The sequence below is a fragment of the Leucobacter tenebrionis genome (assembly GCF_019884725.1).
Lineage (GTDB): Bacteria > Actinomycetota > Actinomycetes > Actinomycetales > Microbacteriaceae > Leucobacter > Leucobacter tenebrionis.
In genome coordinates this window covers 3315749-3372939 of sequence record NZ_CP082322.1, presented here as the reverse complement: position 1 = coordinate 3372939, position 57191 = coordinate 3315749, and the positions used below count along the sequence as shown (strand labels likewise).

The following is a 57191-nucleotide window of genomic DNA, read 5'->3' as shown; positions in this document are numbered from 1 at the left end:
GACCAGAAGGTCACGCGGCCGCTCGTGAGGGTGCGGCGGATCGCCTCGCGATCCATCCACGCGAGCATCAGCACCTCGCCCGACTCGTCGTCCTGGATGATCGCGGGCAGCAGGCCGGCGTCGTCGAACTTCAGATCGGCGGGCACCGGATCGATATGCGTCATGCGGCGACTCCCTCCAGCCGAACGGTGACCCCCGCATCGCGGAGCGCACGCTTCACCTCGCCGACCGTGAACGTGCCGTCGTGGAAGACCGAGGCCGCGAGCACCGCGTCGGCACCGGCCTCGACCGCGGGTGCGAAGTGCTCCAGCGCACCGGCGCCGCCCGACGCGATGACGGGCACCTCCGAGAGCTCGCGCACCCTGCGGGTGAGCTCGAGATCGAACCCGGCGAGCGTGCCGTCGGCGTCCATCGAGTTGACGAGCAGCTCGCCGGCTCCGCGGTCGAGCGCCTCCCGGCACCACTCCAGCGCGTCAAGGTCGGTCTCGCGCTTGCCGCCGTGCGTGGTCACGACGAAACCGCTCGGCGTGCGCGGGGAGCGCTTCACGTCGAGGGACAGCACGAGCACCTGCGACCCGAAGCGATCCGCGATCTCCCCGATCACCTCGGGTCTCGCGATGGCTCCGCTGTTGATGCCGACCTTGTCGGCCCCGACGCCGAGCAGCCGCGCCACATCCTCGACGCCGCGCACGCCGCCGCCGACGGTGAGCGGGATGAACACCTGCTCCGCCGTGCGCTGCACGACCTCGTAAGTGGTGGACCGATCGTCGACCGTCGCCGTCACGTCGAGGAAGGTGATCTCATCGGCCCCCTGCTCGGCGTACTTCGCGGCCAGCTCGACCGGGTCCCCCGCGTCGCGCAGGTTGAGGAAGTTCACGCCCTTCACCACGCGGCCCGCGGCCACGTCGAGGCAGGGGATCACGCGTGTTGCGATGCTCATGCCGTCCCCTACAGCCGCGCGGCGTGGATCGCGGTCACCAGAATGGCGCGCGCGCCGAGATCGTAGAGGCGATCCATGATCTGGTTCGCCTCGTCGGAGGGGACCATCACGCGCACCGCGACCCAGCGCTCATCCTTCAACGGCGAGACCGTGGGCGATTCGATGCCGCCCGCCACCCGGGTCGCGGCCTCGAGCTGATCGACCGGCAGGTCGTAGTCCATGATCACGTACTTGCGTGCCACCAGTACGCCGCGCAGGCGGCGCAGGAGTCGCTCGACGTCGGCGTGCTCGGTGGGGCCGCCGATGAGCACCGCCGTGGACTCGAGGATCACGGGTCCGAAGATCTCGAGGCCCGCCGCGCGCAGCGTGGCCCCGGTCGACACCACGTCGGCCACCGCGTCCGCGACGCCGAGCTGCACGGCCGACTCCACGGCGCCGTCGAGCTTCACCAGCTCGGACACGATGCCCCGGGCGCGCAGGAAGTCGTCGACGAGCTTCGGGTAGCTCGTCGCGACCCGCTTGCCGTCGAGGTGCTCGAGCTCGGTGATCCCGCCGCCCGACGGCGAGGCGAACCGGAACGTCGAATCGGCAAAGTCGAGTGCCTCGATCTCCGACGCGGCCGAACCCGAATCGAGCAGCAGGTCCCGCCCCGTGATCCCGACGTGCAGCGCGCCCGACCCCACGTAGGTGGCGATATCGCGGGGGCGCAGATAGAAGAACTCGACGCCGTTGCGGGCATCGGTGTGCACGAGCTTCCGGCTGTCCCGGCGCCCCGAGTACCCCGCCTCGGCGAGCATCTCGGCGGCGATCTCGGAGAGCGATCCCTTATTGGGAACGGCGATGCGCAGCATGGGGTTCCTTCGTGTGTCGCGCGACCGGTCGGGGAACCGATCGCTGAGTGTGCTGGGGAGACCCCTGCCGACCCGGTCGGGTCGGCGAGGTCGCTCACAGATACTTGTAGACGTCCTCGAGCTTCAGGCCCTTGGCGAGCATCAGCACCTGCAGATGGTAGAGCAGCTGGCTGATCTCCTCGGCGCAGGCTGCGTCGCTCTCGTACTCGGCCGACATCCACACCTCGGCGGCCTCCTCGACCACCTTCTTGCCGATCGCATGCACGCCGGCATCGAGCTGCTGCACGGTGCCGCTTCCCGCCGGCCGCGCCGCGGCCTTCTCACTCAACTCGGCGAACAGGTCCTCGAACGATTTCACACGACTACACTACAGTGCCGCTCAGTGCCGATGAGCCGCTGCGGCGAGCCTGAGCTCCGCGATCCGCTCCTCCGGCACACCGCCGTAGACCGCCGAACCCGCCACGAAGGTGTCGGCTCCGGCCTCCGCCGCGATCCCGATCGTGTCCTTCGAGATACCGCCGTCGACCTGCAGCCAGACGTCGAGGCCCGATGCGGCCTTCGCCTCGGCGAAGCGGCGCAGCTTGGGCATCATGTCGGGCATGAACGACTGGCCGCCGAAACCGGGCTCGACGGTCATGACCAGCACCTGGTCGAACTCCGGCAGCAGTTCGAGATAGGGCTCGGGGTCGGTGCCCGGCTTCAGCGCGATGCCGGCGCGGGCGCCGATATCGCGAAGGCGGCGGGCGAGCCCGACCGGATCCTCCGCGGCCTCCGCGTGGAAGGTGACGGAGTATGCGCCGAGCTCGGCGTACCCGGGGGCCCAGCGGTCGGCGTCCGAGATCATGAGGTGCACGTCGAGCGGGATCGGCGACACCGCCTGGATACGCTCGACGACCGGCGGCCCCATGGTGAGGTTGGGCACGAAATGGTTGTCCATGACGTCGACGTGCACGAGATCCGCCGAGGCGATGGCCTCGAGTTCGGCCTGCAGATTGACGAAGTCGGCGGACAGGATGCTCGGGTTGATGCGCTGCGCGGTCACGGCTCCCAGTCTAGAGGGCGAGCGCCCATGCCCTCCCCCACCTCGTTATGGTGGAGTCATGAGCGAAGCGAGCGGGGATGCGGGCGCCGATGCGGGTGGCGCGGAGCCGGTGAGCCCCGAAGCCCCGCGCACCGAGCCGGGAGAATCGGCGTCTCCGCCCGCGCCCGAGGAGCCGAGGCTGTTCTCCGACGCTCCCCCGGGGCTCTCGCTTCCCGCCGGGCTTCCGCCGTCGCCCGGCATCCTGCCGCCCGAGATCACCCTCCCGCCGGGGTTCACATTGGGGCAGGATCCGCTGCGTGCGACGCAGCCGACGGACGGCTCCTTCGCGGCTCCGCACGAGGGCGGTTTCACGTCGGTCTTCGAGACGCCGTCCGTTCAGGCCCAGGCCACGCAGCAGGAGCAGCGTGAGGCGCAAGCGCAGCACCAGGCTCAAGCGCAGGCACAGCAGGCTCAGGCAGCGCAGCACGCTCAGGCGCAGCAGCCGCCCCAGCAGCCCCAGCAGCCCTTGGAACCGCGTCAGCAAGCACAGCAGGCGCCGCAATCGGTCCAGCCGTCGCCGCAGGCCCCGGCCGCGTCCCCTTCGACGACAATCGGCGGCGCGCCGTCGAAGGGATCCGGCCTCTCACGAGGCGCGATCATCGGCATCGTGGGCGCCGGTGTGCTGGCCGTGGTGCTGTTCTTGCTCGTCTTCGTGGCGCCGTCGCTCGCGGGAGACGGCTCGGACGCCGAGCCGTCTCCCGACGCGGCGCAGACCGCAACCGCGGAGGATGCGGTGGAACTGTTCCTGACCGCCCTCGCCGACGGCGACGCCGACACGGCCGTTCGCCTCGCCGGGGCCGACGCGAGCGACCCGCTGCTCATCGATGACGTGCTCGCCCGCTCGCGGAGCCTCGCTCCGATCACCGTGACGGCGGTCAAGACCATCACACCCGACGAGCCAACGCGGGCCGTGGTGAATGCGACCTTCAGGCTCGGCGACCGCTCGGTGAACCGAGACTTCACCGTGTGGCGCACCGACGACGAGTGGATCCTCTCCGACGCGCTCGTCGCGCTCCCCCTCTCGGCGTTCGACGAGCTCGACCCCTCGGTGAACGGAGTACCCCCGGGCAGCGATCAGCCGCTCGTCTTCCCGGGCGCCTACGAGATCGAGCTCGGCGTCGATTCCTTCGACCTCGCCGTCGAGGGTGAGCCGCTCGATGTGCTCTCCGTCGCCGTGTCGGAGGACGCGGCCCCGCTGCACACGGCGGAGCCGGCGCTCACGGAGGCGCGCACCGAGGAGTTCCGGCGGCTGGTGCGCGCCTCGCTCGAGGAATGCCTCGCGATGCCCGCGCTGAGCACCCCCTGCGGCCTCGACGTCTCGGCACCGCTCGACGACGGAGCGATCCCGATCGAGGGCAGCGCGCAGCGCGCACTCGCCGCCGAGGGCGAACGCGCACTCGACGAGCTGACCCCCTCACCCGACTACGCCGATCCCGCCCGCGTCACGACCTACGACTACATCTACATCTCGACCCGCATCGAGGCCGACCGCGGGGGTGAGCTCATCAGCGGCACCCTGTACTCGAGCGGAGACCTGCTGCATCCCTACGTCGACTTCTCAGATGAGGAGCCCCGCGTCACCTGGGAGTGATCCTCACCGGCTCCCCGCGGGCTCACGGATCCTGAAGACCGATTCGCGGCGCGGGCCGAAACACCCTCCGAGGGGTGAGCGGTCGCGCCCTCGTGAAGGATGCGACGCCACGGCTTCTCACGTTCGCCAGTGCCGCTGCGTCTACTGTGTGAGACGCTTCTGGCACTGGAGAAGGCAGTACGAACGCACGAGCGAGACGTGGAGGAGCATCCGATGAGCGCCCTGTTCGGAGACGACATGATCGACCGACCCGCACCGGAGCTGCCCGAGGGCGCGCACTACGTGCCGGGCTGGCTGACCCTGGAGCAGCAGCGCTGGATCGTCGCCCGCTTCCACGAGTGGACGAACGGGCCCGTACCGATCCGCGCGGCGAAGGTGCGCGGGCACGAGATGAGCGTGCGCACGGTCTGTCTCGGCTGGCACTGGAGGCCCTATGAGTACACCCGCGAGGCCGTCGACGTGAACGGCAACCGGGTGCTCGACTTCCCCGACTGGATGGTGCGCCTGGGGCGCAAGGCGCTCGTCGCGGCGACCGGAGACCCGCACGCGGGCGACGACTACACACCCGACACGGCTCTGGTGAACTTCTACGACGACACCGCCCGGATGGGCATGCACCAGGACAGGGACGAGCGATCCCTCGCCCCGGTGGTGTCGCTGTCGATCGGAGACACCTGCCGGTTCCGCTTCGGCAACACCGAGACTCGCAACAAGCCCTACCAGGACATCGATCTCGCCTCCGGCGACCTGTTCGTGTTCGGCGGCCCCTCCCGGCTCGCCTATCACGGCATCCCGAAGGTCTACCCCGGCACCGCCCCCGAGGGCTGCGGACTGGAGTCCGGGAGGATCAACATCACCATGCGGGTCACCGGCCTCGATGGCTGACAACCCGCCCCGTCGCCGCGACTGCACCGAATGAACACTGCACCGCACGAACGAAGGATGTCAGATTTGACCCCCACGACTCCCACCGAAGCACCCGCCGCGACAGACGATCCCGGCATCGTCATCGGCGAGGACGGGCTCGCACGCCCTGCCTGGGCGAGCGTCGACCCGATGCTGCGCGACTACTACGACACCGAGTGGGGCATGCCCGTCCGCGACGAGCAGGGGGTGTACGAGCGCGTCAGCCTCGAAGCGTTCCAGGCCGGGCTGTCGTGGGCGACGATCCTGCGCAAGCGGCCCGCGTTCCGCGCCGCGTTCGACGGCTTCGACCCCGAACGGGTCGCCCGCTACGGGGAGGCGGAGATCGAACGACTCATGGCCGATGCGGGGATCGTGCGGAACCGTGCGAAGATCCTCGCCGCGATCACGAACGCGAACGCGACGATCCGGCTGCGCGAGAAGGGCGGGCTGGCCGAGTTCATCTGGTCATTCCAGCCGTCCGAGACGCCCGCACCGCGCACGTTCGCGGAGATCCCCACCAAGTCGCCCGAGTCTTCGGCACTCTCCAAGGCGCTGCGCAAGGAAGGGTTCGCGTTCGTCGGCCCCACGACGATGTACGCGCTGATGGAGGCAATCGGGATCATCGACACCCACCTCGTCGGCTCGCACCGCCGCGGCTCCTCCGGCGTCTGGCCCGCATGAGCGCCGAGGCCCGCACGAGCGCCGTCTCGCAGATCAGGATCGACGCCGACGGCCCATTCGACCATGACGCGGCGCTCGGCACCCTCGCCGCTCACGCCGTCGACGGTCTGCACCGGGTCGACCTCGGCGCGGCGGGGCTGACCCGCTGGATCGACGTCCACGGCGACGCGCACCGGGTTGTCGTGCGGCTCGACGCGGACGGCGCGACCATAGCGACAGCGACCCATGACACGGGCGTCAACGCCGAGATCGCCTCACTGGTGCGGCACTGGTTCGATCTCGATACCGACCTCGCGCCCGTCAACGCCCGCCTCGGCGTGGACTCGGTGTTCACCGAGCAGGTCGCGTCGCGGCCGGGCATCAGGATCACCCGATTCCACGCCCCGTTCGAAGCGGTCATCCTCACCGTGCTCGGCCAGCAGGTCTCCCTCGCCGCCGGGCGACGCTTCGCGGCCCGGCTCGTCGCCGCCTACGGCACCCCCGCCTACGGCACCCACCCGACCGCGGGCGACCAGAACTCGGGGCTCCGGTGTTTCCCCTCGCCGGCGATCCTCGCAGCCACGCCCGTCGAAGAGTTGCGTGCGGCGGTCGGGCTCACCGGGGCCCGAGCACGCACCGTGCACGAGGTCGCCGTGCTCTTCTCCGAGGCGGACGACAGCGCAGCGCTGCCGGCACGAGCCGATCTGCGCAGGGTCCGCGGTATCGGGCCGTGGACGCTGGACTATCTCGCGATCCGTGCGGGCGGTGACCCGGACGCGTTCCCGCTGACGGACGCCGTGCTGCGCCGCACCCTGGCCGTATCCGGCCCAGGTGCCGACGCTGCGCGCGTCGAGTCGTGGAGTCCGTACCGCAGTTACGCAGCCTCGCGGCTCTGGGCGCGATCCCTCTGATCCCGGATCTCGCATCCGCTCTGACCGGGGCGTCTGCCCGGTGGGGGTCGGATCCCGCCGGAAGGAGCGCCGGGGTCAGGAAGGTGGTGCGCTCGACGCGCCCGGCAGATCCGACGCCCCCTCCGGATGCTCGACGTAACTGCGCGACAGCATCCGATACGAGCGCGTCAGCGCCGCTCCGACGGCGAGCGCGATCGAGAGCAGCCCCGCGAAGAGGAAGATGAGTGCGATACCCCGCGCGTCTCCCTCGCCGAGGAGCCACCCCCAGCGGTCCTGCCCCGCGGAGCGTTCCATGTAGGGCACGATCCAGAACTCCGCGACGGGAGCGATGAGGAACGAGGTGATGGGCGCCGTGGCGGCCTCGAAGGTCATGGCGAACCCGAACACGCGACCCTGCTTCTCGTAGGGCACGACGCGCTGGATCACCGTCTGCTCGGCCGCCTCGATCGCGGGCATCAGGATCATGAACAGCCAGATGCCGACGACGAAGAGCCAACCCCACTCCCGCAGCGTGAAGAGTCCGCCGATCACTCCGGTGAGGGCGACGAGGACGAGCATCGTGCGGATCGGGTTCCTGCCGAGCCCCCACTTCGCCACGATCGCGCCGCCCACGACGAACCCCGTTGAGGCGAGGCCGAACAGGATGCCCCACGCCTCGACCGGGAACAGCGTCAGGCCGTACGGATCGAGCAAGGCCATGAAGACGCCGCCCGTGAGGTTGTTGAAGGTGGTGAAGATGATGAGGGCGAGCAGCCCGGGCACGGCGAGGACCGCGACGAAACCGCCGCGGAAGTCGACGGCCTTTCGACCGGGTTCGCTCACGATCTCGGGTTCGGCGACGCGGATCAGATGCAGGTGCGCGAGCGGGATCGCCGTGCACACCGCGGCGATGAGCATGGTGGGCCCCATCCCCAGCATGCCCACGGACAACCCGCTGAAGACGCTCGTGGCGATGAACGCGAGCCCCTGCACGGTGCCCACGAGACCGTTGGCGTTGGCGTGGCGCTCTGTCGGCACCAGCAGCGTCACCGTGGTCGAGAGTGCGAGGTTGCGCAGCAGTTCCACGACGCAGCCGATGAGCACGATCACCGCGAACACCCAGAAGCCCGGTCCCGCGAGATCGAGCAGTGCCGCCTCGCCGAGCGCGAAGAACATCACGCAGGCGATGACGAACGCGGTCAGCGATATCCACGCCGAGATCCGCATGACGCGCAGCTTGCGGAAGCGATCGACCATGCTGCCGAAGTACATCGAGCTGAGCGCGATGATGAGCATGTAGGCGCCGCCCAGCACACCGGTCGCGAGGATGCTGCGAGTCTCGATGAACACCCAGAACACCACTGCGAACCACAGGAAGTTAGTGGTGAGGTTCGCGACCGCCGTGTTCACGAGCAGGTGCAGGAAGACTCGCATGATGCGGTTTCAGGACCCGCGCTCGAAGAGCGAGACGAACATCGCGTCGGTGCCGTGCCGGTGCGGCCAGAGCTGCGCGCTGAGCCTCTCGCCCGCCAGGTCGAGCGGCGCGCGTACAACGCGGCCGAGCACCGTTCCGGCGTCGAGCTCGCGGAGTTCGGAGTGGCGGCGCAGCAGCCGATCCACCACCACCCGCGTCTCCGCGAGGTGCGGCGAGCAGGTCACATAGGCCAGCAGGCCGCCCTCGGCGAGGTGTGCGACGGCCGCGTCGAGCAGCTCGGCCTGCAGAGAGGTGAGCTCGGGAAGATCCGAGGGACGCTTGCGCCAGCGCGCCTCGGGTCTGCGGCGCAGCGCGCCGAGGCCGGAGCACGGCGCGTCCACGAGGATCCGGTCGAAGCGGGCGTCCGAGCCGCCGTACGCCGCGTCGTCGCGTCCGTCATGAGAGACGATCTCCACTTCGTCGGCGTGCGCCTCGACCGAGCGCCGCACGAGCTCCGCTCGGTGCTCGGAGACCTCGTTGGCCCGCAGACCGGCTCCTGAGAGTGCGGCCTCGGCCGCGAGCACCGCCGTCTTGCCCCCGGGGCCCGCGCAGAGGTCCAGCCACCGCTCCCCCGCCCGGGGCTCGCGCGCTCGGCTGAGCGCGAGCGCGGCCAGCTGCGATCCCTGATCCTGCACCCGCACGACCCCGGCCGGGAGATCGAGGGAGTCGATGGCGCGCGCGGGATCGCCTCCGGTCAGCTCTAGCCCGAGCGGAGACGGCCCGCTCGCGGTGAGCGCCGCCTCCTCTCTGCGCGTATCGATGCTGAGCGCCTCGGCGGTCTCGGCGTCGATGTCGGCTCCCGGCAGCAGCGCGAGGCTCACGCGCGGGGAGGCGTTGTCGGCGGCGAGCAGATCGTCGAGCTCGTGCTGACGCCCCTCCGCACGCAGTGCGTCGCGCAGTGCGCGCAGCACCCAGGCCGGGTGCGAGGTCGTCGCGGCGAGCGCGTCGTCCTCGCTCCGGGAGGCCGCGGTGATCCGCTCGTCCCACTCGGCGTTCGACGCTCGGCCGATCGCCCGCAGCACCCCGTTCACGAAACCGGCGGCTGCTCGGTTGCCCACGCGGCGCTGCAGCTCGACGCTCTCGTTGACGGCCGCGTGATCCGCGGTGCGCATCGAGAGCAGCTGGTGCGCCCCCAGACGCAGCACGTTCAGCGTGCGGGAGTCGATGCGCTCGGCATCGCGGTCGGCTGCGAGCTCGACGATGCGGTCGTAGCGCCCGCGCCAGCGGAGCGCCCCGGAGGCGAGTTCGGTGGCGAGCGCGGCGTCGCGGCCGTCGAGACGGGCCTCGCGGATCCTCGCGGAGAGCGCGAGGTTCGCGTAGGCGTCGCGGTCGTCGACATCGCGCAGCACGTCGTAGGCGACCATGCGGGCCGGGCTGACCCGGGCCGGCGGCGTATGCCTCTGCTGCCCCCGCCGGTGGTGATCGCGGGAGCCGGATCGGGGCCCGCGTCGCGGGCCCTGCGTTCCATTCGCGTTCATGCCAGTTCCGCCTTTCCTCCGCGGCCGCGCAGCCAGGCCGCGCCCTCCATCGCTGGTTTGCCCGCGGGCTGCACGCGATCGAGCACGAGCGCACCCTCAGACAGGCGCAGGATCGCGCGCCCGTCGATGAGGCTGACCGATCCGACGGGCGTCGGCGGTTCAGCGGCCGCCCACGCGATCTCGTGGAGCTTCAGGGGCAGGCCGTCGTGCATCGCGAAAGCCCCCGGTTCGGGCGTCACCCCCGCCCAGTGCGCGAGCACCTCGCGCGCGGGGCGCGCGAGATCGAGCCGGCCGTCGTCGCGCACCAGCTTGTGCGCATAGGACGCTTCGCCCGCCTGCGGTTCGCCCGCCTCCGGATCCGCCGAGAGCGCGTCGATCCCCGCGAGCAGCGCGCCCGTGCCGAACTCGGCGAGCGACGTGAGCGCGTCGCCCGCAGACGTGCCCGGCTCGAACTCACGGGCGTCGCGGCTGAGCACATCGCCGGCGTCGAGCGCCGCGACCAGCCGGAAGACCGTCACTCCCAGCCGCTGCTCGCCGGCCTGCAGCGCTCGCTGCACCGGCGCTGCTCCGCGCCACCGCGGCAGCTCCGAGAAGTGCAGGTTGATCCAGCCGTGCTCGGGCAGGCTCAGCAGCGGCTCCCGCACCAGACCGCCGTAGGCGACGATCACCCCCAGCTCCGGGGCGAGGCGCCGCACCCACTCGGTCGCGGTCTCGTCGAGGCGGTTCGCCTTGAGGGTCGGGATCCCGAGCTCGGCCGCGGCGACCGCGACCGGCGAGGGGGTGAGCACCCGCTTGCGCCCGAGGGGCGCATCCTCGCGCGTGATGACACCGGCGACCTCGTGCCCCGCTTCCGCGAGAGCGTGCAGGCTGGGCACGGCGAACTCCGGGGTTCCGGCAAAGACGATCCGCATCCGTCCATTCTCTCATCCCGGCGGCATCCTCACACTCGAAGCGCCCCGCTCGGTACCCTTCACCGCTCAGGGCCCAGCGCCCTCCAGCGCCCTCCACCCCCAGTGCCCTCCACCACTCAGTGCCCAGCGCCCTCCACCACTCAGGGCCCAGCGCCGTCCAAGTAGGAGTTCCTCATCCACGCGGGCGTTTCCACCGGGAATCACCCGCGCAGATCGCGATCTCCTCCCTGAACGACGGAGCCGGCACACCCCTACCCGTCGAACACTCCGCGGTCATCGAAGCGGAGCCTCAACGCCTCGGGCCGGGCCCTGCCCGGCGCCCGCCCGCGAGTGCGCGACGAGGACCCCGCGGCGTCGGCCACGAGGGCGCCCCGCAATCGACTCGCGGCCTCCGCGCCCTGCGCATAGTCGAAACGCACGATCGCGCGCACCAGGCCCGGGGGCGTCTTCGCCGCGCCGCCGGGAGGGATCGGCGTCGGGCCGAGGTGGTCCACGCCCGGCAGGTCGGCGATCTGCCGCAGCGCGCGCTCGACCTCGTCGGGGCCGCCGCTGACGCTCGCCACGCGCACGGCGGGCGGGTACCGGAGGGCATGGCGATCCCGCAGCTCGGTCCGCAGCCACTCCTCGGTGCGTCCCGTGACGAACGCGCGCACAACGGGTCCGCCGCCCGAAGCCATGAGGCAGATGCCGTCGGGGGCCGCGAGCGCGGCCGCGTTCTCCCACCAGCGCAGGCAGTCCTCGCCGGCCCGCAGCGTCTCGAGACTCAGCAGCCGTTCCGCGTCGAGCAGCACGACGGCCCGGTATCCGCCCGCCGCGAGCGGCTCGGCACCGCGGGTCGCGACCACAAGTGCGGGCCGCGCGTCGACGAGCTCCCTCGGGTGCTCACCGTCGCTGAGGATCACGCGCGCGCCCTCGAACTGGCGCTCGAACTGCTCGACCGTTCGACCGGATCCCATGCCGCGCTCCTCGAGACGACGGCCGTCGCAGGTCGTGCAGCGCCACCCCTCGGCGTGCTCGCCGCACCAGCGGCAGGACGCCCGGCCGACCACGCGGAATCCGATCGGGCCGCCGCACGCGTTGCAGCGGGCGAGGTCGCCGCACTCGGTGCACACCGCGACCGGGGCGTATCCCGGAGTCGCCACCTGCACGAGCACCGGGCCGTGGCGCAGCCCCTCCCTGATCGTGCGAGCCGCGAACTCGGGCACGCGCCCCGCGAACGCGTCGGGGGTCATCGATGCGTCGGCGTGCACGATGCGGGTGCGCCGCGGCGGGTTCTGCTGAGCGCGCACGTAGCCGATGTCGACGAGCCGCTGCACCTCGGAGCTGCGGGCGTGAGACGCGAAGAAGAGCCCCGCGCCCGACTGCCCGGCGCGCACGAGGGCGGCATCGCGGGCGTGCACGTAGGGGGCGAGCGGTTCAGCGAGCACCGGATCGCCGTCGTCCCACAGGATGATGGCGCCGAGCCGGTGCGCGGGCGCGTAGACGGCCGAACGGTTGCCGAGCACGATGCGAGGCTCGGGGTCGAGCGCCCTGAGGAATCCGGCGTAGCGCTCGGCGTTCGACTGTCGCGAGTCGACCCGCACCGCATCGGTGTGCCCGAGCGCCGCCAGCGCGTCTCGAACCTGATCGAGATCCCGATAGTCGGGTACGACGAGGATCGCGCTGCGCCCGCGAGCGTGCACCGCGATCGCGAGCCGCGCCAGCTGGGCGGCCCAGCCCCCCACCCACTCACCCGTGTGCAGGCGCTCGGGACCGTGAGACGAGGTGAGCGCGAGCCTGGCGCCGTCGATCAGAGCCGCTGCGATCCCGTCTTCCGGCGCGGGCTGGGTCGGCTCCAGGGCCGGATCAGCGGGGGTCGGCGCCACGACGGCATCTGCGGGCGCGGCTTCTGCGGGGGTCGGTACCACCGCGGCTGCTGCAGGCGCGGCTTTGACGGGCTCGGACGGTGCAGTCCGGGCCAGGTGCTTCTTCTCGACCCGTACCTGGCGCGTCGGGATCGCGAGGCGAAGGATGTCACCAGCCGAGCCGCCCGCGCGATCCGCGACGGCCCTCGCGAGCCGCCACACCTCCGGCGTCAGCTGCGGAACCGGCGTGACGATGTCGGCGATCGCCGACAGCTCACCGCCGAAATCACTGCGCTCGGCGAACTCGATGACGTAGCCGAAGCTGCGGCGGTCCTTCGACCGGAAGGGCACCCGCACACGTTGGCCGACACGCAGTTCGTCGGCCAGCTCTGGCGGCACAGCGTAGTCGAAGAGGTGGTCGAGCTGCGGCAGCGCCGAGTCGAGCAGCACCCTGGCGACCGGGCGGCCGTTCGCCGCCTCGGCGCGCTCGAACGCCGCACCCCGCTCGGCGGGTGCGGCGGCTTCTTCGCCCGCATCTGCCGCGCTCACGACGGCCTACACCCCGGCAGCGGCCCGCAGTTCGGCCACCCGCGGCGTCGCCTCCCAGGTGAACTCGGGCAGCTCCCGCCCGAAGTGCCCGTAGGCGCTGGTCTTCGCGTAGACGGGGCGCAGCAGCTCGAGGTCGCGGATGATCGCGAGCGGACGCAGGTCGAACACCTCGCGCACCGCGGACTCGATGCGCTCACGTGGCACCGTCTCGGTGCCGAAGGTCTCGACGTACAGACCGACCGGGTGGGCCCGGCCGATGGCGTATGCGACCTGCAGCTCGGCGCGCTTCGCGAGGCCGGCGCGCACGACGTGCTTCGCGACCCAGCGCATCGCGTAGGCGGCCGAGCGGTCGACCTTCGACGGATCCTTTCCGCTGAACGCACCGCCGCCGTGACGGCTCGCGCCGCCGTAGGTGTCGATGATGATCTTGCGGCCGGTGAGCCCGGCATCGCCCATCGGGCCGCCGACCACGAAGGGGCCGGCGGGGTTGATGAACAGATTCGCGGCATCGCTCGCGAGCTCCACGCGCTCGAGCACGGGGCGAACCACAAGACGCTCGACCGCGTCTTGCAGCGCCCGCTGCGAGATGTCGGCGTGATGCTGGGTCGACACGACCACGGCCTCGACGCTGACCGCGCGCTCGCCCTCGTAGCCGATCGTCACCTGCGTCTTGCCGTCCGGGCGCAGTTCGGGCAGCGCGCCGCTCTTGCGCACCTCGGTGAGGCGCTCGGCCATGCGGTGCGCGATCCAGCTCGGCAGCGGATGCAGCTCGGGCGTCTCGTCGGTCGCGAAGCCGAACATGATGCCCTGATCGCCCGCACCCTGACGGCTCAGGTCGTCGCCGTCACCGGCGACCTCGCCGCTGCGCACTTCGAGCGAGGAGTCGACCCCGCCAGCGATATCAGGGGACTGCTGGCCGATCGACACCGAGACCCCGCACGAAGCGGCGTCGAACCCCATCTCCGAGCTCGTGTAGCCGATCTCGCGCACGGTGTCGCGCACGATCTGGGGGATCTCGACGTAGCCCGAGGTCGAGACCTCGCCCGCCACATGCACGAGCCCCGTGGTGACGAGGGTCTCCACGGCCACCCTGGCCCCGCGATCCTGCTCGAGCATGGCGTCGAGGATCGAATCGGAGATGCGGTCGCAGATCTTGTCGGGGTGCCCCTCGGTGACGGACTCGGAGGTGAACTGGCGCAGGCTCACGGTGGGCCTCCTTCTCGTGGGATGGTGTGGGCAGGGATCGCCGAACATGCCAGTGGCGTCGGATGCTCAGGCTGCTGCGCTGAGGCTATCCGACGCCACTGACATTGATGCGGGGATGTCGCCCGGTTAAGAAACGGACGGGGTCTCGCGATCGCACCCGCCGCGTCGTGCTCTACTCCGCCGGGGAGTCCGCCGGGTCGATCGTCTCGAGTGCCTGCTCGACCGTGGCGGCAGCATCGGCCGAGGCCTCGTCGAGCATCTCGACGGCGCTCTCCGAGCGCTCGTTCATGACGATCTTGCCCTCGACGATCTCGTGCAGCGCGATCGACAGCGGCTTGTCGTCGACCGACGAGTCGACGAGCGGCCCCACATTGTCGAACAGATTGCCGTCGTGCAGATCCGTGTAGTAATCGTTGATCTGGCGGGCGCGCTGCGAGGCGAAGATCACCAGAGCATACTTCGAATCCACCTTCTCGAGCAGATCGTCGATGGGCGGATCGATGATGCCGTTGGGGTTGGCCATGTACACACTCCTCTAGTTGACCTGATCATCTTAGCCGAGGAACGTGATTTTCGCTGAGAGGACGGGGCGGTCCGGACTGCTGGAGACTCAACCGAGCAGCGATCGGACGAGCACGTGCCCCCTACCCGACGTGAGCCTCGTCCAGGTGAGCGAACGCGACATCAGGACGCGATCCTCGTCTCGCAGAAACCCCATGACCTCGGCCGCGAACGCCGCGGCCGCCGGAAGACCGGGCGCGATCTCCGCGCCCCATACCGAGGCCCGCACGCGCTGCACGACGGCCTCTCCCGGGTCTTGCGGCAGCGCCGCGCTCACTCGCGCGATCCCCTCCTCAGCCGCCCTCGCGAGCGATCCCGCGTCGAGCGCAGCCGTGGGCGTCCACCCGGCGACCGGCGGCAGCACGCCCGCCCAAGCCGCCATGGCAGTGACATCGGGCACGTCGAGCGCGAGGCCTGCGATCCCGAGCCTCGCGATGCGGTCGAGCAACGCCCTCGCCTGGACCGTGGCGTCGACGGCGGCCTCCGGCTCCTCCGCCAGCGCGAATGCCCGCATCACGAGCACGACAGGAACCGGATCGGTGATCCCCCTCGGCGCCTGCGTGCACCCGTATACGGCGAACGCGCTCCCCCGCGAGGCGATCCGCACCTCCGCCTCCCCTGCACGCAGCAGGCGCTCCAGGAAGATGCGCAGGTCATCGCGAGTCGCGTGGTCGGCGAGGGAAAGCAAGGCAGCCATTCACCCCAGCCTAGCGGGGCCGATAAGGTGGAACAGACCCGCAGCTGAGCTGCCGACAGGAGGAACCATGACTGCCTTCCCAGACCTGCTCAACATGCTCTCGGTACTCGACTCCGGGGCGCGCACCCGGGAGGACATCCTCACGGGCCCCGCCTTCCCCACGCCGCACGGCCGCTCCTTCGGCGGCCAGGTGCTCGGCCAGGCCATCGCCGCTGCCGGCGCCACGGCCCCCGAGGATCGGCTGCTGCACTCCATGCACGGGTACTTCCTGCGGCCAGGGGAGAGCGAGGAGCGCATGACCTTCGAGGTCGCCCGCCTCCACGACGGCCGCTCCTTCTCCACCCGCCGCGTGCAGGCGTATCAGAACGGCGAGGTGCTGATGTCGATGATCTCGTCGTTCCAGAGCCTCGACACCGGACTCGAGCATCAGGAACCCGTCGATCTCACAGGACTTCCCGAGCCCGAGTCGCTGCCCAGCGTATGGGAGAGGTACGGGCACCTCAGCGGCAGCGGCCGGGCGTCGTGGATGCTGAACCGCCCCTTCGACTTCCGCTACATCGAATCCGACATGGTGCTCGAGGTCGCCGAGCAGGTGAGCCACCAGCGCGTGTGGATGCGCAGCCGCGACACCTTCGACGCGCCCGCCCTGCTGCAGAGCGCGGCACTCGCGTTCGCGAGCGACTACCTGCTGCTCGAGCCGATCGCGCGGCGGCACGGGATCCCGTGGGCCACCCCCGGGATGCGGGCCGCCAGTCTCGACCACGCCATGTGGTTCCACCGGCCGTTCCGCGTCGACGAGTGGCTGCTCTACGAGCTCGAGTCACCCACCTCTCAGGGCGGGCGAGGGCTCACCCACGGCCGGTTCTACAACCGCGACGGCGAGCTGGTGGCGAGCGTTTCGCAGGAGAGCATGATCCGGCTCCCCGAGACGACGTAGGAGAGCACGGGATCCGCGGTTCAGCCCCGCCGCATCCGCAGCGGCTCGTCGGTCCAGGGCTCCACCGAGGCGCGCCCCTCGTCGCTCAGGCGCACGGGCTTCAGAGTATTCCCGTCGACGACCACGAGCGTGGTGATCGCGCGCGCCGCGACGGTACGCTCCGCGTGCGAACCGTCGACGATCTCGTAGTGGATCTCCAGGCTCGACCCCCCGAGCTTCCCCACCCACAGCTCGACCGTGATGGGCTGCGCAGCATACTCCAGAACACGCAGGAACTCGATCTGCTGGTTCGCGACCAGCGTCTTCAGGGGCTGAGGCCCCTCTCCGCGGAATTGATGCTCCATGCCCGTGCGCTCGCGCGCCGAGCCGAGCTCGAAGGTGCGCACGCGCGCCTCCTCGAGGTACCGGGCGTAGGTCACGTTGTTGATGTGACCGTAAGCGTCCTGGTCGCCCCAGCGAAGCTCCATGTCGACGTGCACGCGTGCCATGATCGTTCCTCTCGATAGGGGCCGAGAGGCGGACCTCACCGCCGATCCGGGGATCGAACGCGGGAGATCCGCCTCTCGAGGCAGATGCTAGTCGCGCGTCAGCTTGCGGTAGGTGACGCGCGAGGGCTTGGCGGCCTCGGCGCCGAGACGCTCGATCTTGTTCGCTTCGTACGCCTCGAAGTTGCCCTCGAACCAGTGCCAGTTCGCCGGGTTCTCCTCGGTGCCCTCGTAGGCGAGGATGTGCGTCGCGATGCGGTCGAGGAACCACCGGTCGTGCGTGATGACCACGGCGCAGCCGGGGAACTCGAGCAGCGCGTTCTCGAGCGACTGCAGGGTCTCGACGTCGAGGTCGTTGGTCGGCTCGTCGAGCAGCAGCAGGTTGCCGCCCTGCTTCAGCGTCAGCGCGAGGTTGAGGCGGTTGCGCTCACCGCCCGACAGCACTCCGGCCTTCTTCTGCTGATCCGGGCCCTTGAAGCCGAACTTCGAGACGTAGGCGCGCGAGGGGATCTCGGTCTTGCCGACCGTGATGAAGTCGAGCCCGTCGCTCACCACCTCCCAGAGGTTCTTCTCGGGGTCGATGTTGGCGCGGTTCTGGTCGACGTAGCTGATCTGCACGGTCTCGCCGATCTTCAGCTCGCCGCCGTCGAGCGGTTCAAGGCCGACGATCGTCTTGAACAGCGTGGTCTTGCCGACGCCGTTCGGGCCGATCACACCCACGATGCCGTTCGGCGGCAGCGAGAACGAGAGGCCGTCGATGAGCTTGCGATCGCCGAAGCCCTTCTCGAGGTTCTTCGCCTCGATGACCACGTTGCCGAGGCGCGGACCCGCCGGGATCTGGATCTCCTCGAAGTCGAGTTTGCGCGTGCGCTCGGCCTCAGCCGCCATCTCCTCGTAGCGTGCCAGACGCGCCTTCGACTTGGCCTGGCGGCCCTTCGCGTTCGAGCGCACCCACTCGAGCTCCTCCTTGAGGCGCTTCTGCAGTTTCTGGTCCTTCTTGCCCTGGACCTCGAGTCGCGCGGCCTTCTGCTCCAGGTAGGTCGAGTAGTTGCCCTCGTAGCCGATGAGGCGGCCGCGGTCGACCTCGGCGATCCACTCGGCCACGTTATCGAGGAAGTACCGGTCGTGCGTGATCGCGATCACGGCGCCCGGGTACTTCTGCAGGTGCTGCTCGAGCCACAGCACGCTCTCGGCGTCGAGGTGGTTGGTGGGCTCGTCGAGCAGGAGGAGGTCGGGCTTCTGCAGCAGCAGGCGGCACAGCGCGACGCGGCGCTTCTCACCGCCCGAGAGATGCTTCACCTCGGCGTCGCCCGGAGGCGTGCGCAGCGCGTCCATCGCCTGCTCGAGCTGGTTGTCGAGATCCCAGCCGTCGGCCGCGTCGATCTCCTCCTGCAGCACGCCCATCTCGGCGAGGAGCGCGTCGAAGTCGGCGTCGGGCTCGGCCATGAGCGCCGAGATCTCGTTGAAGCGGTCGACCTTCGCCTTGATGGCGATGCCCTCCTGGATGTTCTCGAGCACGGTCTTCGACTCGTCGAGCTCCGGCTCCTGCATCAGGATGCCGACGCTGTAGCCGGGGGCGAGCGCGGCGTCGCCGTTCGACGGGGTGTCGAGACCGGCCATGATCTTCAGGATGGTCGACTTGCCCGCACCGTTCGGGCCGACCATGCCGATCTTGGCGCCGGGCAGGAACGCCATCGTCACGTCGTCGAGAATGAGCTTCTCGCCCACCGCCTTGCGGGCGCGAACCATCTGGTAAATGTACTCAGCCATATGCTTTCTCGGGCGCGAGAGCGCCCCGAACTCCTTGCGTCCTGAGGATGAAACGGATCGCCACTACTCTACCGCCCGCCTCCGACACGCGGGCGACCCGGCGTTGCGGTAGAGCACTGAGACGTGCTCCGCTGCCTCGACTGCCTCGACGCGCGATCACCAGTCGATGGGGCGCGTGTTCCCGATCAGGCAGATATCCTGGGCGGGGCCGACGGCCGGCTTCGCCTCCGCGACGAAGCTGCGGTCCTCCGCGACCACCTGCCCGATGAGGCAATCGACGCCGATGCGCACCGACACGAAGATGCTGTCGGCCGCCAGACCGGTCTTCGACTCGTCGAAACTGACCTGCATGAGGCTCTTGTCGAAACCCGCGTCGACCACCGCGTCCACGACCGGCACGCCCTGCACGGGCTGGTCTCCCGCCGAGAAGGCGCGGAGCACCTCGGTGAAGTAGGGAAGGTTGTCTGCCGCGCTGCCGTCGGGCACGAGTTCCGGGGCCGAGGGAGGCGGCTCCGGCGCCTCCCGTTTCGGGGTTTCAGGGGTCGGCCCCTCGAGCAGCGAGCAGCCCGTCAGCACTACCGAGCTGAGTGCGATCGCGCCGAGCACCGCGGCGAGGCGGCCGGAGGATGGCAAGGGAAAAGGCACTCCCTCAGTTTATGCAGCGCTCCCTGCGCACTCGCCGAGTCGAACGGACGTCCGAGCAGGCGAGCAGCCGAGTGGCCGAGCAGCCGAGCGATCGAGCGGCCGACTTGGCCCGAGTGCTTCGCTCACATTCGCGTGTTCTCAGCGAATCGCGAGCACTTCTCCACAAATTGCCCGAACGGCCTCCCTGCGCCCCAGCCATGCCCCAGGCTGGATGCCGAGAGGCGGATCAGATCGCTGCACCGGTCCGATTCACCGACTCGTCCACGCACTCGCCCGAATCGGGCCTCACGAACGGAGCACATCATGTCCACTCCCGTCAGCGTCGTCGGCACCATCGCGACCGACCCCCGCCTCACCAAGTCCCCCGCGAAAGCCGCGTTCTGCACTTTCCGGGTTGCGAGCACGGAGCGCAGATACGACCGCGAGAAGAACCAGTGGATCGACGGCGAGACGAACTGGTTCACCGTCAACGCCTTCCGCTCGCTCGCGGAGAATGCCGAGCGCTCGTTCGAGAAGGGAGATCGCGTCGTCGTCAACGGCCGCATGCGCGTGCGTCAGTGGGCGACCGAGGAGAAATCGGGAACGTCGGTCGAGATCGATGCCGACGCGCTCGGCCACGATCTCCGCTGGGGCGTTTCCAAGTTCGAGAAGCAGCCGCGCTCGAGCGCCGGTGCCTCGGTCGAGAACTCCCCCGATCGGGAAGAGCCGACCCTATCCGCTTCGGCCGGCGACTCGGATGAGAACCCCCTTCGGACAGATGCGGAGGGATCGCGGGGTGGGTCCTCGGGCGATCCGGATGCGACAGCGGAGACCGGTGGGAACGACGCCTCTCAGAGGTTCGGCGAGGACGGGTTCCTACCGCTGGCCGCGTGACAGCCATCGTGTGCCCGGGGTGCCGGCGCCGTCAGCTCGGGCACCCCGAGAAAACGCCGGCACTCCGGGTCAGCGCAGGTATTCCGAGAACGCCGCGCGCACCTTGTTGACCTTCGGGGCCGCGACGGCGAGGCAGTATCCCTGCGTGGGATTCTTCGCGAAGAAATCCTGGTGATGCTCTTCGGCGGGATAGACCTCGCCGAGCGGTTCGATCGTGGTCACCACCTCGCCGGGCCAGATCTCCGAGGCCCGCTGCCTCGCCGCCTCGAAGAGTCGGCGCTGAGCCTCGTCCGCCGGGAACATCGCAGATCGGTACTGCGTACCGACGTCCGCACCCTGCCGATTCAGCTGCGTCGGATCGTGCATCGTGAAGAACGCGTCGAGGATCACGTCCGCCGGGATGACGCTCTCGTCGAAGGTCACGGCCACGGCCTCGGCATGACCGGTGGTGCCGGTGCAGACCTGCTCATAGCTCGGATCGGAAACGGTGCCGCCCGTGTAGCAGGAGACCACCTCGGTGACTCCCCGCAAGGCGCGGTAGGCCGCGTCGAGGCACCAGAAGCAGCCGCCGGCGAGCACGAAGGTCGTGGTACTCATGATGCGTTCCCTCCATCCGACTCGCTCCACCAGGTGTCCTGCGGGCCGACCGGTAAGCGACGCTTGTGCTCCGTGCCGCGGTACCGGCCCTCGAGGTTCTCCGCTACCGGCGTCGGCACCGCCTCGCCGCGCAGATAGGCGTCGATCTCGGAGTAGGTCACCCCGAGGCTCGACTCGTCGGACTGACCGGGTTCGCTGTCGAGCAGATCGGCGGTCGGAATCTTCTTCCAGAGGCGCTCCGGCGCGTCCAACTGCCGCAGCATCTCGGCGCCCTGTCCCTTCGTGAGTCCGGACAGCGGCACCACGTCGGCCGCACCGTCACCGAACTTCGTGAAGAAACCGGTGATGGCCTCCGCAGCGTGATCGGTTCCGATGACGAGCAGCCGGCGGTCGCCGGCGATCGCGTACTGCGCGACCATGCGCATGCGGGCCTTCACGTTTCCCTTGTTGAAGTCGCTCACGGGCTCCCCCGCACCGGTCGACACCGCTGACGACAGAGCGTCGACCGCGGGTGCGACGTCGACCGTCACCGCGCGATCCGGCTGAATGAAACGCAGGGCCAGCTGCGCGTCGTCCTCATCCTGCTGCACTCCGTAGGGCAGTCGCACCGCGATGAACTCGGCGTCTCGGCCTTCCGCACGCAGACGCTCGACCGCCGACTGCGCCAGCTTTCCAGCCAGCGTCGAATCCTGTCCGCCCGAGATGCCGAGCACGAAGCCTCGAGAGCCCGGCACCGACCGAGCGTAGTCGGCGAGGAACGCCACCCGGCGCTCCACCTCCGCTGCCGGATCGATCTCCGGCACCGCCCCGAGCTCACGAATGATCTGCTGCTGCGTATCGCCCATGCTCCCCACCATACTCCGCGAGTGTGACGGCTACATGACGAGTTCCTCGAATGGCACGAGGCAGCGCGGACCGAGCAGACCCTTCAGCTCGCCGAAAAGATCGGAGGTGATGCGCACCTGCTCGCGGAGCTCGAAGATCCTCACTGCGTGGGGCGTGATCAGGCTGAGCCGCACCTCGCTGTCGCCGGGATGGCGCCGCAGCGTCGACTTCAGCTCGTGCATCAGCGGCTCCGTCGCGCGCGCCTCCGAGAGCGTCAGCGCAAGAGAGGTCGCGTCATCCTGCACACCGGCATCGATCGGCTTCACTCCGTAGGCGTGCATCGACATGCCGTCGTCGCGCGAGTTCAGCTTGCCTCGAATCGCCACGATGCTGTCGGGCTGCAGCAGGCTGCCGAACTCCTGATAGGACTTGCCCATGAACAGGGCCTGCACCTCACCCGTGAAGTCCTCGATCGTCACCATGCCGTAGAGGTTGCCCGACTTCGCGGTGCGGTGCTGCACGCTCGTGAGCAGCCCCGCGACGGTCACGATCTCTCCGTCGTAGGTCGCGCTGTTCTCGGGGTTCGTGATCTGCTGCACGGTCACGCTCGCCTCCTTCGCGAGGGCGACGTCGAGCCCGCGCAGCGGATGATCCGAGACGTAGAGACCGAGCATCTCGCGCTCGAACGACAGCTTGTCCTTCTTGGTCCACTCCGGTCGATCCGGCACCTGCGAGACCGTGTCGACCGGCTCCCCCGCGTCCTCGGCGGCCTCGGCGAAAAGACTGTCGAAATCGAAGCCGACGTCGCCCTTCTCCTCGGCGCGCTTCTCCTTCACCGCGCTCTCGATGGCCTGCTCGTGGATCTCCACGAGGGCGCGGCGCGTGCCTCCGAGGCCGTCGAAGGCGCCCGCCTTGATGAGCGACTCGATGGTGCGCTTGTTGAGAGCGGCGATCGCGACCTTCTTGAGGAAATCGTGGAAGCTCTCGAAGGCCCCCTTCGTCTCTCGCGCCTCCCTGATCGCGTCGACCACGTGACCGCCCACGTTGCGGATGGCGCCGAGGCCGAAGCGGATGTCGTCCCCCACGGCCGAGAAGTTGGCGAACGACTCGTTGACGGCCGGAGGCAGCACCTTGATGCCCATGCGTCGGCACTCGTTGAGGTAGAGCGCCAGCTTGTCCTTCGAGTCGCCCACGCTCGTGAGCAGAGCGGCCATGTACTCCGCCGGGTAGTGCTCCTTGAGGTAGGCGGTCCAATAGCTGACCACGCCGTAGGCCGCGGAGTGCGCTTTGTTGAACGCGTAGTCGGAGAACGGCAGCAGAATGTCCCACAGCGCCTTGATCGCAGCATCGGAGTAGCCGCGCTCCCTCATGCCGCCGGAGAAGCCCTCGTACTGCTTGTCCAGCTCCGCCTTCTTCTTCTTGCCCATGGCGCGGCGCAGAATATCTGCCTGGCCGAGCGAGAACCCGGCCACCTTCTGCGCGATCGACATCACCTGCTCCTGGTAGATGATGAGGCCGTAGGTGGTGCTGAGGATCTCCTTCAGGGGTTCCTCGAGCTCGGGGTGGATCGGCGTGATCTCCTGCAGGCCGTTCTTGCGCAGCGCGTAATTGGTGTGGGAGTCGGCACCCATCGGACCCGGCCGGTACAGCGCCAGCACGGCCGAGATGTCCTCGAAGTTATCGGGCTTCATGAGGCGCAGCAGACCGCGCATCGGGCCGCCGTCGAGCTGGAACACGCCCAGCGTGTCACCCCTGGCGAGCAACTCGTATGAGGCGGCGTCGTCGAGCGGCAGCCGCTCGAGATCGAGCTCCTCGCCGCGGTTCAGCCGGATGTTCTCGAGGGCGTCGGAGATGATCGTGAGGTTGCGCAGCCCCAGGAAGTCCATCTTGATGAGCCCGAGGCCCTCGCAGGTCGGGTAGTCGAACTGCGTGACGATCTGGCCGTCCTGCTCGCGCTTCTGCAGCGGGATGATGTCGATGAGCGGATCGCTCGACATGATCACGCCGGCCGCGTGCACGCCCCACTGGCGCTTCAGTCCCTCGAGGCCGAGCGCGGTGTCGTACACCTTCTTCGCGTCCGGGTCCTCCTGCAGCACGGCGCGGAACTCGGCCGCCTCCTTGTACCGCGGATGGTCGGGGTCGGTGATGCCCGAGAGCGGGATGTCCTTCGCCATCACCGCCGGCGGCATCGCCTTCGTGAGCTTCTCCCCCATGCCGAAGGGGAAGCCCAGCACGCGCGAGGCGTCCTTGAGCGCCTGCTTCGACTTGATCGTGCCGTAGGTGACGATCTGGGCGACGCGCTCGTCGCCGTACTTCTCGGTCACGTACTTGATGACCTCGCCGCGGCGGCGATCATCGAAGTCGACGTCGAAGTCGGGCATCGAGACGCGATCCGGGTTGAGGAAGCGCTCGAAGATGAGTCCGTGCTGCAGCGGATCGAGGTCGGTGATCCTCATCGCGTACGCGACCATCGAGCCCGCGCCGGAGCCGCGGCCCGGGCCCACGCGGATCCCGTTGTCCTTCGACCAGTTGATGAAGTCCGCGACCACGAGGAAGTACCCGGGGAACCCCATCTGGGTGATCACGCCGATCTCGTACTCGGCCTGCTTGCGCACCTCGTCGGGGATACCGTTCGGGTAACGGTAGTGCAGGCCCTTCTCGACCTCCTTCACGAACCAGCTGTCCTCGGTCTCCCCCTCGGGCACCGGGTAGCGGGGCATGTAGTTGGCGGAGGTGTTGAACTCGACGCTGCAGCGTTCGGCGATCTCGAGCGTGTGGTCGCATGCCTCGGGGTAGTCGCGGAATATGTGCCGCATCTCGGCGGCGCTCTTGAGGTAGTAGCCCGAGCCGTTGAACTGGAACCGGTTCGGATCATCGAGTCGCGAACCCGACTGCACGCAGAGCAGCGCCGAGTGGGCCCCCGCATCGGCCTCGTGCACGTAGTGCAGGTCGTTCGTGGCGACGAGCGGGATATTCAGGTCGCGCGCGATCTTGATGAGGTCTGACTGCACCTGGCGCTCGATGTCGAGGCCGTGATCCATCAGCTCGCAGTAGAAGTTCTCCTTGCCGAAGATGTCCTGGAACTCGGCGGCGGCCTTCACCGCCTCGTCGTACTGGCCGAGCCGCAGACGGGTCTGGATCTCGCCCGAGGGGCACCCGGTCGTGGCGATGATGCCCTTGCCGTAGGTCTGCAGCAGCTCACGGTCCATGCGGGGTTTGAAGTAGTACCCCTCCATCGAGGAGTAGCTCGAGAGCCGGAAGAGGTTGTGCATGCCCTCGGTGTTCTCGGAGAGCATCGTCATGTGGGTGTACGCCCCTGCGCCGGACACGTCGTCGCCCGCGCCGTCGCCCCACCGCACGCGCGTGCGATCCGAGCGATGCGTACCCGGAGTCAGATAGGCCTCGATGCCGATGATCGGGTTGAGGCCGCGATCCCGCGCCTGCTTCCAGAAATCGAAGGCGCCGAAGGTGTTGCCGTGGTCGGTGACCGCGATAGCGGGCATCCCCTGCGCCACCGCTGCGTCCATGAGCGGCCCCACTCGCGCCGCACCGTCGAGCATCGAGTACTCACTGTGCACGTGCAGGTGTACGAAACCGTCTTTCTCAGACACCGGATGAGCCCCTTTCGCCGACCCATCCAGGGTACCGCGCACCGCTGACGGTGAGCACCACGCCCTACGCCAGGAACCGGCCCGCGACAGGCACCCGTCGCAGCAGCGCCGCGACCGCGAGGCTCGGGATCATCACGAGCGTCGCCAGCAGAGGCACCGACACGAGCACCGGCGCGATATCCGTGGTGAGGCCGAACTGCTTGTAGACCCACTGGAAGAAGGGGTGCACCAGATAGATCCCCATCGAGTTCGCGGCGAGCGCTCCTGCGACCCGCGGCAGGCGCCCGCGCGAGTCGCCCCAGCACGCCCGCGCGAGACAGAAGACCGCCACTGACACGAGCGCGACGCCCGGCGTGAGGAAGTCGAAGAACAGCTCGTCGGAGGTTCCCTCGGCACGCGAGACGAGCGATGTGCCGATGCCGATGCCGAGCGCTCCGACGGCGCCCGCGGCGGCGATCCACCAGAGCCGCGCGCGCCTCGGCTCGACGGTGCTCAGCAGATAGCCCAGCACGAAGTAGGAGGAGTACCCGAGCACCAGCTGCACGCGCATGGTGCCGAGCACCTCGCTCAGCACCTCGCCGGCACCCGGTACGAGTTCGAGGAGCGGGAAGAGGAAGGCGAAGGGTCCCGCCAGAGCGACGAAGTACCAGGCGATGGCCCGATCCCTCGTAATCGCTCTCAGCAACGGCAGCACCATGTAGAGCCCGATGAGAGCCAGTAGGAACCAGAGGTGGAAGTGCCCGGTGAAGAAGCGCCGGGCGAGCTCGCCCGGATCCCGGCTGCCGTTCGGCCCGTAGACCTCGATCAGGGCGAAGAACAGCGACCAGCAGGCGAACGCGACGACCAGCCGGGGAATGTTCTTGCGCCAGAGGGCGCGAAGGCTCAACTCGCGCTCGGGTGCGAGGAACAGGGCTCCCGAGATCATGAAGAAGACCGGCACGCAGAAGCGGAGCAGGCTGTTGATCCAGTTCAGCGCCTCCCATCGGGGGCCCTCCGGAGGCAACTGGTGCCACTCGGTGATGGAGGCGTGGATCACCACCACCGCCACGATGGCGATGGCCCGCAGCCACTCGAGATAGCGGATGCGTCCGGATCGATCGTTCGCGCTCCTCATCCACCTCATGCTAACCAGGCCGAATCAGCGTCTCCTCAGCGCCCCGCTGCGGCGTACTGAGGCGGCGGCGCTGGCACGTCGGGCCCGACCCGCCGGAAAGCACGCTGTCAAGGCCCTGAGATTCCCCAGCATCCGGCGGCTCCCACGCGATACAGTGACGTCGACGGCGCCTCTGGGGAGGAGGCGGACGTCGAGGAGGAGAGCCGCTGTGACTGTTTCCGCCCCGCTGGTGAGCGTCGTGATTCCGGTGTACAACTCCATGCCGTACCTCACCGCCACACTGGAGTCCGTACTGGCTCAGGACGTCGAGTCCCTCGAGGTGATCGCCGTCGACGACGGCTCGACCGACGGTTCGGGCGAGGAGCTTGATCGCTTCGACGAGCTCGACGAGCGGCTCACGGTGATCCACCAGGAGAACAGCGGCTGGCCCGGTGCGCCTCGCAATCGCGGGCTGGAGCGGGCCCGCGGCGAGTTCGTCTTCTTCATGGACTCCGACGACACGATCGCGCCTCACGCGCTGAGGACCATGGCCACGATGGCCGAGGAGCGCGGAGCGGACGTGGTGATCCCGCGCATGCAGGGCGTTGCGGGGCGCGGAGTCCAGAGCCTCTTCCAGCGGTACCCGCAGGGCGACATCGGCCTCTCCCGTGCCATGGAGACGCTGTCTCCGCAGAAGCTCTTCCGCCGCGAGCCGCTCGAGCGCGACGGGCTTCGCTTCCCCGAGGAGCACGTGCGCCTCGAAGACGGGATCTTCGTCACCCGCGCCTATGTGCTCGCGCGCAAGATCCTCTTCTGCGGGCAGGATCCCCTCTACTTCATCGCGCTGCGCGATGACGGGCAGAACATCTCCGCCCGCAGCATCGACCCCGAGAACTACGTCTCCTCCTGCCGCCGCATCGCGCAGACGCTGCTCGAGGGCGTGCCCGATCCCGAGCGCGCCGCCAGACTCGTGTGGCAGTTCTTCACCCGGAAGGGGCTGCGGTTCTACGCGCCCCGGCGCTGGCTGGCGATGGACGCCGACCGGAAGCGCGAGTGGGTCTCGCTGCATCGGGCGTTCCTCCGGGACCTGGTCCCGCCCGAACTCGACAGACGCGCCCCCAACCCCACCGATCGTCGCAAGGCGGCTCTCATCCGCTCAGGCGACGTGGAGGGCCTCGACCGGCTGATCTCGGCCGCCGCGGGGCTGGATCATCACTCCCGCGCAACCGCGGTCGTCCGTGTTCCCGAGGGGATCGAGCTCACGATCACGCTGGCCGGCGCCGAGCCGGGTGCCGATGCCGCGGCGGGCGCAGTCGAGGGCATGGGCAACGGGACTGGCGCGGATGGATCCGGCTCAGGATCCCTGATCCGCTCGGGAAGAGCATCGGATCTGCGGCTGAGGGTCGCGGACCGCCTGCACCGCGCGCTGCGCCCGGTGCTGGGATCCCATCTCGGCCGCGGCCTCAGCCGGCGTCTCACCGACGCCGTTTCGATCGGTGCGCCCCGCGTGCACCTGCTGCTCTCGGGCAGGCGCTCGGCCCGACGCGTGGCGGTGCCCGGTCGAGCCGGGCGTCCGGACGCCTCGGGCGCGCTGCGCTACCGCTTCATCCTGCCCGATGAGCTGCTGCGGCGCTTCCGAGGCGACCGCGTGGACATGTGGACCGTCGCCGAGGTGCGCGGGCTGAGCGGAGGCGCGGTCCGCGTCGGTGCGGATAAGGTGTCGAAGCGCGGGGCCGGGGACGGGCGCAGCAGCGTGAACGTCGAGCTCTACGCAACCGACCAGGGCAACGCGAGCCTGCGCTTCGCCCGATAGCCTGACAAAGTTCAGGGCTACGCCGAGAGCACGTCGAGCGCGTGCTGCAGGTCGGCAGGATAACGGCTCTCGAAGTGCACGGGCTCGCCCGTGCCCGGGTGCCTGAAGCCGAGCCGCATCGCGTGCAACCACTGCCGGGTCAGGCCGAGTCGCTCGGAGAGCGTCGGGTCGGCGCCGTACATGCCGTCGCCCACGCACGGGTGCCGCTGCGCGGCCATGTGCACGCGGATCTGGTGGGTGCGCCCCGTCTCGAGCTCGATCTCGAGCAGGCTCGCATAGGGGAACGCCTCGAGCGTCTCGTAGTGCGTCACCGAGGGCTTGCCGTCGCGTGTCACGGCGAACTTCCACTCGTGCCCCGGGTGCCTGCCGATCGGCCCCTCGATCGTGCCCGAGAAGGGGTCGGGGTGTCCCTGCACCACGGCGTGGTAGATCTTCGAGACCTCCCGCTCCTTGAAGGCGCGTTTGAGCTCGCTGTAGGCTCGCTCGCTCTTCGCGACGACCATCAACCCGCTCGTGCCCGCGTCGAGGCGGTGCACGATGCCCTGGCGTTCGGGGGCGCCAGAGGTGGCGATCCGGTAGCCCGCCCCGGCGAGCGCGCCGAGCACGGTGGGCCCCTCCCATCCGAGCGAGGGGTGCGCCGCGACGCCCGCCGGCTTGTCGATCACCACGATGTCGTCGTCGTCGTGCACGATGCCGAGCTCGGGCAGGTGCACGGGAACCACCTCCGGGCCGCGCTTCTCCTGCCAGGAGACCTCGAGCCAGCCGCCGGCCGCCAAGCGATCGGACTTGCCGAGCGTGCGCCCGTCGAGAGCGACGCCGCCCGCCTGCGCGACCTCCGCGGCGAAGCTGCGTGAGAACCCGAGCAGCTTGGCCAGGGCGGCGTCGACGCGCTCACCCGCGAGACCGTCGGGCACCGGAAGGCTACGCTGCTCCATCGGCGCGGTCCTCTCTCTGCGGTGCCGAGCCGGGATCTGCGGCGGGTGCCGGATCCGGATCCGCGTCCTCTCCACCGGCGCTTCCCCGCCGCGCCCTGGGCGAACCGTCGATCGGCAGGCCGAGCACGCTGATCAGGATGAACAGCACCATGCCGCTCACGATCGCGATGTCGGCGACGTTGTAGATGGCCGGGTTGAACCCGAGCCACATCCACGGCGTGAGGATGAAGTCGATGACGTGCCCCTCGGGGAAGCCGGGTTCGCGTGTGAGGCGGTCGGTGAGATTGCCGAGCACGCCGCCAAGCAGCAGGCCGAGGAACACTCCCCACGGGATCGAGCGCAGGCGCCGCAGCTGCCAGAGGATCACGACCACGACCACCGTGGCGAGCACGGTGAAGATCCAGGTCGCGCCGCTCGCCATGGAGAACGCCGCGCCGGGATTGCGCACGAAGTGCCACTGGAGGAACTCGCCGAGCACGGGCTCGGTGCGGCCCTCCGTGAGATTCGATACCACCCAGTTCTTGGAGAGCTGGTCGATGGCGAACACGACGATCGCGACGCCGAGCAGGAGCAGAGGCACCAGCCGGCGTCGCGATGACGAGGGGGTGGCGGAAACGGCCGCCACGTCGGGAGCGTCGCTCACGCTCCCTGCTATTGCAGACCGTCGGGAGCGCCGGCGGGCTCGGGCGAGCCGTCGAGGCCGCGCAGCTGCGACTGGATGTACGAGCGCAGCGTCGAACGGTACTCCGACTCGAACTGGCGCAGCTCCTTGATCTTGAACTGGAGATCGCCGCGCTCGTCGCCGAGCACGCGCAGCTCCTCGGCGCGCTGCTTCTGCGCCTCCTCGACGAGCTGCTTCGCGGTGCGCTCGGCGTCCTCGATCATCTGCTGACGCTTCTTCTCGGCCTCGCTGATGAGGCGATCGCGCGTCGTCTCGCCCTCGTGCACGTGCTTGTCGTGCAGCTCGAGCGCGAGCTGCAGCATGGCGCTCGACTTGACGGCGTCGGGCTGCGGAAGCGCAGCGGCCTCGGCAACGGCGCTGGAGGTCTCGGCCGCCGGGGCGGGAGCAGCGGGAGCCTTCGGGGCGTCGACCACGATGGTCTGCTCGGAGGCTTCACCGGAGTCAGCGCCGCCCTCCGACTTGCCGGCCTCGCAGGCGGCCAGCTTCTCGGTGAGCTCCTCGATCTGGGCGCGCAGCTCGGCCTTCTCCTGCTCGTGCTGGCGCAGCTCCTCGACGATCGTGTCGAGGAAATCGTCGACCTGATCGAGATCGTAGCCGTCGCGGAACTTGGTGATCGTGAACTTCTGGTTCACGACATCTTCAGGAGTCAGGGCCATCGTTTACGTCTCTTTCGGTTCGGGACCACTCGCGTGGTCATGGAACAACGCTAGCAAATATTGTCCGGTTCGCGCAGAATGCCCGGAAATAGAGCCTTTCTATCACCAACCGGGGATGATCGCGAGGAGGATCCAGCACGCGAGGAGCGTGAGCATCCAGCCGAGATCCAGGGCGATCTGCCCGAGGCGGATCGGCGGCAGCAGCCTGCGGAACATCTTGATGGGCGGATCCGTGACCGTGTACACGAGCTCCACCAGCACCGCGAGCACACCGCGCGGGCGGAAGTTGCGGTTGAGCACCAGGATCCAGTCGAGCACGAATCTGCCCCAGAGCACGAAGATGTAGATCCGGAGGACGACCCGCAGCACGGTTCCGATCGCGAATACGACCTCCACGGCTTACGCCGAGGGTGCCACGAAGAACGAGCCGCTGTCCTGCTGACGCGAGCCGTCGCTACCGACCTCGATGTGCTCGGGCGAGAGCAGGAACACCTTGCTCGTCACGCGCTCGATGCGCCCGTGCAGACCCATGGTGAGGCCGCTCGTGAAGTCGATGAGGCGCTTGGCGTCGGCCTCGTTCATGCGCGAGAGGTTGATGATCACCGGGAGTCCCTCGCGGAAATTCTCGGCGATGACCTTCGCGTCCTTGTACTCGGTGGGGTGTACGGTGAGGATCTCGTTCATAGGCTGCTGCGCCGCCGGCTTGGTGGGGGTGACCCGTCGCAGGGGGGTGACCGACGCGCGCTGGGGGGCGGGTCGGGCAGCCTCGGGCTTCGGGGCCGCCGCCGGGGCGGGGGTCTCCTTCGCGGTCGATCGGGGAGCCGCGGGCTGCTGCGACTCGGCGTTCTGCTCCTCGAGGTCCTCCTCGGCGAGGCCCAGGAACACCATGGTCTTCTTCAGCGGGTTGCTCATCATTTCTCCCAACGCGGTGCGGTGTTTCGAGGCTATCTGGGGTCCGGGCGTTTTCCGGTGATTGCGCTGCCGATTCGCAGGTGTGTCGCTCCCGCTGCGATCGCTTCGGCGTAGTCATGGGTCATGCCGGCGGATATGGCGGTGGCCTCCGGAGCGAGGGTGCGCACGCGTTCCGAGTGGCCCCGCAGCCGCGCGAAGGCGGATGCCGGATCCTCCTCCTCGGGAAGCGGCGCGACCGCCATCAGACCTCTCAGCCGCAGCGTGGGGGTCTGGAGCACGCGCTCGGCGATCCGCTCGACCTCGTCCGGCGCGGCGCCACCGCGAGCCGGGTCGTCGGTGAGGTTGACCTGCACGAACGCGTCGATGGGTTTCTCGACCTCTGCAGTGGCGAGGGCGTCGACGAGGCGTTCTCGATCGATCGAGTGGATCGCGCTCGCGTATCTCGCGGCCTGCCTCGCCTTCTTCGTCTGCAGCTGCCCGATGAAGTGCCAGTCGAGACCGAGGCCGGCGAGCTCTTCGGCCTTCGACTGGGCCTCCTGATGCCGGTTCTCACCCACATCGCGCACGCCGAGTCCGGCGAGCGCCGCCACCAGGGCCGCGGGATGGAACTTGGTCACGACGATGAGGGTGACATCCGCCGGGTCGCGCTCCGCGACCCGGCAGGCGTCGGCGATACCGCCGCGCACCGCTTCCAGTCGATCGGCGAGGCCCGGGAAGTCGGCGAGATCGACTCCGGTCACGTCACCTACCTCAGGAACTCGGGGATGTCGAGATCATCGTCGTCATCGCCGTCGAAGGCGGGATCGGGCAGCTGCGCCTCGACCGGCGGGTTCGAGAGCACCTCGCCGAACTGTCCGGTGGGCGGGTTCTGCCCCTGGGCCTCGCTCTCACCGCGGTTGGCGTTGAAGCCCTTGAAGCCCAGGCCGGTCGCCTCTCCGCTCGCGACGGCGGAGGCGGTCGTGGAAGCCTGCGCGGGCACATCGTCGATGCTCTCGACGTGGCTACCGCGGCGACCGCGCTGCTCGGACGACTGCACCTGGGGTGAGGGATCGTCGTCGAAGCCGGCGGCGATCACGGTGACCCGCACCTCGTCGCCGAGCGTGTCGTCGATGACGGTGCCGAAGATGATGTTCGCCTCGGGGTGCACGACGTCCTGCACGAGAGTCGAGGCCTCGTAGATCTCGCTGAGGGCGAGGTTCGAGGAGCCCTGGATGGACAGGAGCACGCCGTGCGCGCCCTCGACGGAGGCCTCGAGCAGCGGGGACGCGACGGCCAGCTCAGCGGCCTTGATCGCGCGATCGGCGCCGCGGGCGGATCCGATGCCCATGAGCGCCGCACCGGCCCCCTGCATGACCGACTTGACGTCGGCGAAGTCGAGGTTGATGAGGCCGGGGGTGGTGATGAGGTCGGTGATGCCGGAGACGCCGGCGAGCAGCACCTGGTCGGCGGCCGCGAAGGCCTCGATCATGCTGATGCCGGGCTCGCTGATGTCGAGCAGGCGATCGTTCGGCACGACGATCAGGGTGTCGACGGCCTCGCGCAGGGTGTGCACGCCGGCATCGGCCTGTGCCGCACGGCGCTTGCCCTCGAAGCTGAAGGGACGGGTGACCACGCCGATGGTCAGCGCGCCGATGGACTTGGCGATCCGCGCCACGACGGGAGCCGCGCCCGTGCCGGTGCCGCCGCCCTCGCCGGCGGTCACGAAGACCATGTCCGCGCCCGAGAGCGCCTCCTCGATCTCCTCCGCGTGGTCCTCTGCGGCGCGGCGGCCGACCTCGGGATCCGCGCCGGCGCCGAGGCCCCGCGTGAGTTCGCGGCCGACGTCGAGCTTGACGTCGGCGTCGCTGAGCAGCAGCGCCTGCGCATCGGTGTTGACCGCGATGAACTCGACGCCGCGCAGGCCGAGCTCGATCATGCGGTTGACGGCGTTGACGCCGCCACCGCCGACACCGACGACCTTGATCACTGCGAGGTAGTTCTGGTTGCCTGACACCTGGATCCCCTCCAACCTTCAACCTCTAGCTGAAGTTAAAAGTTAGTATTGCCGTATACATTTCCTGCGCACAACGCTATGGGGCGGCCCCGTATCCGCGCTGAAGACACGCCGCGCGGCGCCGAGCAATTCGGTGAGAATGCGCGCCGCGGAGGCGATCGACGCGAGCGCGGCTCAGCCCCTCACCGGAACACGGGGGCTTCGGCCGACGAGACGTCGATGCGCTCGACCGGGCGATCCGCGAGCGCCACGATCATCCGCTCGAGCACCTCGGCCTTGTACCGGGTGCGATCCGCGTCGCCCCACAGCACCTCGACGCCGCTCGAGAGCGTGAACGTGACGTCCTGCCCGCTCGAGGCCGTCACCGAGACGATCCCGGTGCGCAGTTCCGCCGGCATGTCGCGCAGCGCGCGCCCCGCCGACCGGAACGCCTGCGAAGAGAAATCGGTCACCGCGCCCGAGGCGACGGGTGCGCCGGAGGGAGCCTGCTCGGCCGAGGCGAGCAGCACGCCCGCCGCGTCGTAGACCGCGTATCCCGCGTCGCCCTGCACCGAGATCACCGGAACGCGCTCCTCGATGCGCACGACGAGCGTGTGCGGCGGCACGCGCTCGACGGCGTAGCGCTGGATCATCGGAAACGGCTCGAGCGCCTGATGCACCTCGGCGTCGTCGACCAGGGCGAGCGGCCGGCCGTCGAAGCGCGAGAGCGCCTGCTCGACGTCCCCCTGATTGACGTTGACCGCCCCGACCACCTGCAGATCGCGCACCGCCATCACGGGAGTGAACGCGCCCCCCACGACGAAGAGCGCGAGAGCGGCGACCGCGGCGAGCGCGATCCACCAGTTGCGGCGCCTCCGTCGGCTGCCGACCGAGAATCGCCGGCGTTCGTTGCGGAGCTGGGCTCGGCGCTGCTTCTCAGCGGCGCGCAACCGACGCTCCGCCGCGCGCACCGGATCCGCGTCCCGCTCGGAGCGCAGTCGCGCGAGGGAGAACCGCGATGACCGGTCCGACAGCTCCAGCGCCCGAGCCTCCCGCACCTCGCCCAGGTCGACCGTGGGCGCCGCAGCGGCGTCGGCCGTATCGGCGGCTGCCGAGCCCGCCTCCCTCGTCGGGTCATCCGCCGTGGTCGAGTGGTCCGCCGGCGTCGCGCTCTCCGTCGCGGCGCGTCTCGCGAGACGGCGCCGCAGCAGCGACGGGCGGTCGCGCGCATCTGACGTCTCTGGCGCATCTGCCCCTGGCGCGATCTCGGGTGCGACGGCCGCCTTCTCAGGCGCGGATGCCCGACCCCGCGACGGGAAGACCCCGTCGTCGGAAGCGCCGGGTTCCGGTTCGTGCCCGCGCTCGGGAGCGCGATCGAACCCGCTGGGCCGCTTCATCGCCCGAACCGCCTCGTCACCGCGACCGTCACCCTACGCGTCCGCGGGCTCGAAGCGCCGACGGAGCGCCTCGACCACCTGCGGGATGATCCGGTAGACCGTGCCGCAGCTCATCGTCACCATCACGTCGCCGGGGCGCGCGATCTCCGCGAGGTAGTCCGCGGCATCCTGCCAGTCGGGGCGGTAGGCCACGCGGCTCTGATCCGCGAAATCGTCGGCGACGAGCGCGCCGGTGACCCCCTCGACCGGATCCTCGCGAGCCCCGTCGACCGCGATGACCACCGTGTGGTCGGCGCCCGCCTCGAGCACCTCGGCGAACTCGCGGTGGAACAGCTTCGTGCGGCTGTAGAGATGCGGCTGGTGGATCGCGATCAGCCGCCCCTCTTCGCCGACGACGGCGCGGGCCGAGTCGAGCAGCGCCGCGACCTCGGTGTGGTGATGGGCGTAATCATCGTAGACGCGCACCCCGCCGACCTCAGCGTGGAACTCGAAGCGGCGCTTGGTGCCGCCGAACTCGGCGATCGCGGCGAGCGCGGGGCCGGCCTCGAAGCCGAGACCGACGAGCACGGCCAGAGCGCCCACCGCGTTGACGGCGTTGTGCCGTCCGTACACCGAGAGCTGCGCCTCGTGCCGCTCGGCGGCGCCGTCGGCTCCCGCGAGCTCGACCTCGAAGCGCACCGGGCCGGAGGCGTCGATCGACACGATCCTCACGTCGGCCTCCGCGTGCTCCCCGAAAGTGGTGATCCTTCGGCCGAGCTCTGCGTAGTCGGCGTCGGCGCGCAGCGCGTCGAGCACTTCTACCGCCCCGGGGTCATCGGCCGAGATCACGACCTGCTCGCGCGCACCGCGGGCGAAATCGACGAAGGCGCGCATGAACGCCTCGCGCGAACCGTAGAAATCGAGGTGCTCGGGGTCGACGTTCGTGATGAGCGCGACAGCGGTGTCGTAGAGCAGGAACGACTTATCGCTCTCGTCGGCCTCGATCACGAAGAGGTCGTCGGAGCCGGGGCCCGAGCTCACCCCGAGCGACTCGATGATGCCACCGTTCACGAAGGAGGGGTCGGCGCCCAGCCCGAGCAGCCCGGTGACGATCATGCCGGTCGAGGTCGTCTTGCCGTGGGCCCCGGCCACCGAGACGACGCGCTTGCCGCGCGCCAGCCAGGCGAGCGCCTGGGAACGGTGCAGTACGGGGAGCCCCTTCGTGAGGGCGAGCTGGTACTCCGGGTTGTCCTGCCAGAGCGCGCCGGTGACCACGAGAGTGTCGGCGCTCCCCACGTTGGCCGCGTCGTGCCCGATGCTCACCGGGATCCCGAGCTGCTCGAGCGCCTCGGTCGAGTAGTTGGCGCTGCGATCGGATCCCGTCACGGGCACGCCCGCCTGGTGCATCATGCGCGCGATGCCGCTCATGCCCGAGCCGCCGATGCCGACGAAGTGCACGCGCCCGAGCTCGTCGGGGATCTCCATCTCGAGATCTGGGTAGATCATCTGGCCTCCTCAGATAGACACTCCAGCGTACCGTCTCCGGTCCCCGGATCCCTGAGATCCGGGGCCATTTCGAACTCGTCGTCTCACGCGACTGGGTCGCGCGAGACGACGACTATTAAGTAGACCCCTGCCGAGATACGGATCTCACACACCGAATCGCGAATCCGCGTGCGGAATCCGTATCTCGGCCCCTTACTTTGTCGCCCCCCGAAGCCTGTCGAAGGGGTGCGAGCTACCCACGCAGTCCGCGCTCCGCCTCGGGGCGCGGCACGAGCGGCACCGCAACCGCCGGCGCGAGCGCCAGGATCGCCAGTGCGGCCGGGGTCCCGAGCGCCCCGATGAGCGCACCGACGGCCGGCCCGACGGCGGCCGCGGCGACGAACTGGCCGGTGTTCTGGATCCCCAGCGCGCGACCTGCCCAGCCCGGCCCCGCGAGCTCGGCGACGGAGGTGAACGCGAGACCGTTATCGGCGACGCTGACGCAGCTGGCCACGAGGTAGGCCGCCGCCGCGGGCAGGCTCCACTCGGCCCAGCCGAACGCCGCTGCGAGCAGCAGTGCCGCGATCCCGGCGATCGCCACGATTCGCAGAGGACCGAGCCGGGACATCGCGCGGTCGCTCCAGGCCCCGACGAGGATGCGGCACGCGGCGCCCGCGAACTGCGATGCCGCGACGAGCGCGCCGGCGGCGAGCGCGCTCCAACCGAGGCCGACGGTGAACCAGACCAGCCCGAAGGTGGAGAGCGCGAACTGCGGCACGACCAGCAGCATCGACACGGCGTGGATCCGCATGAGCGCGGAGGACTCACGGTAGGGATTACCGGCGGAGACGGTCTTCGCGGACGCGGGATCATCCCGTCGCGCGACGCGGGACGGCGCTCTCTCGGGATCGCGCACGATGATCCAGCACCCCACCAGGCTCAGCGCGCACAACGCGCCCCCGAGCGCAAACGCGGCGCTGATACCCCCGAACGCGGCAAGCGGCGGCACTCCCAGGGCCGCGATCGCCATGCCGAGCGGCTGGCAGGTCTGGCGGATGCCCATCGCGAACCCGCGTCGCTCCGCAGGGAACCACCCCGTGATCAGGCGGCCGCTGGCGCTGTTCGTGCAGGCAGACACGGCGCCGCTCGCCACGAGCGCGATGCCGAGCGGCACGAAGCCGTGCACGAGCATCGACGCGGCGACAGCGACGACCGCGAGCGCGAGCCCGACGAGGATCACCCGCCGTTCACCGAAGCGGTCGGTCGCGGCGCCCCAGGCCACGAGCGAGAGCACGAGGCCGAGGTTCGGCGCGCCGGCGAGCAGGCCGGCGGCGGTGAGTGTCATCTGCTCGTTCTCAAGCAGATGCGGGATCAGGAAGGCGGGTGCCGCGGTCACCACCGTGGTCGCGGCCTGGGCCACCACCATCGCTGCGAGCATCAGCCACAGGCGGGCGGGGATGGGCGTGCGTGCGCGCATGGCGGTGCCGGCGGCGGGCGGGGCGGGGTCTGTCATGGTCGGGTGTCTCCGGTCTCGACGAGTGTGGACCGGCACGACGACGCAGCCGCTGACGGGGAACCGGTCGATTCAGGCCCCGTCGCGGCGGCGAAGAAGCAGCACCCGTGACATGCTGTGATCCTACCCCGCGCCGTCCGCACCGGCACCCAACACCCCGCACTAGGCCATCCCCTTCCCATCTTCCTTCCCTCCCACCCTTCCCCTCTTCCTTTCCTCCCCTCCCCGCAGCTCGCCCTGTCCCGTCATTCGGATCTCACCCGTATTTCGGATGAAACCCCAGCGTTCAGGTCCGAAGGAGCGGCAGGGTCCGAACGAAGGGCCCCCTCCTCCGTGCAGATCCCCGGCCAGTACTTCGCTCACAGCCACGGCCGCAGTTGCGACATCACCGAGTTCTCCACAGATTGCCGCAACGGCCTCCGACGAGGTTCCGCGTGAGGCATCCTCGACGCATGACACTCAAAGCGCTCCTCCGACAGCACGGCGGGATCACCCGCACGTCAGTTCTCATCCGGGCCGGCGTGACCCGCCGAGACCTGCGGGCGGCCTTCGAACGTGACGAGGTCCTGCGCCCACGGAGAGGGTGGGTCGCCCTCCCCTGGGCCGACCCCGAACTCGTGACGGCGGCCGGACGCGGCCTGCTGTTGAGCTGCGTCTCACAGGCCGCGCGACGCGGCCTCTGGGTGCTCGAAACCCCGGATCACCCCCACTACGCCCCGCCGCACCCGCACAGTCACGTGGTAGGCGGGCCCGGGGTGGTGCACTGGCGGGCCCCACCGACTCCCCGCGCACCCGGGCTGCTGGAGGATCCGCTCGAGAACGTGCTCGTGCTGGTTGCTGAGTGTCAGCCCTACGAGACCGCTCTCGCGATCGTAGACTCCGCACTGAACCAGAGCCTGACCTCGATCCAGGCGCTCGAAACGCTCCCCTCCCCGCGCCTGCACGACCTGGTGCGACACGCGACCCCGTTCTCCGATTCGGGGATCGAGACCATCTTCCGGTCGCGGCTGGGCTGGCTGCGCCTTCCGATCCGAGTGCAGACGCACCTGAGCGGGCACCGCGTCGATGTGCTCATCGGCGAGCGCCTCATCGTGCAGGTCGACGGCAAGCAGCACTCCGGGCCGCAGCGCGACGCCGACATCCTGCACGACGCCGAGCTGAGGCGCGAGGGATACGAGATCATCCGCGTGACCTACTCGCTCATCATCCACCGTTGGGAGCAGGTGCAGGAGGCGGTGTTGTCGGCGATCGCGCGCGGCAAGCATCTGAGACAGGCCGGCTGAGCATCCCGCACCGCGATTCCTTTGGCAGCAGGGTTGCTTCGTGCCCGACGTTCCTTCGGATCATGACGTTCTTTCGGAAACGACGTTCCTTCGGATCACGACGTTCTTTCGGATCGGATTCCGCGATCTGGTCCGAAAGAACGGCGTGATCCGAAATTGCGGCGGGTCGACGATATTCTCTTCGACCCGTTCGGCAGGTTCAGGGCCGCGCAGCGCAGGGAACGGGCCGACACCGCGCTCAGCGCGCCGCGAGTGCCTCCCGCACCAGCTCGAGCAGCCGCGCCGTGCCGTCGAGCGTCCCGGCGCCGCGGGCGCGCTCCGACATGGCGGCGAGGCGCACCTCGTCACGGACGAGCGGCAGCAGCGTGCCGCGCACCCATTCGGGTGTGAGCTCTTCGTCCTCGACCATCAGCGCTCCGCCCGCCGACACCACGCCCGCCGCGTTGAACCGCTGCTCGCCGTTTCCATAGCTGTAGGGCACGAAGACGGCTGGAATGCCGAGCCCGGCGAGTTCGCTCACGGTCGTGGAGCCGGCGCGCGACACCGCCAGGTCGCAGGCCGAGAGCGCGAGGTCCATGCGGTCGCAGTACGGGATCACCGTGTAGCCGGGCACCCCGGGATCCTCGACCTCGGTGAGCCCGCCCCAGATGTGCAGCACCTGCACGCCCGAGGCGACGATCTCGGCCGCAGAGCCCGAGATGCCGCGGTTGATCGCGCGCGCGCCGAGCGAGCCACCGGTGACGAGCAGCGTGCGCTTCTCGGGGTCGAGGCCGAAGTGCTCGCGCGCGGAGGCGCGCAGGCCCGCTCGGTCGAGGCCCGTGATCTCGGGGCGCAACGGCATCCCGGTCACCCGGGCGCCGTCGATGGGCGTGCCCTCGAACGTCACCGCAACGTACGGGGTACTGCGCGCCCCAAGCTTGTTCGCCATGCCGGGCTTCGCGTTCGCCTCGTGGATCACGACGGGCACGCCCTCCTTGGCGCCCGCGCGATAGGCCGGCGCCGAGGCGTATCCGCCGAACCCGACGACCACGTCGATGGAGCGCTCGCGGATGAGCGCGCGGGTCTCGCGCACGGCGCGCGCGAACCGGACGGGGAACCGCAGCGCGGCGAGGTTCGGGCGGCGCGGGAACGGGAGCCGCTCGATGTGCACGAGCTCGTACCCGCGCTCCGGCACGAGCCGTGCCTCGAGCCCTTCCCGGGTGCCCAGCACGACGATCTCGGCGTCCGATTCCTCGGCTCTGATGAGATCGGCGAGGGCGAGCAGCGGGTTGACGTGTCCGGCGGTGCCGCCTCCGGCGAGCAGGTAGCGGGTCATCGGGTACCTCGGGTCCTTCCTACGGGTGCGGCGGCCTCGAGCTCCGCCTGGTACTGCGCGCCGTCGCGCGCGATGGAGATGACGACGCCGATCGCCGCGAGACACGCGATGAGCGCCGTGCCGCCCGCGCTGATGAGCGGCAGCGGCACCCCCAGCACGGGGAACACCTTGATCACCACGCCGATGTTCACGAAGGCCTGGCCGACGATCCACACCATAATCCCGCCGACGACAGCGCGTCCGAAGCGGTCGCGAGCGCGGGTGATCACCCGCAGCATGACGATCATGAGCACGATGAAGAGCACGATCACGAGCAGCGCGCCGATGAGGCCGAGCTCCTCTCCGATGATGGCGAAGATGTAGTCGTTGTCTGCGGCCGGCAACCACGACCACTTCGCCTTCGAATTGCCGAGCCCGACGCCGAAGAGCCCCCCGCTCGCGAGCGCCCACATGCCGTGCGTCGATTGCCAGTCGAGGCCGCTGTAGTCGTCGGTCTGCCCCGCGTGGCTGAGCAGACGCGCCATGCGGTTGGGGCTCGTCACGACGAAGAGCACGACCGCGAGCGCACCGCCGAGGGCCGTCACCCCGAGCGTCTTCCAGCTGATCCCCCCGAAGTACATCGCGCCGAACACCATCGCGGCCATGATCAGCACGGTGCCCAGGTCGCGCCCGAGCAGCACGACGCCCAGCGCGATCAGCGCGCCCGGCACGATGATCGGGATCACCTCGTGCCGCATCTGCCCGAGCAGGGGCTCCTTGCGCTGCAGCACCGCCCCGACCCACACGACGAGGGCCAGCTTCAGCGCCTCCGAGGGCTGCGCGGTGAAGCCGCCGATCTGGATCCAGTTGCGGTTGCCGTAGAGCGAGTAGCCGAGCGGCGTGAACACCAGCAGCTGCAGCAGGATGCCGAAGCCGAGCAGCACCCACGCCCACCGCTTCCAGAACGTCACCGGCATCGCCGCGGCGATGAGCATGAGCGGGATCCCGATGATCGCGAAGGTCGCCTGGCGCCAGAAGCCGCCGAACGACCCCTGCTCGTTGACGAACGACGTCACCGACGATGCGGACAGCACCATGATCAGCCCGAAACCGACGAGCAGCGCCGTGATCGCGTAGAGCGCGGCCACCGTGGGATCGGATCCCGTGCGCAGCATGGCCCCGAGGCTGATGCGGGATTGGCCGGGAACGCGCGCCGACGGCTCCGGCGTTTCGGGAGCCATACCGCTCACTCCAGTTCGCTCACGGCCGCCTGGAACTGGCGGCCGCGATCTGGGTAATCCTTGAACTGATCCATGGAGGCGGCGGCCGGCGCGAGCAGCACCGTGTCCCCCGCGGTCGCGAGCGACGCTGCGGCCTGCACGGCGCGGGTCATCACCTCGCCCGCCGATCCCGCCGGCACATCCTCGCGTCCCGAGTGCTCGGGCACGATCTCGACGCGGGGCACATCCGAGGCGTGCGCCTCGAGAGCGGCCAGCACCTCGGCACGCTCGGAGCCGATCACCACGACGCCGCGCAGCCGGTGCGCGTGCTCAGCGACGAGCTCGCCGATGTCCACGCCCTTGAGCAGGCCGCCGACGATCCACACGACCCGCTGCAGCGCCCGCAGCGACGCGTCCGCGGCGTGCGCGTTCGTCGCCTTCGAGTCGTCGATCCAGTGCGCGCCGAGGCGCTCGCCGAGCTGCTGGGCACGGTGCGCGTCGGGAGTGAAGTTCAGGATCGCCTGGGCGATCTCAGCGGGTTCGACCCCGCGGGCGCGGGCGAGCGCGCTCGCGGCGAGCACGTTCTGCACCATGTGGGGCGCGGCGATGCCGCGGTCGGCGAGTTCGTCGACGGTCACGAGCTCGTAGGCCTCGCTGCGCCGCTCGGCGTGGAAGCCGCGATCGACGAGGATCCCCTCGACCACGCCGAAGCCGCTCGGCGGCGGAGAATCGAGTCCGAAGCTGATGGCGCGCGCCCCCTCGACGACATCGGCCTCCTCGACCATGCGCTCCGTCTCGGCGTCGGCCCGGTTGTAGACGCATGCGACCTGCGTGTGCTCGTACACCTTCGCCTTCGCCGCCCAGTAGGCCTCCGGCCCGCCGTGCCAGTCGAGGTGATCATCGGCGAAGTTGAGGCAGGCGCTCGCGTACGGCGAGACGACGCCGGCCCCGGATCCCAAGCGCAAGCGCTCCAGCTGGAAGCTCGAGAGCTCCACGACGATCGCGTCGTACCCCTGCGGATCCCGCAGGGCGTCGAGGATCGGTGTGCCGATGTTGCCGGCCGGCGTGGCGCGCAGCCCGCCCGCGACGAGCATGTGCGCGGTGAGCTGCGTCGTGGTCGTCTTGCCGTTGGTGCCGGTGATGCAGATCCAATCGGCGACACGATCCGTCTTGTCGCGCAGCCGCCATCCCAGCTCGATGTCGCCCCACACGGGAATGCCGCGCTGCTCCGCCCACGCCGTGAGCGGGTGGTCCGGCCGGTAGCCGGGCGACACGATCACCAGGTCGGGGCCGAACGCGGCCAGGTCGCCGAGCTGCTCGGGGTTGCTGTCGGCGCAGAACCGCTCGGAGCCGATGACGTCGAGCAGGCGCTCGCGATCCTCGTCCGGCGCCCCGTAGATGACCCGCACGCGCGACCCGAGCTCCACGAGGGTGTCGGCTACCGAGAACCCGGTCACGCCGAGCCCGAGCACCGCGACGCGCAGCCCCGACCAGTCGGCGTGCCAGCTCGACAGCGCGAGCACCCGCTCGGCGCTCCGATCCGCCTCATCCATGCCGCCCCCAGAAGTCTCAGTCATATCCCGCTCCGTCACTGCTGCAGCAGCCATTCGCCGTAGAACGCGCCGACGCCCGCGATCGCGAACAGGCCGGCGACGATCCAGAACCGCACCACGACCGTGACCTCGGCCCAGCCCTTGAGCTCGAAGTGGTGATGGATCGGGCTCATCAGGAAGATGCGCTTGCCCTTCGTCACCTTGAAGTAGAGGCGCTGCAGGATCACCGATCCGGTCTCGATGATGAAGAGGCCGCCGACGAGCACGAGCAGGATCTCGGTGCGGGTGAGGATCGCGAGAGCGGCGATCGCGCCGCCGATCGCCATCGAACCGGTATCGCCCATGAACACCTTGGCCGGGTTGGTGTTCCACCAGAGGAACCCCGCGAGCCCGCCGAGGAAGGCGGCGGCGATGACCGCGAGATCCATCGGGTCGCGCACATCGTAGCAGCCGGGTTCCACAGCGATCGCGCAGCTCTGCGCACCCTGCCAGAAGCCGATCACGAGGTAGGCGCCGAACGCGAAGATCGCGGCGCCCGCAGCGAGGCCGTCGAGGCCGTCGGTCACGTTGACCGCGTTGGTGGTCGCCGTGACGATCACCATGATCCAGATGATGAACAGGACGATGCCCGCGACCGCGCCGAGCGCCATGAAGTCGAACGAGGTGTCGCGGAAGAGCGAGATGCTCGTCGAGACCGGCGAGATCCCGGCCTCGTTCGCGAACCGCAGCCCGAGCAGCGCGAAGGCGACGGCGATCACGACCTGGCCCACGATCTTCGCCCAGCCGTTCAGTCCGGCCGAGTTCTGCAGCCGGGCCTTCATGAAGTCGTCGATGAACCCGACGAGGCCGGCGCCCACCGCCATGAGGATCACGAGCAGCGCCGAGGGCGACGGTGTCTCGCGCATCACCAGCTTGCCGACGAAGTAGGCGATGACGGAGCCCGAGAGGAAGATGAGGCCGCCCATCGTGGGCGTGCCGCGCTTCACCTCGTGCTCCTTGGGCCCGTCGACGCGGATCGGCTGCCCCCAGCGCAGGCGGTTGAAGCCCCGCACGAAGAGCGGTGTGAGCAGCAGCGAGTACAGCAGCGAGAAGCCGCCGGCGATCAGGAGCGCGATCATGCGTAGGCCTCCCCCAGTCGGTCGCCGAGGGACTGCAGGCCCGCCGCGTTCGAGGATTTCACCAGCACGGTGTCGTGCGGCTGCAGCGTGCGGAGCAGGTAGTCGTAGGCCTCGTCCTTGGACTCGAAGAACACGCTCTCGCCGTCCCACGACCCCTCGTTGATGGCGCTGATGTGCAGGTGGCGCGCCTCCTTGCCGACGACGACCAGCTCGGAGATGCGCAGGCGCACGGCCTGCAGGCCGATCCGGATGTGCTCCTCGATCGAGTACTCCCCGAGCTCGCTCATCGCGCCGAGCACCGCCACCGTGCGGCCCTCGGGCTTGCGGATCTGCGCGAGCGTGCGCAGGGCGGCGCTCATCGAGTCGGGGCTGGCGTTGTACGCGTCGTTGATGATCGTGATGTCGTCGCGACCCCCGAGCACCTGCATGCGACCGGGGGCTGCGAGCGCGGCGGCCTCGAGCTCCTCGACGATAGCCGGGAGCGGCAGCCCGAGCTCGAGACCGATGGCTGCGGCTGCCAGGGCGTTCATCACGTGGTGCTCGCCGAGCACGCGAAAGTGCACGGGCAGCGACTCGACATCGCGGCCAGGCAGCGCGGCGTGCAGCGTGAATCGGGTGCCGTCGGCCGAGGCGTCGACGTCGCTCGCGCGCACGTGCGCCTCGGGGTGCAGCCCGAACCAGAGCACGCGGGCGCGGGTGAGCTCGGCCATCTGCGAGACGCGGGGGTCGTCGCGGTTGAGCACCGCCACGGCGCTCTCGGGGAGGTCGCGCACCATCTCGCTCTTCGTGCGGAACGTCGTCTCGATGCCCCCGAACTCCCCCGCGTGCGCGAGGCCGACCGAGAGCACCACGCCGATGTGCGGCGGGGCCATCGCGGTGAGCCTCGCGATCTCCCCCTCGGCGCTCGCCCCCATCTCAGCGACGAGCGTGCGGGTCGTGTCGTCGACGCGCAGCATGGTGAGCGGACCGCCCACCTCGTTGTTGAACGACTTCGCGGAGGCGACCGTCGGCCCGATCCGCTCCGCCATCGCGGCCACGAGGTTCTTGGTGGTGGTCTTGCCGTTGGATCCCGTGATCCCCACGATCGTCAGCTCCCCGCGGGCGCGCACGCGACGAACCACCTCGGTCGCGAGGGCGCCGAGCGCGGCGGTGCTGTCGGCGACCACGATCTGCGGCACGCGCTCGTCGAGCTCCCGCTCGACACTGAGTTCACGCTCGTCGAGCTCCCGCTCGACGACGAGCAACGCGACCCCCGCCTCGACCGCCTTGCCGGCGAACAGATGACCGTCGGTCTCCTCGCCGCGGCGGGCGAAGAAGATCTGCCCGGGCCGCACCTCGCGCGAGTCGGTCTGCGACTCGCCTCGCACGGTGGCTCGGGGTTCGCCCGATCCCGGCACCAGTCGTCCGCCGGTCGCGAGCGCGACCTCTTCCAACGTCAGTTCAATCACGGAAGCAATCCTGCCTCGCGGAGCGCCCCGCGTACCTCATCACGCGCCGAGTACGGCAGATGCTGACCGGCGACTTCCTGATAGTCCTCGTGTCCGGGACCGGCATACAGGATAACGTCACCGGCTCGGGCGAGCGAAATGGCGAGACGGATCGCGGCGCGCGGGTCCCCCTCCTCGATCACCTCCGCGCGATTCGCCGAGCGCGCCCCCGCGATGAGCTGCGCGCGGATCGCCTCGGGCGGTTCGGAGCGCGGGTGGTAGTCGCAGACGATGAGGACATCGGATCCCGCCGCCGCGATCCGCCCCATCTCCTCGCGCTTCGTGGTGTCGCGATCGCCGTCGGCGCCGAACATGAAGATGATCCTGCCGGGAGCCACCTCGCCGAGCGCGTCGAGCATGGCGGCGAAGGCCCCGGGGGTGTGCCCGTAGTCGACGTAGAAGCGGGGGCCGGCCTCGAGTGGCAGCTTCGGGTTCATCGCCTCGAGGCGGCCCGGGATGTAGACGGGGATCCGGCCGTGCTCGAGCCCGGCCTCGACGCGCTCGAGCGGCACGCCGGCCTCGTGCAGCATGATGAGCGCGAGCGCGGCGTTCTCCGCCATGAACCGGCCGAACATCGGAACGCTGCCGCGGAAGTGCGCACCGCCCGGGCCCTGCAGCACGAACGACACCCCGTCGATCGTCTGCCGCGTGACCGCGAGGTGCCAATCGGCGTCCTGCCCGTACTCCGTCGCCAGCCGGGTGACCGGGATCCGCGATTCCCGCGCGATCCGCTGCCCGTACGGCGAGTCGACCACCACCACGCCCCGCTCGGCGTGCTCGGGCGAGAAGAGCGCGAGCTTCGCGGCGAAGTAGCTCTCCATGTCGCCGAAGTCGTCGAGATGGTCCTGCGAGAAGTTGTTGAAGGCGACCACGTCGAAGCGCACGCCGTCGATGCGGTGCCGCTCGACCGCGTGCGCGGAGACCTCGAGCGCCACACCGTCGACGCCCTTCTCCCCCATCCGGGCGAGCAGCGCGTGCAGCTCGGGAGCCTCCGGGCTCGTGAGATCGGAGACGATCACCTCATCGCCGATCCGCCGCTCGGCGGTCGAGCTCAGGCCCGGCGTGAAGCCGGCTGCTCGCAGCAGCTCGGCGAGCAGGTACACGACGCTCGTCTTGCCGTTCGTGCCGGTGATCCCGAAGATCTTGGCGGCGAAGTCGCCGGCGCCGTGAGCATCGGTACCGTGAGCATCGGTGCCGTGAGCACCGGTGCCGTAGATCTTCGCGGCGACCTCGCCGAGGATCTCGCGCGGGTGCTGCTCGGAGACGAGGATCGGCAGCGCGGTTCCCGCCTCGCGCGCGATGCGCTCGCCCTCGTCGTCGGTGAGGATCGCGACCGCACCCGAGGCCTCCGCCTGCCGGGCGAACGACGCACCGTGCCGGCGGGCCCCCGGGAGCGCGGCGTAGAGATCCCCCGGGCGCACATCGCGCGAGTCGAGGGTGACCCCCGTGACGGCGAGGTCCGCGGTCTCGCCGCGGGGTTCGAGTGCGAAGCGCACCGCCAGCTCGTCGAGCCGGGCGGGTGCGGGATGCTGCGGTCGGATGCTCAGGGCATCTCCGGTACTCACTGCGTGTGCCTCCTGCGAGGGTATGGTCAGTACTCCGTGGGGAGCGGTTCGAAAGTCCCTGTGGAGGGAGGGATGCGGAAGGTGCGGATCGTCGCCTCGGCGGCCTCGCGGAACGCCGTGATCGCAGCGACGCCGCCGTCACCGTCCTTCGGGAACGCTATCGATGCTACAGCGACGTAGCGGGGGTCGTCTGCGGGGAAGATGCCCGCGAAGGAGTTCACGTAGTCGGTGCGGTAGAGCCCGGTCGCCGGGTCCACCTGCTCGGCCGTGCCCGTCTTGCCTGCGATCCGGTAGCCGGGGATCGACACGAAGTCGGTGTACCACCCCTCCGCGACCACGGTCTCGAGCATCTGCATCACCTGGGACGCCGTGTCCTCGGAGACCGCGCGCTGGGGATCGCCGTGATCCATCACCGTCTGCTTCCCGTTGCCGTCGGTGCAGCTGTGCACGAGGCTCGGCGGCACGCGCACCCCGCCGTTGGCGATGGTCTGGTAGACGCCCGCCGTCTGCACGATCGTCGAGGAGAGGCCCTGGCCGAACGTCGTGTTGTAGGAGGTCTGGCGATCCCACTGGTCGGGCGGAAAGAGCATGCCCGAGTCCTCGACCGGCAGCCCGGCCTGGGTGCCGACGCCGATGCCGAAGCGCTGCAGGTAGTCGTAGCGGGTCTCGGGGCTGAGCATCGTGCCCAGCGTGGCGGTTCCGACGTTCGACGACTGGGTGAGGATGCCGGTCAGCGTCCAGGGCATGTCGGGGTGGCTGAAGGAGTCGCCGAAGCGCACCCCGGGCTCGGGCTCGAGGTAGTCGGGCGTGAGGTTCTGCGTGTACGGCGTCGCGACCCCCTGGTCGATGAGCGCCGCGGCGGTGATGGTCTTGAAGGTCGATCCGGGCTCGTAGGGAGAGGTGAAGGATCGCGCCTCGCGCTTCTCCGGGTCCGACGCGTCGACGTCGTTCGGATCGACCGAGCCGTCCTCGGCGACGGCGACCAGTTCGCCGGTCTTCACATCCATGATCACGAGCAGCCCCCACTCGGCTGCGACGTCCTGCACCTGCGCGTTGATCGCCTGCTGCGCCTCCCACTGCAGGTCGAGATCGATCGTGAGGTCGACGGTGCCTCCGTCGACCGCCTTCTCGGTGACGACGACGCTGCCCGGGAGCGCCACCCCGTCGGCACCGCGCTCGTAGGTCTCCTGGCCGTCCACGCCGGTCAGGCACTCGTCCTGCGACACCTCGACGCCCGCCTGCGGCACCCCCTCGAACCCGTTGAAACCGATCAGGTTGCCCGCTACGGCGCCGTTCGGGTAGTCGCGCGTGTGGTGCTGGTCGAAGGTCAGCCACGGGATCTGCAGTTTCTTCAGCTTGTTCAGCGTCGGCAGGTCGATGCCGCGCTTCACGTAGGCGAAGTCTGATTTGGGGTTGTCAGCGAGAGCGTCATCGACGATCTTCTGGATCTCCTCCTCGGACTGCCCGGTGATCGCGCCGATCTCGGCGAAGGCCTCCTTCGCGGTCACCGTCACCGTGCCGACGCCGCGCTCGAGGTCGGGTCGGGGGAACTTGCCGCCGTTCAGCTTCGTGTTCTTCGGCGAGAGCTGCACGTCGTAGCGCTCGTCGGTGGTCGCGAGCACCTCGCCGTTGCGGTCGACGATATCGCCGCGCACGCTCGGGATCTTCACCGGCACCGCCCGCTTGTCGCGCGCGTCCTCGTTCAGTGCCGCGGCGGAGACCATCTGCACGTCGATCAGGCGCACCAGGAAGAGGAGGGCAGCGGCGATGATGATGATCAGCGCCAGCGTGCGCCGCAGGGCGGAGCCGCGGAGTGCTCGCATCTTCCCTCTCCTCTCATGTGCGGGGGTCCGGCCGTAGCCGGCGCGGCCGGGTCCGGCCGTATTCGCTCAGCGGGCTACCGCTCAGCGGCTCGCCTCGCGCCGCACCCCGATCAGCGGGTGTCCGGAGCGGGAAGCTTGCCCTTCCAACGTACCGCCGGTTCGGTGGGCTGCTGCTGTGCGCCGCCCACTGCGCCTCGCGGTACGAGCAGCCCCTCGGCGTCCACGACCGGCATCGACTCCAGCGTGGAGTTCGGCACCAGATTTCCGCGCACCTCCGAGGTCTGGGATTCGAGCGCCCCGAGCACCGCGCCGTCGCTGAGACGCAGCGTCGCCGGCCTCGCGTTCTGCACCATGCCGAGCGCCGCGGCGTTCTCGGCGAGATTCTGGGGCGAGGAGAGCTTGTCCACGTTCTGGGCGAGCACCCGCTCGACGCGCGCGAGATCCCGCTGCTCGACCTCGAGCGCGCGGGCCTCGTAGGCGCCCTGCGAGATCGCGATGCTCAGACCGAGCTGGGTCGCCAGGATCACGAGCACCACTCCGACGGCGACCAGCCCGCCGAGGAGGGGGCTCGACATCCGCCGCTTCGCCGGCTTCGGAGCTTCGGCGAGGCGCAGATGCCGTTCGCCGGGCCCGGGCCGCGGGGTCTCCGAAGGGGCGCCGCCGACGGGCGCGGCGTCGAACCGGATCGGAACCGTGCTGTTCATCGCACCTCCCTCGTTCGCTCCGCGGCGCGCAACCGCACCGGGATCGCCCGCGGGTTGCGGGCGCGTTCAGATTCATCGGCGAGTTCGGCGCCGCGGGTGAGCAGGCGCAGCTCGGGCCGGTGCTCGGGCAGCTCGACGGGAAGCCCGGGCGGGGCCGTCGACCTGCTGCGCCTGGCGAGCTCGCGCTTCACCAGGCGATCCTCGAGCGACTGGTACGACATGATGACGGCCCGGCCTCCCAGGTTCAGCAGATCGAGCGCCGCGGGAATCGCGCGCTCCAGCACCGCGAGCTCGCCGTTCACCTCGATCCGCAGCGCCTGGAAGACGCGCTTGGCGGGGTGGCGCTGATCCCGCACCGCCGCGGGAGTGGCCCGCTGCAGCACCTCGACCAGCTGACCGCTGCGCTCGATCGGAGCCTCCGACCTCGCCGCGATGATCGCGCGGGCGTAGCGGGCCGCGAGCGGCTCCTCGCCGTATCGCTCGAAGATCGCTCGCAGCCGGCCCTCGGGCGCGGCCGCGATCACGTCTGCGGCCGTCTCGCCCCGGCTCTGATCCATGCGCATGTCGAGCGGCGCGTCCTGCGCGTAGGCGAAGCCGCGGTCGGCCTCGTCGAGCTGCAGGGAGGAGACGCCCAGATCGAACAGCACGCCGTCGATGCGATCGAAGCCGGAGTCGTGCACGGCCCGCTCGATCTCGTCGTAGACGGCGTGCACCCGGATGATCCGCTCGCCGAAGCGCTCCAGGCGACGACCCGCGAGCGCGAGCGCCTCCGTGTCGCGGTCGAGACCGATCACGGTGAGTTCGGGGTGGGCCTCGAGCATGGCCTCGGTGTGGCCGCCCATGCCGAGGGTCGCATCGACGACCACCGCGCCGGAGCGCGCGGCCGCCGGCGCGAGCAGCTCGAGGCAGCGGTCGAGCAGCACGGGTACGTGCAGCTCGCTCGCATCACGGGCGTCGCGTTCATCGCGGGGAGTGAAGTCAGGCTGGGTCATGACGGATCCGGGCTAGAACATGCCCGGGATCACCTCCTCCTCGATATCGGAGAAGGCCGATTCCTGCTCGGCCAGGTAGGTCTGCCAGGCTTCGGCGTCCCAGATCTCGGCGCGGCTGCCTGCCCCGATCACCGCGAGTTCACGGTCGAGCCCGGCGTATTCGCGCAAGCCCTGGGGGATGGTGATGCGGTTCTGCTTGTCGGGGGTCTCAGGGTGGGCGCCGGAGAGGAAGACGCGCAGATAGTCGCGCGCCTGCTTCGAGGTCACCGGGGCCTGGCGAATGCGGTCGTGCATCTCGGTGAACTCCTGCTCGCTGAAGACGTACAGGCAGCGCTCCTGGCCGCGGGTGATGACGAGGCCGTCTGCGAGTTCGTCGCGAAACTTGGCGGGCAGGATCACCCGGCCTTTCTCATCGAGTCGAGGCGTGAAGGTACCGAGAAACACGGTTACCCCCTTTCGCCTGACTCAGGTGTCCCACACTACTCCACTTTCCTCCACTTCACCGAGCATTCTCTCCACCAAACACCCATCTTTTGCGCCCGAGCGCCGTACGCCTTGAAATTCCGCGGATCTGAGACGATGCGTTCGAGCGAGGCCCGCACCCCATCCCTCCGTCTTCGCGCAGCGGAGAGTCCGAATGCGCGCCCCGAACACCGCTATGCACCCCGCTTGAAGGCCCGGTGGAGCGCAGTGGAGCGTCGCGGTGGAGCAAAGTGGAGGATCCGTCGACCGCTCCGCCCCATACGCCGCCCCGCACCAAGCGCGCGTCGAGGCGGTAGCCGGTCGCAGCCCAGGGAGGAGATCCGGGCTTGAGCGGGGCGTTCCCGGTGAAGCCCTCCGATTGGGAGACGATCTCCTCCCTGAACTCGGATCGAGGTCACGGACGCCTGCGATGACGCAGCTGCAGGAGTTGCGCCGGCGCGGGACCCGCCCGGCAAACGGCCGCGCTGAGCGACGCCTCCAAGGCGCACGAAAAAGGGCCGTGGTCGAAACCACGGCCCTTCTGAAACCGGCTGCTGCTAGCGGTCGCCGCCCATGCGCTCGTCCCAGCGACGCTCCATGCGCTCGCTGAATGACTCGCGAGCCGAAGCGCCGGCCCCGCCTGGTGCGTCGGACTGCTCGCCGAGCGCACCCTCCGCAGTCTCGGAGTCGGAACCCCGGGCGAACATCAGCATGACACCGCCCAGCATCGCGGCGAATCCGATGAGCCCCAGCCAGAGCTGCTGCGCCGCGACTCCCGCGACCAGCACGCCCAGCCCGACGAGCACCACCACGATCCCGAGCACCAGCGAGCGGTAGCTCACCCGGCGGCGGGCTCCGGGGACGGTCTGCATCACGTCGGCTTCGCTCTGATAGAAGCTGCGCTCCATCTCGTCGAGCAGCCGCTGCTCGTGTTCTGACAGCGCCATGACCGCTCCTCCCGCCAATTGAGTTCTTTACCCAGTAGTCTACTGTCTCCCGCGCGCGGCTAGGCTAGTCGTGTGCAAGAAACGATGCGACTCGCAGGCCTTATTCAGGAGCGGATCAACGACACGCTGGCCCGGCATCGTCGGGCGCTCGAGCCCCTCGGGCCCGATGCGAAGCCCCTGCTCGACGAGGCCTTCGGGTTCCTCTCCGGGGGTAAGCGATTCCGCGCCCAGTTCGCCGTGCTCGGCTACCGTGCGCTGCGGCCGCTCGACCTCGCCGCCGAGATCGACGCCGAGTTCGGCGCGGTGCTCGACGCAGCCTGCTCCCTCGAGCTCTTCCACGCGGCCGCGCTGATCCACGACGACGTCATCGACCGCTCCGACACCCGCCGCGGTCGGCCCTCGACGCACCGCCTGTTCGCCGCGATGCACCAGCAGCACGGGTGGCGCGGGTCGGCGGATCACTTCGGCCTGGCGGGCGCGATCCTGCTCGGCGACCTGCTGCAGTCGTGGGCCGATGAGCTCATGCAGGCCGCAGGAGACGCGCTCCCCGACCGCTCGGCCGCGCAGCGCGCCCGCCACCACTTCAACCGCATGCGCAGCGAGGTCGCGGCGGGCCAGTACCTCGACGTCCTCGAAGAGCAGTACGCCGACTTCGCCTCGCACGAGGAGCAGCTCGAGCGGTCGACTCGGGTGCTGGTCTACAAGTCCGCGAAGTACAGCGTCGAGGCTCCGCTGCTCATCGGTGCCGCGCTTGCGGGGGCTGACGAGCAGCACGAGGAGGCGCTCGCGGACTTCGGGCTGCCCGTCGGCGTCGCCTTCCAGCTGCGCGACGACCTGCTCGGCGTCTTCGGCGACGAGGAACTCACCGGCAAGCCGATCGGCGACGACCTCGCCGAGGGCAAGCGCACCGTCCTCGTCACGCTCGCCCGCGAGAACCTGCCCGCCACGCAGCGACGCATCTTCGAAGATCTGCTCGGCACCGAGCTCGACCGCGAGCAGGTCGCCATGCTGCAGCGCACCATTCGCGAGAGCGGGGCGGTCGAGCGCGTCGAGGACATGATCAGCCGCAACATCGACCGCGCGACCGCTGCGCTGCGGCGAGCGCAGATCCGCCCCGACGCGGCGCAGCAGCTCATCGGGCTCTCCGAGCGGGCCGCACGCCGAGCCTTCTAGCGGCGATGAGTCATCGAGTCGGCCTATTTGTATCGAGGCCGCCTCTGACTGGCGCGATTTCCAGGCCGGCTCGATACGAATAGGCCGACTCGATGGAACTCACCCGGCCTGACGCGACTCACCCGGCTCACCCGGGTCGACGCGTCAGAACGCGAGCGATTGCGTCGCCCGGCGCACCGCGCTCTTGCGGCCCGCGCGGAGCGAGTCGATGGGCCGCTCCCCCAGTTCGTCGTTCGGAGCGAGCAACCACGCCACCGCTTCCTCGTTCGAGAAGCCGGCGTCGAGCAGCACGAGGATCGTGCCGCGGAGCGGGGGCAGGGGGTGGTCGTCCTGCACGAACTCGGCCGGTACGCGGAGCACGCCGTCGACGCGCACGGCGGCCAGGTGGTGGTCCTCGATCAGTCTGTGGATCTTGCCCGGGGTGAGGCCGAAGAGCTCGACGAGCTCCGGGACGGTGAGGAACGGCGTATCGGGTGCGATGTTCTGGGGCACACCTCAACTCTGCCAGCGTCCCCGGCGGATCGCAATCTGCGCCCGCGCGGCGCGCATCCGACGAGCGCGCATCCTTCTTCCGTAGAATCTCGACGTGACCTCCGCGCCTGCCGACCCCTTGATCGGGCAAATGCTCGACGAGCGATACGTGATCCGCTCACGCATCGCTCGTGGCGGTATGGCGATGGTGTATCTCGCGAACGACCTGCGGCTCGAGCGCAGAGTCGCCGTCAAGGTGATGCACGAGCACCTCGCCGAGGACGAGAACTTCACCCGCCGCTTCGAGCAGGAGGCCCGCAGCGCGGCGAGGCTCTCGCATCCCAACCTGGTCAACGTCTTCGACCAGGGGCATGACCTCGGCCGCACATACCTGGTCATGGAGTATCTGCCGAGCATCACGCTGCGCGAGCTGCTCAAGCAGCAGAAGCGCCTCACCGCCGAGCAGGCGATGGAGATCGGAGAGGCGGTGCTATCGGGGCTCGCCGCCGCGCATCACGCGGGCATCGTGCACCGGGATCTCAAACCCGAGAACGTGCTGCTCGCCGACGACGGCCGCATCAAGCTCGGCGACTTCGGTCTCGCCCGCGCTGTCAGCGCCAACACGACCACCGGACAGGCGCTGCTCGGAACGATCGCCTATCTGTCGCCGGAGCTGGTGACCCGCGGCGTGGCCGACGCCCGCAGCGATCTCTACGCGTTCGGCATCATGATGTACGAGATGCTCGCCGGCACGCAGCCGTTCACCGGCGAGCAGCCCATGCAGATCGCCTACCAGCACGCGCACTCCGAGGTGCCGGCGCCCTCGTTGAAGTCGACCGAGGCGACTCCCGAGCTCGATGAGCTGGTGCGCTGGACCACGCAGCGCGACCCCGAGGATCGCCCCCGCGACGCCGGCGAAGCGCTGCAGTTCCTCCGGGACCTCGGCTCGGGCCTTGCGGCGGCGGGATCCACCCGGGTGCTGCCCAGGGATATGGCGGGCGGATCGCCGACCTCGTCGACCACCGTGCTCGACGGCACGGAGCAGCAGGCGCTGGCCTCGAGCCTCGCGGAGGGCGGGGATGCGGACGCCGCCCCTCAGCCCGATCCGACCCCCGCGTCGCCGCTCGACCGAGCGGCCGCCGCTGCGAGAAAGCGCGGCCGCAAGGGCCGTCTGACCGCGGTGCTGCTCGTGCTGCTCATCGCACTCGCCGGCGGTACCGGCTGGTGGTTCGGGCAGGGGCCCGGATCCCGGGTCACGGTGCCCGATGTGGCGGGCCAGGAGATGGCCGCGGCGCAGGCATCCCTCGAGGATCGCTCGCTGCTCGTCGAGGTGGCCGAGTGCCCGAGCCTCGAGGTACCGGTGGGTCTCGCCGTGAGCACCGATCCGGAGTCCGGATCGCGCCTCGACCGCGGCAGCACCGTGCGCCTCTGCCAGTCGAGCGGCCCCCGGCAGCTGCCAGTGCCTACCATTGTGGGCCTGTCGCAGCAGGAGGCCGAGAGCGAGATCCGGTCAGAGGGGTTCACCTTCGGCGAGGTGCTCGAGCGGCGCTTCGCCGACTCGGAGTCGGGCACGGTGCTCGCGGCGCTTGGTCAGGACGGGGAGCCTCTCGGCGACACCTACGCCGAGCAGGGGCGGATCGATCTCGTCGTATCCGCCGGCGCCGTTCCCGACGTGGCAGGCCTCACCGTCGAGGAGGCCACGCGCGCGCTGGAATCGAGTGATCTCCGCGTCGACGCCGCGCTCGGCACGGAGGAGCACAACGCCGATGTTCCGGAGGGCCAGGTCATCGGCCTGCTGCTCTCGACCGACCCGGTGAGGCCCGGCGACGCGGTCGGCCTGAACGTGTCGCTCGGCCCCGAGCTGTTCGAGGTGCCGGATGTCGCCAACATGACTCTGCGCGAGGCGAGCAATACCCTGCAGGGGGCGGGTTTCGCAACGCGCACGAATCCGCTCTTCAGCGGGGCGCTCCTCGACGCAGTGATCGCCACGAGCACCGATCCCGCGGCCGGCACGAAGGTGCCGGCCGGCACGGAGATCTACATCAGCGGCTCGCTCTTCGGCTGAAAAGACCGCCTAGAGCCGCTTCAGTTCCTCGGCCACCTGGAAGGCCAGCTCGAGCGACTGCATGTGGTTCAGACGCGGGTCGCAGACCGACTCGTAGCGGGTCGCCAGCGCCTCCTCATCGATGTTCTCGGAGCCCCCGAGGCACTCGGTCACGTCATCGCCGGTGAGCTCCACGTGGATGCCCCCGGGGAACGTGCCGACCTCGCGGTGCGCCTCGAAGAAGCCGCGCAGCTCGTCCATCACATCGTCGAAGCGGCGGGTCTTGTAGCCGGTCGACGAGGTGATGCCGTTACCGTGCATCGGGTCGGTGACCCAGAGCGGGGTCGCGCCCGCATCGCGCACGCCCGCGAGCAGGCCGGGCAGCACGTCGCGGATCTTTCCGGCGCCCATGCGCGTGATGAAGGTGAGGCGCCCGGGCTCGCGCTCGGGATCGAGCTTGTCGATGAGCCGCAGCGCGTCGTCGACCGTCGCCGTCGGGCCGAGCTTGACGCCGATCGGGTTCCTCACGTGCGACAGGAACTCGACGTGGGCGCCGTCGAGGTCGCGGGTGCGCTCGCCGATCCAGAGCATGTGCCCCGAGGTGTCGTAGAGCTCGCCAGTGCGCGAGTCGATGCGGGTCAGCGGGCGCTCGTAGTCGAGCAGCAGCGCCTCGTGGCTCACGTAGAACTCGGTCTGCTTGAGCTCGCTGTGATCCACGCCGCAGGCGTCCATGAAGCGCACGGCGCGGTCGATCTCGGCGGCCAGCGACTCGTAGCGCTGATTGGCCGGGTTCGACACGAAGCCCTGGTTCCAGGCGTGCACCTGGCGCAGGTCGGCGAAGCCGCCCTGCGTGAACGCGCGGATCAGGTTGAGGGTCGAGGCAGAGACGTGGTAGCCACGCACGAGTCGCGAGGGGTCGGCGGTGCGCGATTCGGGGGTGAAGTCGTAGCCGTTGACGAGGTCTCCGCGGAACGCGGGCAGCGTGACACCGTCGCGGGTCTCGGTGTCGCTCGAGCGCGGCTTCGCGAACTGGCCGGCCATACGACCGACCTTGATGACCGGCATCGAGGCTCCGTAGGTGAGCACGACGGCCATCTGCAGCAGCGTCTTGACCCGGTCGCGGATCTTGTCGGCGGTCGCCGCGGCGAAGGTCTCGGCGCAATCGCCGCCCTGCAGCAGGAAGGCCTCGCCGCGCGCCGCCGACGCGAGACGCTCGCGCAGCTGATCGGCCTCGCC

At 69.7% G+C, this 57191-nt stretch carries 51 protein-coding genes and 1 pseudogene (2 of these 52 running past the window's edge); 10 read left to right on the top strand and 42 right to left on the bottom strand.

The annotated features are described in order from the left end of the window. From hisI to rpe, 5 genes are all read right to left on the bottom strand, one after another. A protein-coding gene (gene hisI, locus KVY00_RS15450; RefSeq protein WP_223043742.1) for a phosphoribosyl-AMP cyclohydrolase crosses the window boundary here: on the bottom strand, positions 1 to 164 show its 5' portion. 217 nt of this gene lie to the left of the window's left edge; the window shows 164 of its 381 coding nt (coding positions 1-164); the start codon lies at positions 162 to 164; the stop codon falls past the left edge of the window. Next, positions 161 to 940 carry an imidazole glycerol phosphate synthase subunit HisF gene (gene hisF, locus KVY00_RS15445; RefSeq protein WP_223043741.1) on the bottom strand — a complete coding sequence of 260 codons (780 nt, stop codon included), beginning with the start codon at positions 938 to 940 and terminating at the stop codon, positions 161 to 163. The genes hisI and hisF overlap by 4 nt, the downstream gene beginning before the upstream one ends. 8 nt (positions 941 to 948) lie before the next feature. Then, positions 949 to 1791 carry an ATP phosphoribosyltransferase gene (hisG, locus tag KVY00_RS15440; RefSeq protein WP_223043740.1) on the bottom strand — a complete coding sequence of 281 codons (843 nt, stop codon included), beginning with the start codon at positions 1789 to 1791 and terminating at the stop codon, positions 949 to 951. Positions 1792 to 1885: 94 nt separating this feature from the next. Then, complete coding sequence (locus KVY00_RS15435; RefSeq protein WP_223043739.1) at positions 1886 to 2149, bottom strand: phosphoribosyl-ATP diphosphatase; 264 nt, start codon at positions 2147 to 2149, stop codon at positions 1886 to 1888. Positions 2150 to 2170: 21 nt separating this feature from the next. Next, positions 2171 to 2833 (bottom strand): ribulose-phosphate 3-epimerase, encoded by a 663-nt coding sequence (gene rpe, locus KVY00_RS15430; protein WP_223043738.1) that lies wholly within the window; start codon positions 2831 to 2833, stop codon positions 2171 to 2173. A gap of 58 nt (positions 2834 to 2891) precedes the next feature. Between rpe and KVY00_RS15425 the strand changes: the two genes are divergently transcribed. The 4 genes from KVY00_RS15425 to KVY00_RS15410 all read left to right on the top strand — a co-directional run bounded on the left by KVY00_RS15425 (position 2892) and on the right by KVY00_RS15410 (position 6940). Next, entirely contained in the window at positions 2892 to 4463 is a 1572-nt protein-coding gene (locus KVY00_RS15425) for a hypothetical protein (protein ID WP_223043737.1), read from the top strand. A 213-nt stretch (positions 4464 to 4676) separates the two neighbouring features. Further along, entirely contained in the window at positions 4677 to 5348 is a 672-nt protein-coding gene (locus tag KVY00_RS15420; protein ID WP_223043736.1) for an alpha-ketoglutarate-dependent dioxygenase AlkB family protein, read from the top strand. A 57-nt stretch (positions 5349 to 5405) separates the two neighbouring features. Then, the gene (locus tag KVY00_RS15415; protein ID WP_223043735.1) at positions 5406 to 6050 is read left to right on the top strand and encodes a DNA-3-methyladenine glycosylase I; all 645 of its coding nucleotides are present in this window, start codon (positions 5406 to 5408) and stop codon (positions 6048 to 6050) included. Next, positions 6047 to 6940 carry a DNA-3-methyladenine glycosylase family protein gene (locus KVY00_RS15410; protein WP_223043734.1) on the top strand — a complete coding sequence of 298 codons (894 nt, stop codon included), beginning with the start codon at positions 6047 to 6049 and terminating at the stop codon, positions 6938 to 6940. The genes KVY00_RS15415 and KVY00_RS15410 overlap by 4 nt, the downstream gene beginning before the upstream one ends. A 75-nt stretch (positions 6941 to 7015) precedes the next feature. Here the strand turns inward: KVY00_RS15410 and KVY00_RS15405 are convergent, their stop codons facing one another. From KVY00_RS15405 to KVY00_RS15375, 7 genes and pseudogenes are all read right to left on the bottom strand, one after another. Continuing rightward, positions 7016 to 8353, bottom strand: coding sequence for an MFS transporter (locus KVY00_RS15405; RefSeq protein ID WP_223043733.1), 1338 nt, complete (start codon positions 8351 to 8353; stop codon positions 7016 to 7018). 9 nt (positions 8354 to 8362) lie between these two features. Continuing rightward, positions 8363 to 9871, bottom strand: coding sequence for an RsmB/NOP family class I SAM-dependent RNA methyltransferase (locus KVY00_RS15400; protein WP_223043732.1), 1509 nt, complete (start codon positions 9869 to 9871; stop codon positions 8363 to 8365). Next, positions 9868 to 10782 carry a methionyl-tRNA formyltransferase gene (locus tag KVY00_RS15395; RefSeq protein ID WP_223043731.1) on the bottom strand — a complete coding sequence of 305 codons (915 nt, stop codon included), beginning with the start codon at positions 10780 to 10782 and terminating at the stop codon, positions 9868 to 9870. Before KVY00_RS15395 ends, KVY00_RS15400 begins: the two co-directional genes overlap by 4 nt. A 251-nt stretch (positions 10783 to 11033) precedes the next feature. After that, entirely contained in the window at positions 11034 to 13175 is a 2142-nt protein-coding gene (locus KVY00_RS15390; RefSeq protein WP_223043730.1) for a primosomal protein N' family DNA-binding protein, read from the bottom strand. A gap of 6 nt (positions 13176 to 13181) precedes the next feature. Beyond that, the gene (gene metK, locus KVY00_RS15385; RefSeq protein WP_223043729.1) at positions 13182 to 14381 is read right to left on the bottom strand and encodes a methionine adenosyltransferase; all 1200 of its coding nucleotides are present in this window, start codon (positions 14379 to 14381) and stop codon (positions 13182 to 13184) included. A 274-nt stretch (positions 14382 to 14655) separates the two neighbouring features. Further along, positions 14656 to 14904: pseudogene (gene rpoZ, locus KVY00_RS15380) on the bottom strand (DNA-directed RNA polymerase subunit omega); the annotation flags it as partial. Positions 14905 to 14991: 87 nt separating this feature from the next. After that, complete coding sequence (locus KVY00_RS15375; protein WP_223043727.1) at positions 14992 to 15639, bottom strand: hypothetical protein; 648 nt, start codon at positions 15637 to 15639, stop codon at positions 14992 to 14994. 67 nt (positions 15640 to 15706) lie between these two features. Here KVY00_RS15375 and KVY00_RS15370 point away from each other — a divergent pair, with 67 nt between their 5' ends. After that, positions 15707 to 16576: an acyl-CoA thioesterase gene (locus KVY00_RS15370; RefSeq protein WP_223043726.1), complete on the top strand. Its 870-nt coding sequence runs from the start codon at positions 15707 to 15709 to the stop codon at positions 16574 to 16576. 20 nt (positions 16577 to 16596) lie between these two features. Here KVY00_RS15370 and KVY00_RS15365 read toward each other — a convergent pair whose 3' ends face one another. The 3 genes from KVY00_RS15365 to KVY00_RS15355 all read right to left on the bottom strand — a co-directional run bounded on the left by KVY00_RS15365 (position 16597) and on the right by KVY00_RS15355 (position 19476). After that, entirely contained in the window at positions 16597 to 17064 is a 468-nt protein-coding gene (locus KVY00_RS15365) for an acyl-CoA thioesterase (RefSeq protein WP_223043725.1), read from the bottom strand. Positions 17065 to 17151: 87 nt separating this feature from the next. After that, positions 17152 to 18831, bottom strand: coding sequence for an energy-dependent translational throttle protein EttA (gene ettA / locus KVY00_RS15360; RefSeq protein WP_223043724.1), 1680 nt, complete (start codon positions 18829 to 18831; stop codon positions 17152 to 17154). A 156-nt stretch (positions 18832 to 18987) separates the two neighbouring features. Continuing rightward, on the bottom strand, positions 18988 to 19476 hold the full coding sequence (locus KVY00_RS15355; protein ID WP_223043723.1) for a DUF6993 domain-containing protein: 489 nt from the start codon (positions 19474 to 19476) through the stop codon (positions 18988 to 18990). A 303-nt stretch (positions 19477 to 19779) separates the two neighbouring features. Between KVY00_RS15355 and ssb the strand changes: the two genes are divergently transcribed. Continuing rightward, positions 19780 to 20349: a single-stranded DNA-binding protein gene (gene ssb / locus KVY00_RS15350; RefSeq protein WP_223043722.1), complete on the top strand. Its 570-nt coding sequence runs from the start codon at positions 19780 to 19782 to the stop codon at positions 20347 to 20349. 69 nt (positions 20350 to 20418) lie between these two features. Here ssb and msrA read toward each other — a convergent pair whose 3' ends face one another. The 4 genes from msrA to KVY00_RS15330 form a co-directional block, all read right to left on the bottom strand. Next, positions 20419 to 20946 (bottom strand): peptide-methionine (S)-S-oxide reductase MsrA, encoded by a 528-nt coding sequence (gene msrA, locus KVY00_RS15345; RefSeq protein ID WP_223043721.1) that lies wholly within the window; start codon positions 20944 to 20946, stop codon positions 20419 to 20421. After that, entirely contained in the window at positions 20943 to 21791 is an 849-nt protein-coding gene (gene nadE / locus KVY00_RS15340) for an ammonia-dependent NAD(+) synthetase (RefSeq protein ID WP_223043720.1), read from the bottom strand. Before nadE ends, msrA begins: the two co-directional genes overlap by 4 nt. A 30-nt stretch (positions 21792 to 21821) precedes the next feature. Next, positions 21822 to 25331 carry a DNA polymerase III subunit alpha gene (gene dnaE / locus KVY00_RS15335; RefSeq protein WP_394358291.1) on the bottom strand — a complete coding sequence of 1170 codons (3510 nt, stop codon included), beginning with the start codon at positions 25329 to 25331 and terminating at the stop codon, positions 21822 to 21824. A 115-nt stretch (positions 25332 to 25446) separates the two neighbouring features. Continuing rightward, the gene (locus KVY00_RS15330; RefSeq protein WP_223043718.1) at positions 25447 to 26496 is read right to left on the bottom strand and encodes an acyltransferase; all 1050 of its coding nucleotides are present in this window, start codon (positions 26494 to 26496) and stop codon (positions 25447 to 25449) included. A 208-nt stretch (positions 26497 to 26704) separates the two neighbouring features. Between KVY00_RS15330 and KVY00_RS15325 the strand changes: the two genes are divergently transcribed. Next, positions 26705 to 28288 (top strand): glycosyltransferase family 2 protein, encoded by a 1584-nt coding sequence (locus tag KVY00_RS15325; protein ID WP_223043717.1) that lies wholly within the window; start codon positions 26705 to 26707, stop codon positions 28286 to 28288. Between the two features lie 17 nt (positions 28289 to 28305). Here the strand turns inward: KVY00_RS15325 and KVY00_RS15320 are convergent, their stop codons facing one another. From KVY00_RS15320 to KVY00_RS15275, 10 genes are all read right to left on the bottom strand, one after another. Next, entirely contained in the window at positions 28306 to 29223 is a 918-nt protein-coding gene (locus tag KVY00_RS15320) for an RluA family pseudouridine synthase (protein ID WP_223043716.1), read from the bottom strand. Continuing rightward, a complete protein-coding gene (gene lspA / locus KVY00_RS15315; protein ID WP_255572680.1) occupies positions 29210 to 29866 on the bottom strand; it encodes a signal peptidase II in 657 nt (218 codons plus the stop codon). The genes KVY00_RS15320 and lspA overlap by 14 nt, the downstream gene beginning before the upstream one ends. Positions 29867 to 29874: 8 nt before the next feature. After that, positions 29875 to 30561: a DivIVA domain-containing protein gene (locus KVY00_RS15310; protein WP_223043715.1), complete on the bottom strand. Its 687-nt coding sequence runs from the start codon at positions 30559 to 30561 to the stop codon at positions 29875 to 29877. A 102-nt stretch (positions 30562 to 30663) separates the two neighbouring features. Then, entirely contained in the window at positions 30664 to 30957 is a 294-nt protein-coding gene (locus KVY00_RS15305) for a YggT family protein (RefSeq protein ID WP_223043714.1), read from the bottom strand. A gap of 3 nt (positions 30958 to 30960) precedes the next feature. Beyond that, positions 30961 to 31473: a cell division protein SepF gene (locus tag KVY00_RS15300; protein WP_223043713.1), complete on the bottom strand. Its 513-nt coding sequence runs from the start codon at positions 31471 to 31473 to the stop codon at positions 30961 to 30963. 32 nt (positions 31474 to 31505) lie between these two features. Then, a complete protein-coding gene (locus KVY00_RS15295) occupies positions 31506 to 32213 on the bottom strand; it encodes a YggS family pyridoxal phosphate-dependent enzyme (RefSeq protein WP_223043712.1) in 708 nt (235 codons plus the stop codon). A gap of 5 nt (positions 32214 to 32218) precedes the next feature. Continuing rightward, positions 32219 to 33466, bottom strand: a complete 1248-nt coding sequence (gene ftsZ, locus KVY00_RS15290; RefSeq protein ID WP_223043711.1) for a cell division protein FtsZ — start codon at positions 33464 to 33466, stop codon at positions 32219 to 32221. A 182-nt stretch (positions 33467 to 33648) separates the two neighbouring features. Further along, positions 33649 to 34842 carry an FtsQ-type POTRA domain-containing protein gene (locus KVY00_RS15285; RefSeq protein ID WP_223043710.1) on the bottom strand — a complete coding sequence of 398 codons (1194 nt, stop codon included), beginning with the start codon at positions 34840 to 34842 and terminating at the stop codon, positions 33649 to 33651. A 33-nt stretch (positions 34843 to 34875) separates the two neighbouring features. Further along, positions 34876 to 36327 carry a UDP-N-acetylmuramate--L-alanine ligase gene (murC, locus tag KVY00_RS15280; RefSeq protein WP_223043709.1) on the bottom strand — a complete coding sequence of 484 codons (1452 nt, stop codon included), beginning with the start codon at positions 36325 to 36327 and terminating at the stop codon, positions 34876 to 34878. Between the two features lie 232 nt (positions 36328 to 36559). After that, on the bottom strand, positions 36560 to 37819 hold the full coding sequence (locus KVY00_RS15275) for an MFS transporter (RefSeq protein WP_255572679.1): 1260 nt from the start codon (positions 37817 to 37819) through the stop codon (positions 36560 to 36562). Positions 37820 to 38271: 452 nt separating this feature from the next. Here KVY00_RS15275 and KVY00_RS15270 point away from each other — a divergent pair, with 452 nt between their 5' ends. Beyond that, complete coding sequence (locus KVY00_RS15270; protein WP_255572678.1) at positions 38272 to 39102, top strand: type IV toxin-antitoxin system AbiEi family antitoxin domain-containing protein; 831 nt, start codon at positions 38272 to 38274, stop codon at positions 39100 to 39102. Between the two features lie 238 nt (positions 39103 to 39340). On the opposite strand, the gene KVY00_RS15265 is transcribed toward KVY00_RS15270, so the two are convergent. The 11 genes from KVY00_RS15265 to KVY00_RS15215 all read right to left on the bottom strand — a co-directional run bounded on the left by KVY00_RS15265 (position 39341) and on the right by KVY00_RS15215 (position 52267). Continuing rightward, on the bottom strand, positions 39341 to 40417 hold the full coding sequence (locus tag KVY00_RS15265; protein WP_223043708.1) for a UDP-N-acetylglucosamine--N-acetylmuramyl-(pentapeptide) pyrophosphoryl-undecaprenol N-acetylglucosamine transferase: 1077 nt from the start codon (positions 40415 to 40417) through the stop codon (positions 39341 to 39343). Then, entirely contained in the window at positions 40414 to 41637 is a 1224-nt protein-coding gene (gene ftsW, locus KVY00_RS15260; RefSeq protein ID WP_223043707.1) for a putative lipid II flippase FtsW, read from the bottom strand. The genes KVY00_RS15265 and ftsW overlap by 4 nt, the downstream gene beginning before the upstream one ends. Positions 41638 to 41642: 5 nt before the next feature. Continuing rightward, positions 41643 to 43193 (bottom strand): UDP-N-acetylmuramoyl-L-alanine--D-glutamate ligase, encoded by a 1551-nt coding sequence (gene murD, locus KVY00_RS15255; RefSeq protein WP_223043706.1) that lies wholly within the window; start codon positions 43191 to 43193, stop codon positions 41643 to 41645. An 11-nt stretch (positions 43194 to 43204) separates the two neighbouring features. Continuing rightward, complete coding sequence (mraY, locus tag KVY00_RS15250) at positions 43205 to 44287, bottom strand: phospho-N-acetylmuramoyl-pentapeptide-transferase (RefSeq protein ID WP_223043705.1); 1083 nt, start codon at positions 44285 to 44287, stop codon at positions 43205 to 43207. Continuing rightward, complete coding sequence (locus KVY00_RS15245) at positions 44284 to 45735, bottom strand: UDP-N-acetylmuramoyl-tripeptide--D-alanyl-D-alanine ligase (RefSeq protein WP_223043704.1); 1452 nt, start codon at positions 45733 to 45735, stop codon at positions 44284 to 44286. Before KVY00_RS15245 ends, mraY begins: the two co-directional genes overlap by 4 nt. Continuing rightward, positions 45732 to 47339, bottom strand: a complete 1608-nt coding sequence (locus KVY00_RS15240; protein WP_223043703.1) for a Mur ligase family protein — start codon at positions 47337 to 47339, stop codon at positions 45732 to 45734. Before KVY00_RS15240 ends, KVY00_RS15245 begins: the two co-directional genes overlap by 4 nt. A 26-nt stretch (positions 47340 to 47365) precedes the next feature. Beyond that, positions 47366 to 49162 (bottom strand): peptidoglycan D,D-transpeptidase FtsI family protein, encoded by a 1797-nt coding sequence (locus KVY00_RS15235; protein WP_223043702.1) that lies wholly within the window; start codon positions 49160 to 49162, stop codon positions 47366 to 47368. A gap of 110 nt (positions 49163 to 49272) precedes the next feature. Next, positions 49273 to 49866 carry a hypothetical protein gene (locus KVY00_RS15230; protein WP_223043701.1) on the bottom strand — a complete coding sequence of 198 codons (594 nt, stop codon included), beginning with the start codon at positions 49864 to 49866 and terminating at the stop codon, positions 49273 to 49275. Then, entirely contained in the window at positions 49863 to 50858 is a 996-nt protein-coding gene (gene rsmH / locus KVY00_RS15225; protein ID WP_223043700.1) for a 16S rRNA (cytosine(1402)-N(4))-methyltransferase RsmH, read from the bottom strand. The genes KVY00_RS15230 and rsmH overlap by 4 nt, the downstream gene beginning before the upstream one ends. Positions 50859 to 50870: 12 nt before the next feature. Further along, positions 50871 to 51302, bottom strand: coding sequence for a division/cell wall cluster transcriptional repressor MraZ (gene mraZ, locus KVY00_RS15220; RefSeq protein ID WP_223043699.1), 432 nt, complete (start codon positions 51300 to 51302; stop codon positions 50871 to 50873). 575 nt (positions 51303 to 51877) lie between these two features. Next, complete coding sequence (locus KVY00_RS15215; RefSeq protein WP_223043698.1) at positions 51878 to 52267, bottom strand: DUF3040 domain-containing protein; 390 nt, start codon at positions 52265 to 52267, stop codon at positions 51878 to 51880. Between the two features lie 72 nt (positions 52268 to 52339). On the opposite strand from KVY00_RS15215, the gene KVY00_RS15210 reads away from it, so the two are divergent. Next, on the top strand, positions 52340 to 53440 hold the full coding sequence (locus tag KVY00_RS15210) for a polyprenyl synthetase family protein (protein WP_223043697.1): 1101 nt from the start codon (positions 52340 to 52342) through the stop codon (positions 53438 to 53440). Positions 53441 to 53584: 144 nt separating this feature from the next. Here the strand turns inward: KVY00_RS15210 and KVY00_RS15205 are convergent, their stop codons facing one another. Next, complete coding sequence (locus tag KVY00_RS15205; RefSeq protein ID WP_223043696.1) at positions 53585 to 53932, bottom strand: Rv2175c family DNA-binding protein; 348 nt, start codon at positions 53930 to 53932, stop codon at positions 53585 to 53587. 130 nt (positions 53933 to 54062) lie between these two features. On the opposite strand from KVY00_RS15205, the gene pknB reads away from it, so the two are divergent. After that, on the top strand, positions 54063 to 55976 hold the full coding sequence (pknB, locus tag KVY00_RS15200) for a Stk1 family PASTA domain-containing Ser/Thr kinase (protein WP_223045354.1): 1914 nt from the start codon (positions 54063 to 54065) through the stop codon (positions 55974 to 55976). A 9-nt stretch (positions 55977 to 55985) separates the two neighbouring features. On the opposite strand, the gene KVY00_RS15195 is transcribed toward pknB, so the two are convergent. After that, positions 55986 to 57191 carry the 3' portion of a class II 3-deoxy-7-phosphoheptulonate synthase gene (locus KVY00_RS15195; protein WP_223043695.1) on the bottom strand. It continues 156 nt past the right edge of the window, so only the last 1206 of its 1362 coding nucleotides appear in the window; its start codon lies off the right edge, out of view; its stop codon occupies positions 55986 to 55988.

Coding starts and splice junctions, on each gene's coding strand:
- KVY00_RS15370 (WP_223043726.1), top strand. CDS start 15,707: ATGACTGCCTTCCCAGACCTGCTCAACATGCTCTCGGTACTCGACTCC.
- hisF (WP_223043741.1), bottom strand. CDS start 940: ATGAGCATCGCAACACGCGTGATCCCCTGCCTCGACGTGGCCGCGGGC.
- ftsW (WP_223043707.1), bottom strand. CDS start 41,637: ATGGCTCCCGAAACGCCGGAGCCGTCGGCGCGCGTTCCCGGCCAATCC.
- pknB (WP_223045354.1), top strand. CDS start 54,063: ATGCTCGACGAGCGATACGTGATCCGCTCACGCATCGCTCGTGGCGGT.
- KVY00_RS15425 (WP_223043737.1), top strand. CDS start 2,892: ATGAGCGAAGCGAGCGGGGATGCGGGCGCCGATGCGGGTGGCGCGGAG.
- KVY00_RS15275 (WP_255572679.1), bottom strand. CDS start 37,819: ATGACAGACCCCGCCCCGCCCGCCGCCGGCACCGCCATGCGCGCACGC.
- murD (WP_223043706.1), bottom strand. CDS start 43,193: ATGACTGAGACTTCTGGGGGCGGCATGGATGAGGCGGATCGGAGCGCC.
- KVY00_RS15410 (WP_223043734.1), top strand. CDS start 6,047: ATGAGCGCCGAGGCCCGCACGAGCGCCGTCTCGCAGATCAGGATCGAC.
- nadE (WP_223043720.1), bottom strand. CDS start 21,791: ATGGGCGATACGCAGCAGCAGATCATTCGTGAGCTCGGGGCGGTGCCG.
- KVY00_RS15330 (WP_223043718.1), bottom strand. CDS start 26,496: ATGAGGAGCGCGAACGATCGATCCGGACGCATCCGCTATCTCGAGTGG.
- KVY00_RS15230 (WP_223043701.1), bottom strand. CDS start 49,866: ATGAACAGCACGGTTCCGATCCGGTTCGACGCCGCGCCCGTCGGCGGC.
- ssb (WP_223043722.1), top strand. CDS start 19,780: ATGTCCACTCCCGTCAGCGTCGTCGGCACCATCGCGACCGACCCCCGC.
- KVY00_RS15215 (WP_223043698.1), bottom strand. CDS start 52,267: ATGGCGCTGTCAGAACACGAGCAGCGGCTGCTCGACGAGATGGAGCGC.
- KVY00_RS15365 (WP_223043725.1), bottom strand. CDS start 17,064: ATGGCACGCGTGCACGTCGACATGGAGCTTCGCTGGGGCGACCAGGAC.
- KVY00_RS15265 (WP_223043708.1), bottom strand. CDS start 40,417: ATGACCCGCTACCTGCTCGCCGGAGGCGGCACCGCCGGACACGTCAAC.
- murC (WP_223043709.1), bottom strand. CDS start 36,327: ATGATCTACCCAGATCTCGAGATGGAGATCCCCGACGAGCTCGGGCGC.
- KVY00_RS15415 (WP_223043735.1), top strand. CDS start 5,406: ATGTCAGATTTGACCCCCACGACTCCCACCGAAGCACCCGCCGCGACA.
- KVY00_RS15320 (WP_223043716.1), bottom strand. CDS start 29,223: ATGGAGCAGCGTAGCCTTCCGGTGCCCGACGGTCTCGCGGGTGAGCGC.
- KVY00_RS15375 (WP_223043727.1), bottom strand. CDS start 15,639: ATGGCTGCCTTGCTTTCCCTCGCCGACCACGCGACTCGCGATGACCTG.
- KVY00_RS15285 (WP_223043710.1), bottom strand. CDS start 34,842: ATGAAGCGGCCCAGCGGGTTCGATCGCGCTCCCGAGCGCGGGCACGAA.
- KVY00_RS15420 (WP_223043736.1), top strand. CDS start 4,677: ATGAGCGCCCTGTTCGGAGACGACATGATCGACCGACCCGCACCGGAG.
- ettA (WP_223043724.1), bottom strand. CDS start 18,831: ATGGCTGAGTACATTTACCAGATGGTTCGCGCCCGCAAGGCGGTGGGC.
- KVY00_RS15300 (WP_223043713.1), bottom strand. CDS start 31,473: ATGAGCAACCCGCTGAAGAAGACCATGGTGTTCCTGGGCCTCGCCGAG.
- KVY00_RS15400 (WP_223043732.1), bottom strand. CDS start 9,871: ATGAACGCGAATGGAACGCAGGGCCCGCGACGCGGGCCCCGATCCGGC.
- KVY00_RS15270 (WP_255572678.1), top strand. CDS start 38,272: ATGACACTCAAAGCGCTCCTCCGACAGCACGGCGGGATCACCCGCACG.
- msrA (WP_223043721.1), bottom strand. CDS start 20,946: ATGAGTACCACGACCTTCGTGCTCGCCGGCGGCTGCTTCTGGTGCCTC.
- mraY (WP_223043705.1), bottom strand. CDS start 44,287: ATGATCGCGCTCCTGATCGCCGGCGGCTTCTCGCTGCTGTACTCGCTG.
- KVY00_RS15235 (WP_223043702.1), bottom strand. CDS start 49,162: ATGCGAGCACTCCGCGGCTCCGCCCTGCGGCGCACGCTGGCGCTGATC.
- KVY00_RS15395 (WP_223043731.1), bottom strand. CDS start 10,782: ATGCGGATCGTCTTTGCCGGAACCCCGGAGTTCGCCGTGCCCAGCCTG.
- rsmH (WP_223043700.1), bottom strand. CDS start 50,858: ATGACCCAGCCTGACTTCACTCCCCGCGATGAACGCGACGCCCGTGAT.
- dnaE (WP_394358291.1), bottom strand. CDS start 25,331: ATGCTCGACGGTGCGGCGCGAGTGGGGCCGCTCATGGACGCAGCGGTG.
- hisG (WP_223043740.1), bottom strand. CDS start 1,791: ATGCTGCGCATCGCCGTTCCCAATAAGGGATCGCTCTCCGAGATCGCC.
- KVY00_RS15405 (WP_223043733.1), bottom strand. CDS start 8,353: ATGCGAGTCTTCCTGCACCTGCTCGTGAACACGGCGGTCGCGAACCTC.
- KVY00_RS15310 (WP_223043715.1), bottom strand. CDS start 30,561: ATGGCCCTGACTCCTGAAGATGTCGTGAACCAGAAGTTCACGATCACC.